This is a genomic window from Bradyrhizobium sp. Ken51 (genome assembly GCF_055807435.1).
In genome coordinates this window covers 1-57,009 of sequence record NZ_JBVVPB010000031.1, presented here as the reverse complement: position 1 = coordinate 57,009, position 57,009 = coordinate 1, and the positions used below count along the sequence as shown (strand labels likewise).

The following is a 57,009-nucleotide window of genomic DNA, read 5'->3' as shown; positions in this document are numbered from 1 at the left end:
CGATGACGCCGGTGATGCTGGCCGAATACGTGCCGGCCGATTTCGACGAACAGCAGCGCCAGACCTCGGAAGAAGCCCTCGCCATCGTCGCACGCGAATCCGGCATCGAGCCTTCCCGCATCTCCAGCGTGGTGCGCCAGGGCGGCATCTACCACGAGATCCTGGAGGAAGCCGTGCACATGAAGGCCGAGTTGATCGTGATGACCTCGCACCGGCCGGCGATGCGGACCTATTTCCTCGGCTCAAATGCCGGGCATGTCGTGCGCTACGCAAAATGCTCGGTGCTGGTGGTCAGGCACTGAGCTCGGAGCACCTGTTTAGCCCGGATGGAGCGAAGCGTAATCCGGGGCCAGTGCCTCCAGGGAGGGAATCCCGGATTGCGCTGCGCTCCATCCGGGCTACGAAATCTTGCGTTGCCTGGCGGGCAAAACACCCAAACTGCAGGTCAACTCCCGATCGCGAATATATTCCGCTTTACCGAAATTCGGAAACGGCGTATGTGTCGCCGCAACCCGGCCCAAGGAAGAGGGGCGTATCGCGATCGTCACGAACGCGGGCCGGACGGCGGCGGACGCTGGGCCACATCGGCGCGAATGGCTTCGCAGGGCGGGCAACCGTGAGCGTAGGCGTCGCGCACACGACCGGTGTGGCTCGCGTACGGCAAAACCGTGTCGTCCTGACGCCCGGGGTCTGTGCGTCAAGTCTTGTGGTGATGTCGCTGCCCGACCGGGCACGCAGCATCAGCCATCCGCAAGGCGACGGGGGCAATAGTGCATCGCTCCCCGGGGAGAGCTCGGCATAAGCCGTCAAACCGCTGCGCAGGGAAGGCCGGACGTTTTGGCTTCACCTGTATGCCGCTGTGCAGATTTTCTTACTGCAACTTTCGCACAGTGGACCGCGGGTGCCAGCCGGCGCCCGGTCTTCCCTGCGCCCTCTTTCTCAAGGGGGCAAGGCGATGAAGCAAAGCTCGGGCGAACCAAGCCGCGAGAGGGCGAAGGTGTGTCTACGATGAAAGCACGAGCTAAGGAGCGACAGTGCTACCCACAAATGCCGTCATTGCGAGCGCAGCGAAGCAATCCAGAGTCTTTCCGCGGTGTGATTCTGGATTGGCTTCGCTGCGCTCGCATGACGATGTTGAAGCAGGTGTGCCTGAAAACTCAGTCTCATGCCCCGGACACAGCGCGTCCGGGACAAGAGCGAAGCGCTTACAGATAGCGCGTCAGTTCTGCTTTGGCCTGACCGTAGACCGCATCCTCGATCTGGCTGCGCGTGATCCCGATGTCGCGCAAGGCGCGGTCATCGAGGTCGTTCAACGTCTTGACGGCGGAGCGGCGCTCCAGGCTGTCGAACAACGCATAGGCGCCGTTGGCCAGCTTGCGGAAAAATCCGTCCGACGAGGATGAGCGTAAACTCCGCCCGGCGGTCTGCGAGATCGTGGTCATTGTCCTTCTCCGGCCTGTTGTCCACGCGGCGAAGCGGATGCCGTTGGCGCAAACGCCCGAGCGCCTGCACCTCATTTGCCATCGGATTGCTCTCGCTCTCCTCGGCTCAATCGTGAAGCTTGATGGAACTTAAATGCTCCAGTACACTACTCGGAGCAAGTGAAACATTGCTCTCGGTGCAATAATGTCCAAGTTCGAATACGTGAAGCTTGCCGATGCCATTGCTCTCGATATCTCTAACGGCACGTTAAGGCCGGGCGACCGGCTGCCGCCGCAGCGTAATTTTGCCTATGACCGTGGCATCGCGGTCTCGACCGCGAGCCGGGTTTATACGGAGTTGCTCCGCCGCGGCCTCGTCGTCGGCGAGGTCGGCCGAGGCACCTTCATCTCCGGCGCCATCAGGCGGGAGGTCGAGGCGCTGAGCGAGCCGCGCGACGCGCGGATTGATTTCGAGGTCAATTACCCGCTGCTGCCGCAGCAATGGGCGATGATCGCCAAGAGCCTTGCCGGTCTCGAACGCGTCGACGCGCTCGAATCCGCGCTGCGCGTCTCCACCAGCACCGGCACCAAGAGCGCGCGCAATGCAGCCGCCGCCTATCTCGCGCGCAAGGATTTCGCGCCGCAGGCCGAGCGGATCGTCTTCACCGCGAACGGCAAGCAGTCGCTCGCGGCCGCCCTCGCAGCCCTCGTTCCCACCGGCGGCCGCTGTGGCGTCGAGGCGCTGACCTATCCGTACGTCAAGAGCATCGCCGCGCGGCTCGGCGTGACGCTGGTGCCGATTCCGATGGACGAATTCGGCGCGCGCCCCGACGCCATCCAGAAGGCGCATCGCGAGGCACACCTGTCGGCGCTGTATCTCCAGCCCATCATCCAGAACCCGCTCGGCGTCACCATGAACGCGACGCGGCGCGCCGACATCATGCGCGTTGCCGAGAAGCTCGATCTCACCATCATCGAGGATGCCGTCTACGGCTTCTTGGCCGACGACACCCCGCTGGCCGCGCTCGGCCCCGACCGCTGCATCGTGATCGACAGCCTGTCCAAGAAGGTCGCGCCGGGCCTCGCGCTCGGCATCCTCGTCGCGCCGCCGCGATTGCGTGAGAGCGTGATGAGCGCGGTCCGCACCGGCGGCTGGATTGCGTCAGGCCATGCGCTCGCATCCGGGCAGCGGCTGATGGCAGACGGCACCGTCGCCGAGCTGACGCGGCTGAAACGCATCGACGCCGCGCGCCGCCAGCAGACCGCAGCAAGGCTGCTCGCCGGCTACCAGCTCTCCGCCGATCCACGCTCCTATCACCTCTGGCTCACGCTGCCGGCACACTGGCGCTCGCAGACATTCGTCGCCGCGGCAGCCCGGCGTGGCATCGCGCTGACACCGTCCTCGACCTTCGCGATCGCCCATGGCCACGCACCGAACGCAGTGCGGCTCGCGCTCGCCCCGCCCACGTTCGAGCAGCTCGATTCCGGCCTGCGCACGATCGCGTCGCTGCTCGGCACCAAGGAAGAGGATTTCGACTCGACGGAGTAACGCGCCGTCCAGGGCAACACGGCCATTTAAGGCAGCAAGGCCCTCGGCACGCGATCGAAACTGTAGCTCCGCGGCTGGTTGCGCCGGACGAAGCCGCCGACCTGCCAGGCGAACAGCGCGGCAAAGCCGATGATGAACAGCGCGCCGGCAAATTCGCCGATCGCGAGCGCGCGGATCAGGAGCCCAGTCATCGCCACTGCAAGCACCGCAAGAAAAGCCAGCATCGCCAAATAGGTCCTGCGGCCAAGGCCCGCGGTCAACTCGGCGCGGCTGCCGGCCTGCGCCATGCGCGCGTGCAGCGCCACGATGAAATCGCGAAAACCATTGTCCTGCGGTGCCATCAGCGCCGCGCTCTGCCAGCTCGTCGACAGAATCCTGATGCGGCCGCCATTGGAGTGGCTGACATCGGCGCGAAAGCGGTGCTGCTGCATCGACACCGGGCGGAACGACAGCCGGATTGCACTGATCTCGTCATAACGCCACAGCGAGCTGCGGCCGCCGATATGCCAGGACAGCCCCTCCTCCGTCAGCTCGAAGCGATGCGCCGAGCCGATCAACGACGCCTTGTAAGCATAGCTCGCTCCCGAAGCCGCCTCAGCTCCCGAATCCTGCATCTTCACAATCAATCCAATCCGGGCGATCCAGTCTGCGATCCGCTTGCGTGAGCGCCCTGCCCCATCCTACAAGCGAGACATGGCTGAGACGATTTTTTTTCCGCGCCGCCTGATTCTCGGCGCAGCCGTGATCTCCGGCGTGCTGCTCGCGCTCGCCGTGCACATGCTGGGCGCCCGCTACGGGCTCGACCTCGGCGGCCTCTGGCACTCGGACACCCACGTGTTCATACCGGCGGGCGCGGCGATCGCCTGGTGGTTGATCGCCTCCGTCGGCTTCTCCGGCGGATATTTCACGGCGACCCTGATGCAGAGCGCCGTCTCGGGCCAGATTCCGCGACGGATGCGGCAGTTCCTGATCGCGGTCGGCGTGCTGCTGCTTGCGGGCGCGGGCCAGGTGGCCTCGGCGCCGAGCCCGGTGCCGACGGTCTCGGGCGTGCTGGCCGGAATTGCCGCGCTGGGCCTCGGTGCCGTGATGGCGTTCTGCGGCGCGCATTTCGCACTGCGCCGCGGCTAACCTCAGGCGGTCGCGCGCAACGGCGGTCGGTCCAGCATGATCGCGACATCGGCAGCGGGCCGCGGCTTGCTGAACAGATAGCCCTGCGCCTGGGTGCAGCCTTCGCGCCGGAGCAGCTCGAGCTGCGCATCGTTCTCGACCCCCTCTGCCGTGGTGACGATGCCGAGGCTCCGGCCCAGCCCGGTCACGGCGCGGATGATCGCCATGGAATCCTCGCGCGTCGCGAGTTCCGACACGAACGAGCGGTCGATCTTGATCTTGTCGAAGGGGAAGCTGCGCAGATAACTCAGCGATGAATAGCCGGTGCCGAAATCGTCGAGCGAGATGCGTACGCCCATGGCGCGGAGGTCGTGCAGCGTGGCCAGCGTCGCCTCGCTGTTCTGGAGCAGCACGGATTCGGTGATCTCGAGCTCGAGGCGGCGAGCGTCGAGTCCGGAAGCGACCAGCGCCTCAGTCACGGATGCGATCAGGTTCGGATTCTTGAACTGCACCGGCGACAGGTTGACCGCAACGTCGACATCGTCGGGCCAGGTGGCCGCGTCGGTGCAGGCGGAGCGCAGCACGAACTCGCCGAGCTGGATGATCAGTCCGGTCTCCTCGGCCAGCGGAATGAAGTTCATCGGCGCGATCAGGCCGCGCTGCGGATGGTTCCAGCGCAGCAGCGCCTCGAACGCGACGACACGACCGCTGACGACGTCGCGGATCGGCTGATAGTACGCCTCGAACTCGTCGCGCTGCAGGGCGGCGCGCAGGTCCATCTCCAGCAGGCGCCGCGCCTGCGCGCGCGCATCCATGCCGGTCTCGAAGAACCGATAGGTGCCGCGGCCGTCCGCCTTGGCGCGATACAGTGCGAGGTCGGCATTCTTCAACAGCTCGTCCGGATTGCTGCCGTCCTGCGGCGACAGCGAGATGCCGATCGAGACGCCGATGATGATCTGATGGTCGTCGATCTCGTAAGGCGCCGAGATCACCTCGACAAGGCGGCCGGCAAGGGATCGTGCCGCGGTTTCCTCGGAACGTCCGATCTGGACCACGGCGAACTCGTCGCCACCGAGCCGCGCCACGGTGTCGCTCTCGCCGACGGTGGCCTTCAGCCTGCGCCCGACCTCCTTGAGCAGCGCATCGCCGATGGGATGGCCGAGCGAGTCGTTGATGTCCTTGAAGTGGTCGAGATCGAGACAAAGCACCGCGAGCTGGTCGTCCGATCTGGTCCGGCGCAGTCCCTGCACGAGCTGCTCGTGGAACAGCACGCGGTTCGGCAGGCTGGTCAGCGCGTCATGGCGGGCCATGTGCGAGATCTTGGCCTGGGCCTCCAGCCATTCGGTGATGTCCTCGAAGGTCGCGACCCAGCCGCCGCCCTGCATCGGCTGGTTGACGACCCGGATGGAGCGGCCGAACCTGGTCACGACGTCGGTCGTGGTCCGGCTCTCGCGCGCGTCGGCGACGAGGCGGGCAAAGAATTCGCCGGCATCGCCCTGCCACTGACCCTTTGCCTGTTCCTCCCGCAGCACGTCGACCAGCAGCCGGCCGGTGAGCAGGGTGTCGGTGCGGCCGAGCATCGCGGCATACCGCTCGTTGAACAGGATGATCTTGCCCTCCGCGTCGAACATGCACAGTCCCTGCGACATGTTCTCGAGCGCCGTGTCCAGCACGATCTGCTGGCGGCCCAGTTCGCCCTTGGCGCGGCGGTCGAGTAGCGCGGCCACCAACGCAATCGCGATGATCGCGACCGCGGCGCTTGCGGTGAAGAAGGACAATGAGTCCGCCGGGATCGATAACCCGCTGATCGCGAGTGTCGGATCCGGCGTCAGCACGACCGCGCCCATCGCTGTGAAATGATGTACGACGATGGCGACCGTCAGCAGGGTGCTCGCGGTCAGCGCATGGAAGAGGTCGTCGCGCCGCGCAGCGACGAACAGCGCGAGCGCTGCAAAGACAATTCCGAACAGCACCGAGGCGGCAACCGTGCTCCCGATCCAATTGACGCGTGCCGGCATTTCCAGCGCCGCCATGCCGGTATAATGCATCGTCGCGACCGCGGTGCCGACGATGGCGCCGCCGAGCACGACCCACGGCGCGCGCACGGAAGATGCCGCGAGACTCAGCCCCACGAAGGTTAAGGAGATCGCGAAGATCAGCGAAAGGATCGTCACCGGGATGTTGTAGGCGCCGGCGCCGCCCGGCCCGTAGGCAAGCATCGCGATGAAATGCGTCGCCCAGATGCCGCAGCCGCTGACGGCGGCATCCAGGGCGATCCAGACCAGGCGCCCGGGGCCGTGCGTCGCGCGCGCCCGGTGAAACAGGCTGATCGCCGCCGCGCTTGCGAGCAGGCACACCGCGCCGCCAAGTGCGACGAGCCGCCAGTCGTGTTCCTCGGCGAGACAGTAGAGAACTTGATACATTGCGGGCCCCTATCGACCCGCACTTGAACCGACAGAAATGGACAGTCGGTAACCGGCTACGCGCCTGTTTCGGGGATGGTGAACGGAAGCTGTGTTCATTCGCTCGGATTGTTCATCCGCGCGCCGGCGCGCCGAGGCCGATCACGGCGGCGGCGAGCGTCAGCACGGCCGCGGACACGACCAGCGACAGGTGCAGGCCGGTCATGAACGCCCCCTCCGAGGCCACCAGCGACCCGAACAGCGCGACGCCAAGGACGCTGCCGGTTTGCCGCGTCGCGTTCAGGACGCCCGCCGCGATGCCAGAGCGCGCCTTCTCGACGCTGCCCAGTAAGGTCGAGGTCAGCGGTGGCACCAGCAGCCCAAGTCCGCCGCTGATCGCGATCATCTGAGCAAAGATCGCCCAATAGCTCGTGCCGGCTTCGATCCAGAGCAGGCCGACGCAACCGAGCGCCGAGACGCAGGCGCCGACGACGATGGTCGGGCACGCCCCGATACGCTCGGCGAGGCGCGGCGCCAGCAGATTGACCGGCAGCACCACTCCCATCATCGGCACGAAGGCGAGACCGGTCCACCACGCCGACAGCCCGTTGATCCTCTGGAAATACAGGCTGAGCACGAAGATCAGGCCGTAGATCGCGATGTTGACGAGCAGGCCGACGAGCGAGGTCAGCGCGAACAGCCGCTGGCCGAACAGCGACAGCGGCAACATCGGCTGCGCCGTGCGGCTCTCGCGCCAGACGAAGAGCACGGCGAGAATTGCGGCTGCGACGAAGGCCGCGATCACGGCTGGATGTTCCCAGCCAAGCGCGCCGCCTTCGATGATCGCTCCGGCGAGCGCTCCCAGCGCGCCGATCGCGGCAAGCTGGCCGGGCAGATCGATCTCACGCGAACGCGCCCGCGTGGTTTCGCTGGCGTAACGCCAGCTCAGCCAGAGGCCAACGAGCCCGACCGGCAGATTGACCAGGAAGATCGCGCGCCAGCCGACCAGCGTGATCAGCGCGCCGCCGACGAACGGGCCGGCAGTGAGCGCGAGGCTCGCACCGGCGGCCCAGATCGCAACAGCGCGGCCGCGCTCGCGGTCGTCCGGATAGGCATGATTGAGCAGCGCAAGAGAATTCGGCACCAGGATCGCCGCCGCTAGCCCCTGGACCAGCCGCGCTGCGATCAGGACGGTCGCATTGGGCGACAATGCGCAGGCGAGCGAGGCCGCAGTGAAGATGGCGAACCCTGCCATGAAGACGCGCTTGGCGCCGATCCGATCCCCGAGCGCGCCGGCCGTCAGGATGAACGCGGCAAACGCAATGGTGTAGGCGCTGACCACCCATTGCAGCTCGGCGACGCCGCCTCCGAGCGTCCTGCCCATCGCGTCGAGCGCGGTGTTGACGATGGTGACATCAAGCTGCACCACGCCATAACCAAGGCTCATAGCGGCAAGGGTGAGGGATGTCGCAAGGCGGGAGCCGGCATGCGGCGCGCCGGCTCCGAAGGCTTCATATTTGACGGTGCTTACTCGCATGCTGCCATCTCGATTGCAGCCCCATGCGAACGATACGCTTCCCGCGCCCCATCATGTACGATAACGACCGAATGATGGATGCGTAATGCGCAAGCGTCGCGCGGATGACCGCGCGACGCTCTATCCCGATCCTGGCGACGCCCGGCCCTAGCTGGCCGCGCGCAGGTTCACCTTGCTCTCGGCGAGCGTGGTCAGCTTCTTGTCGGTCGCCTTCTCTTCTTCCAACGTCTTGGCGAGCACGCTGGCGCAGTCGTTGCGGCCGAGCTGCTTGGCCCAGGCGATCAGGCTGCCGTAGCGGACGATCTCGTAGTGCTCCGCCGCCTGTGCCGCGTTGATCAGCGCGGCGTCGAGCACCGCCTTGTCGGCGACTTCGCCGGCGGTCTCGTCGGCTTCCTCGATGATGCCGTCGATCGCGGGGCAATCGACCGCCTTCACCTGCGCACCGTGCATCTTGAACACTTCCTCGAGGCGCTTGACGTGCTCTCTGGTTTCTTCGAGGTGCGTCAAAAAGCCCTGCTTCAGCTGCGGATCGGTCGCCTTATCCGCCATTTTCGGCAGAGCCTTGGTGAGCTGCTGCTCGGCGTAATAGATGTCCTGGAGCTGATGCACGAACAGGTCGTTCATGGTTTTGATGTCTTTTGTGAACAATCCCATCGGTCCGATCCTCTCGGTTGTGGGAACACGGAGGCACCGGCTTGCTGGAGAAGCCGGTTATTCCGCCATGTTCGATTGCTGATGGGGGACTAACCAGCGCACGGCATCGTCGTTCCAAAAAAGCCCGCATCCCTTGCGCTGGAACAATGCCGGCCGTGCAGGATCTGAAATCATGTCACGGACGGACGCGACCGGTCCCACGACTCATATGCTTAACGCGCGTCCGATGTGAACCGCGTATGACAAAGTGGCTGGTCCAAGCTGGTCCAAAGCAGAACCTATCCTTGTCAAGGGCTGCACAAGTCAGTGTTTTTGCCTTAAATGAGCTACATCATGCCTAGCGATCAAAGCCCACATCGGGCACTGATCGCATCCGACCGGCCAATGTCTGGCTTGGTCGGTCTTGCCCCCCGCCGGGAGGATGAATGCACGGACTGCTGACCGCGCTGAAGCGCGGCTTCAAGAGATGGATCGGCTGGCGGCGACTCGGCGTTGCGGCGAGCGTCTTCATTATCGCGTTCGCGATCACCACGCTGGTACGGACGCTCAAGGGCATCGACACCGGGGTCATCCTGACGGCGTTGACCGAGATCCCCCGCGCCAATATCGGGCTGGCGGCGATCTGCGTATGCTTCGCGTTCTGTACGCTGACCTTCTACGACTTTTTTGCACTGCGAACGATCGGCAAGAAGCACGTGCCCTATCGCATCGCAGCGCTCTCCAGCTTCACGTCCTATTCGATCGGCCACAATATCGGCGCCACCGTCTTCACCGGCGGCGCGATCCGCTTCCGGATCTATTCGGATTACGGGCTGAATGCCATCGACGTCGCAAAAATCTGCTTCCTGTCGGGCCTGACCTTCTGGCTCGGTAACATCTTCGTGCTCTCGATCGGCATGGCCATCCATCCGGATGCCGCCTCCTACATGGATCAGCTGCCGTCGTCGATCAACCGGCTGATTGCGCTCGGCGGCCTCGCCTCGATCGGCGCCTATCTGGTCTGGCTGTGCATGGGCGAGAAGCGCCGCGAACTAGGCCAGAAGGGCTGGAAAGTGGTGCTGCCGTCAGCGCCTCTGACGCTGGTGCAGATCCTGATCGGCGTCGTCGATCTCGGATTCTGCGCGCTGGCGATGTACCTTCTGGTGCCGGCCACTCCGCAGATCGATTTCCTGTCGCTCTCCGTGGTGTTCATTTTGGCGACATTGCTCGGCTTCGCCAGCCACGCCCCGGGCTCGCTCGGCGTGTTCGACGCCGCCATGCTGGTGGCGCTGCCCGAATTCGGCCGCGAGCAGCTTCTGGCCACGCTCCTCGTCTTCCGCATCCTCTATTTCGTGATCCCGTTCGGTCTTGCCATCTCCATCATGGGCGCACGCGAGCTCTGGATGAATGTGGTGGAGCCCTGGCAGGAGCGCCGAAGGCTGGCGGAGGCCTGCGCGCAGGCCAACCTGCCCAAGCAGGTGGCCGCGATGGAGCGCGAGCGGTCGCTGCGGCAGGCCAGCAAACGCTGAGCGTGCTCCGGAAAAGCGCGAAGCGGTTTTCCGGGAAGATCATGCTCCAACGATAGTCCGCTAGACGACGGCCGGCAAAACCGTCAGGCCAATGTTGCAGGCGGAGGGCAGCTCTCTTATTTCCGCCTCAACTTTGCCGTTGAAGACGCGGGCCATGATCCCTGTATTCCTTCGCCGTTTCCTCGCCGGTGCCCTGCTGCTCGCCGGCCTCCTCACCGCCTTGCCGCCGGAGCGGGCGGCCGCGCAGGACGCGGGCGCCATGCAGATTAGCTGGGAGGTCCGCAACCGCTTCCGGCTGTTCCGCGAGGAGCGCGACTTCCTGCTCCATGTCGAGAACGCGCGTAACCGCAGCATCCTCGCCGCCGAGCAATCGCTGGAGCTCCAGAGCGAGGGCCGCGGCTGGGCCCGCAACATGGTCAACCGGCTCTGCATCGACCTCCAGGGCCGGGTCAACCAGCCCTGCACCCGCGACAACACGAAGGAAAACTACCTCACCCCCCTCGACCATCCCGTCACCGTGCGCCTCGCCGGCGCGGTGCCGGTCGGCGCCACCTGCGCCTGGTCGTTCGACGACGGCGACGGGCCGCAACAATCCACCTTCGACTGCGCCGAGCCGGTCAATCTGCGGGTCCGCTACGGCAAGCAGACGGTCGCCAGCGTCGACGTCTCCTCCGGTTCCGATCCCACCCAGCGCGTCCAGACCGAGATCCAGGTCCGCGACATCTTCGTCGCTGGTCTCGGAGACAGCATCGCCTCGGGCGAAGGCAATCCGGACCGGCCGCTGGCGCTGTCCGACGAAGGATTTTGCTTCCGCTCCTATCTCGGCACCGCCGGCGCGCAGTATTACCGGCCGAGCCGCGCCGGCTTCAAGGGCGGCCGTGCCTGCGAAGCGCCGGATACGCTTGCGAACTGGCAGCGCTACAGCGCGCTCTGGTTCAACTCGCCCTGCCACCGATCGCTCTACAGCTACCAGGCGCGCACCGCGCTGGCGCTCGCGGTACGCTACACCCACGTCGCGGTGACCTTTCTGCCGCTCGCCTGCACCGGCGCCAGCATCAGCGACGGGCTGCTCGGCTCGCAGCGCGCCCGCGAATGCCCGCCTGGCAAGACCGGCGTCTGCAACATCAGCGTGAACGCGCAGGTCGCCGAGCTGCGCGAGGCGCTGACCGCCGCCAGGAAACGCCAGCCCGAGCGCACGCTCGACCTCGTGCTGCTCTCGGTCGGCGCCAACGACGTCTATTTCTCCGGCCTTGTCGCCGACGTGATCGTCGAGACCGCAACCGAGCGCGCGATCTTCCGGCGCTCCGGCGTGATGGCGAGCGTCGATGATTCCCGCGATGCGCTGGCGCGCGAACTGCCGCAGAATTTCGTCAAGCTGCGCGAGGCGCTGAAGCCGCTGGTCGGCGGCGACCTCTCGCATGTAGTCTACGTCTCCTACGCCAACCCCGCGCTCGCCGACGGCGGCGTGCCCTGCCGCGGCGGCCGCGCCGGCTTCGACATTCATCCGTCCTTCAACGCCGATCCGCAGCGCCTCGCCCGCGTCTCGAGCTTCGTCGACACCGAATTCCTGCCGCAACTGAAGGGGCTCGCCACCTGCACCCGCGGCGCCCTGTGCCGCGATCCCGAGGCCGACCGCATGACCTTCGTGGATTCACATCAGGCGGCGTTCGCCGATCACGGCTTCTGCGCGCATTCGGGCAACGATCCCGAATTCGACCGCACCTGCTTTGCCGAGAACGGCCAGAGCTTCAATCCTGACATCGTGAGCGCGGCGAGCCAGCCGATGCTGTGCGGCCGCGGCGCCTCCGAATTCCGCGCCTATTTGCCGCGCGCGCGCTGGATCCGCGACGCCAATGACAGCTATTTCGCTGCGATGACCTATCCGCAAGGCCTGCCGGCAGCAAGCCAGCCGACCGACATCCACGACGCGACCTGGGGCGTGCTCTCCGCCGTCTATGGCGGCGCCGTGCATCCCAGCGCCGAAGGCCACGCCGCGATGGCGGACGCGGCACTGCCGGCCGCAAGCGCCGTGCTGGGGCTCGATGCGGCGCCCCCGGGCGTGACACGCGGGTTGCTCGCGCCACTGCTGCCGGGCGCGCAGCAGTAGAGCTACAACGAGCTCTCACCCACACCGTCATTGCGAGCGCAGCGAAGCATCCAGAGTCCTTCCGCAGTGGGATTCTGGATTGCTTCGCTGCGCTCGCAATGACGGCGTTGGGGCTCACGTCTCGGCACTCTCTCTCACAATCGTTTCCCCACCTGCCGTTCCATCAATCCAAAAGCGGCATCGATCGATACTGCCTTGAACTTGGACACTTTGCCGCGCGCACCTCTAGGAGTCGCAGGGGGAAACGTTTCGAGTTCTAAGGAGGCGCGGAATGAGCGCAGTGATGTCCGCAGCGGACGCGAGAAGGTCTCGCGTCAGGCTGTTCATCGTGACCATGTTGTTCCTGGTCACGACCGTCAATTATGCTGACCGCGCCACGCTGTCGATCGCGGGCCCCGCGCTCTCCAAGGAGCTGCATCTCGATCCCGTCGCGATGGGCTACATCTTCTCGGCGTTCGGATGGTCCTATGTGATCGCGCAGGTGCCGGGCGGCTGGCTGCTCGACCGCTACGGCTCCCGCCTCGTCTATGCCTTCAGCATCATCGTCTGGTCGCTGTTCACGACGATGCAGGGTTGGGTCGGATTCTTCAGCGCCGGGACCGCGATCACCGTGCTGTTCGGCCTGCGCTTCCTGGTCGGCATCGCCGAAGCGCCGTCTTTCCCCGCCAACGCCCGCATCGTCGCGGCCTGGTTTCCGAGCAATGAGCGCGGCACCGCGTCCGCGTTCTTCAATTCCGGGCAGTATTTCGCCACCGTGATCTTCGCGCCGCTGATGGGCTGGATCGCGCACGACTACGGCTGGCGCTACGTGTTCTTCGTGATGGGAGCACTCGGCATCATCATGGGCCTGGTCTGGATCAAGACGATCTATGGCCCGAAGGAGCATCCCGGCATCAACGAGGCCGAATTCGACTACATCAAGGACGGCGGCGCGCTGGTCGATGTCGACGCGCCCAAAGACGATCTGAAGCAAGAGCGCGCGCCCGAGGCCGGCTCCGGGTGGGACCATATCCGCCAGCTGCTTTCCAACCGCATGATGCTCGGCGTCTATCTCGGCCAGTACTGCATCAACACGCTGACCTATTTCTTCCTGACCTGGTTCCCGGTCTACCTCGTCAAGGAGCGCGGGCTGTCGATCCTGCAAGCCGGCTTCGTCGCGACACTGCCGGCGCTGTGCGGCTTCATCGGCGGCGTGCTCGGCGGCGTCATCTCCGACGCGATCCTGCGCAAGACCGGCTCGCTGACCATGGCGCGCAAGATTCCGATCGTCGGCGGCATGCTGCTGTCGATGTCGATCATCGCCTGCAACTACGTCGACGGTCAGGCGCTGGTGGTCGGCTTCATGGCGCTCGCCTTCTTCGGCAAGGGCATCGGCGCGCTCGGCTGGGCTGTCGTCTCAGACACCTCGCCGAAGGAAGCCGGCGGCGTCTCGGGCGGCCTGTTCAACACCTTCGGCAATCTCTCCTCGATCAGCACCCCGATCGTGATCGGCTACATCCTGGCCGCGACCGGCTCGTTCAACGGGGCGCTGATATTCGTCGGCGCTAATGCGCTGGTGGCCGCATTCGCCTATCTCGTGGTCGTCGGCAAGATCGAGCGCGTGGTGCTCAAACGTTCCTCCTGAGGGCTCCCGTGGAGCTTGACCAGGCAACTTAACGGCGGCTTCACGGCCGCCGTCTTTGTTTTGGGAGTAATCGATGCTAGAAGCGCCGGGGAAACGCCTTATCCATCTAAGGCATGTATCGATGTTCGACCTCAATCAGCTCCGCTGTTTCGTCACGGTGGCGGAGGAATTGCATTTCGGCCGCGCCGCCGCGCGGCTGAACATGACCCAGCCGCCGCTGTCCCGGCAGATCCAGGTGCTCGAGCACATCATCGATGCGCCGCTGCTGGAGCGTACCAGCCGCTCGGTGCGCCTGACGCCGGCCGGGCGCAGCTTCCTGCCGGAAGCGCGGCGCATCCTGAAGCTTGCGGAAAGCGCCTCGCAGGTTGCCCGCCGCATCGCGCTCGGCAAGTCCGGCTCGCTGAAGATCGGCTTCACCGCGGCCGCCGCCTACGGCTTTCTCCCCGAGCTCGTCGCCGCCTGCCGCGCCAAGCTGCCCGAGGTGGACTTCTCGCTGAAGGAGATGGTGTCGGGCGACCAGTTCGAGGCGCTGACCTCGGGCCAGATCGATGCCGGCCTGCTCAGGCCGCCGATCGCGCGCCCCGAAATCGCCAGCCGCCGTGTCGTCGCCGAGCCCCTGCTCGCCGCGATCCCGAAAAAGCATCCGCTGGCGAATGCCGAGAGCGTCACGATCAAGGATTTCGACAACCAGCCCTTCGTGATGTATTCGCCCTATGAGAGCCGCTACTTTCACGACGTGCTGGTGGCGCTGTTCACCCGCGCCGACATCCTGCCGCGCTATGTCCAGCACCTGAGCCAGATCCACTCGATCCTCGCCATGGTGCGCGCCGGCCTCGGCCTTGCCATCGTGCCGGCAGCGGCGGCGAGCCTGAAGATCGCGGACGTCCGCCTGCGGCCGCTGAAGCTGCGAACCCGTGTCCCGGTCGAGCTGTTCATGGTCTGGCGCCGCGACGACGAGAACCCGCTGCTGTCGGCGCTCGTCAAAATCGCGAGCGAATTGTCCTCGGCGGAGGCGATGGAAGATTGATGCTGAATTCGCATCGGTCGATATAGGCTTTGGCTTGGACCCGCATCGAACGGTCTCCTAAACCACGGCGCATGGACGCGTAGGCTTGCGTCCTCCACAACGCGAGACCAGGGAGCAGCGCCCATGAGCAAGATGACCCCGCAGGAAATGGCCCAGAAGATCGGATCCGGCCTCCTGTCCTTCCCCGTCACGCCGTTCAAGGCGGATTACTCCTTCGACGAGACGACCTACCGGGCCAACATGGACTGGCTGTGCGGCTATGACGTCGCAGGCCTGTTCGCCGCCGGCGGCACCGGCGAGTTCTTCTCGCTGACGGCGGCCGAGGTTCCGCAGGTGGTCAAGATCGCCGTTGACGAGACCAAGGGCCGCGTGCCCGTGCTCGCCGGCACCGGCTACGGCACCGCCACCGCGCGCGAGATCGCGATCGGCGCAGAGAAGGCCGGCGCCGACGGCTTGTTGCTGCTGCCGCCCTATCTCACCCATGCCGAGCAGGACGGCCTCGCTGCCCACGTGGAAGCGATCTGCGCCTCCGTGAAGATCGGCGTCATCGTTTACAACCGCGATAACGCCATCCTCCAGCCCGATACGCTCGCCCGCCTCGCCGAACGCTGCCCGAACCTCGTCGGCTACAAGGACGGCATCGGCGACATCGAGCTGATGACCCGCGTCTACACCAAGCTCGGCGACCGCCTGACCTATATCGGCGGCTTGCCTACCGCAGAGACCTTCGCGCTGCCCTATCTCGACATGGGCGTGACCACCTACTCCTCGGCGGTGTTCAACTTCGTTCCGGAATTCGCCACCAACTTCTACGCCGCCGTGCGCAAGCGCGACCACGCGACGATCCATGCCGGCCTGAAGGACTTCATCCTGCCGCTGATCGCGATCCGCAACCGCAAGAAGGGCTATGCGGTCTCGATCATCAAGGCCGGCATGAAGGTGATCGGCCGCGATTCCGGCCCGGTCCGTCCGCCGCTGACCGACCTCACCGAGCAGGAGATCGCGGAAGTCACGGCGATGGTGAAAAATCTGCCCGCCATCCGATCGTCACAAGAGGCTGCAGAATAACAATCGACACAGGGAGGAGCCTGCGATGGCCAAGACCGAGATCACTGGCGCACCGGTCGTCACCGCGATGCAAGTGATCCCGGTCGCAGGTCGTGACAGCATGCTCCTCAATCTGAGCGGCGCGCATGCGCCGTTCTTCACCCGCAACATCGTCATTCTCACCGACAATGCCGGTCACACCGGCGTCGGCGAGGTGCCGGGCGGGCAGAAGATCTGGCAGACGCTGCAGGACGCCCGTGATCTCGTGATCGGCAAGACCGTCGGCGCGATGAACAACATCCTCGCCGATATCAGGACCGCCTTCGCCGATCGCGACGCCGGCGGCCGCGGCAAGCAGACGTTCGATCTCCGCGTCATGATCCATGCCGTCACGGCCGTGGAGTCGGCCCTGCTCGATCTGCTCGGCCAGCATCTCAACCTGCCGGTCGCAGCCCTGCTCGGCGAAGGCCAGCAGCGCAACAGCGTCGAGACGCTGGGCTATCTCTTCTTCGTCGGCGACCGGCGCAAAAGCAAGCTCGACTACGTCACCGGCGAGACCGGCAAGCCCGAATGGTTCAACCTCCGCCATCAGCAGGCGATGACGCCGGAAACCGTGGTGCGGCTCGCGGAAGCCACCCATGACCATTACGGCTTCGCCGATTTCAAGCTCAAGGGCGGCGTGCTGCGCGGCGAGCAGGAGATCGAGGCCGTCACCGCGATCGCCAAGCGCTTTCCGAATGCGCGGGTGACCCTGGATCCGAACGGCGCTTGGTCGCTCGACGAGGCTGTCAGCCTCTGCAAGGACATGCACGGGATCCTCGCCTATGCCGAGGACCCCTGCGGTGCCGAAGGCGGCTTCTCCGGCCGTGAGATCATGGCCGAGTTCCGCCGTGCAACGGGCCTGCCGACCGCGACCAACATGATCGCGACCGATTGGCGGCAATTGTCCCATGCGCTGCGCCTCGGCGCGGTGGACATTCCGCTGGCCGATCCCCATTTCTGGACCATGCAAGGTTCGGTGCGCGTGGCTCAGACCTGCCGCGACAACGGCCTGACCTGGGGTTCGCACTCCAACAACCATTTCGACATCTCGCTCGCCATGTTCACCCATGTCGGCGCCGCCGCCCCCGGCAAGGTCACCGCGATCGACACGCACTGGATCTGGCAGGACGGCCAGGCGCTGACCAAGGAGCCGCTCCAGATCATGGGCGGCAAGATCGCCGTGCCTGATAGGCCGGGCCTGGGTATCGAAATCGACAGGGCCGCCATCGACGCCGCGCATGACCTCTACAAGCAGCATGGACTCGGCGCCCGCGATGACGCTATTGCCATGCAGGACCTGATCCCCGGCTGGACCTTCGACGACAAGCGTCCCTGCCTGGTTCGTTAAAAACTCTGGAGGAAGCTATGACTGTGATCCTGAAGAACTTCATCGGCGGCGAATGGGTCGATGGCTCCGGCGTCACCAAGAACATCAACCCCTCCAACACCAATGATCTGGTCGGCGAATACGCCAAGGCCGACAAGGCCCAGACCGAGAAGGCGATCGCCGCCGCGAAGGCCGCCTTCCCCGCCTGGGCGCAGTCGACGCCGCAGGCGCGCTACGACGCGCTGAACAAGATTTCGCTCGAGATCATCGCCCGCAAGGAAGAGCTCGGCCGCCTGCTCGCTCGCGAAGAAGGCAAGACCCTCCCCGAGGGCATCGGCGAGGTCGCCCGCGCCGGCCAGATTTTTGCGTTCTTCGCCGGCGAGGCGCTGCGCATGATCGGCGAAAAGGGTGCCTCGGTGCGTCCCGGCATCGACGTCGAGCTCACCCGTGAGCCGATGGGCGTCGTCGGCATGATCACGCCCTGGAATTTCCCGATCGCGATCCCCGCCTGGAAGATCGCCCCGGCGCTCTGCTACGGCAACACCGTGGTGTTCAAGCCTGCCGAGCTGGTGCCGGGCTCGGCGCATGCGCTGTCCGAGATCATCACCCGTTCCGGCATCCCGGCCGGCGTGTTCAACCTCGTTGTCGGCTCGGGCTCCGTGGTCGGCCAGACCCTGATCGAGCATCCCGACGTCGCCGCGATCACCTTCACCGGCTCGGTGCAGACCGGCCGCAAGATCGCGCAGGCCTGCGTGACCTCGAGCAACATGAAGAAATTCCAGCTCGAGATGGGCGGCAAGAACCCGCTGGTCGTGCTCGACGACGCCGATCTCAAGACCGCCGTCGAAGTCGCCGTCAACGGCGCCTATTTCTCCACCGGCCAGCGCTGCACCGCCTCGTCCCGCCTGATCGTCACCGAAGGTATTCACGACCGTTTCGTTGCGGCGGTGACCGAGCGCCTGAAAGGCCTGACGGTGGACGACGCGCTCAAGGCCGGCGTGCATATCGGCCCGGTGGTCGACCAGAGCCAGCTCGACCAGGACCTGCGCTACATCAAGATCGGCCAGGACGAGGGTGCCAAGCTCGCCTGGGGCGGCGAGTTGCTCAAGCGCGAAACGCCCGGCCACTACCTCCAGCCGGCGCTGTTCACCGAGGCCAACAACAACATGCGCATTTCGCGCGAGGAGGTCTTCGGCCCGGTTGCCGCCGTCATTCGCGCCAAGAACTACGAGGAGGCGCTCGCGATCTCCAACGACACCGAGTTCGGCCTTGCCTCCGGCATCTGCACCAGCAGCCTGAAATACGCCTCGCACTACAAGCGCAACAGCGAGTCCGGCATGGTGATGGTCAATCTGCCGACCGCCGGCGTCGACTATCACGTGCCGTTCGGCGGCCGGAAGGGTTCGAGCTACGGTGCCCGCGAGCAGGGCTCCTACGCCCGCGAGTTCTACACGACGGTGAAGACCGCCTATACCTATCCCGGTTGATGGATCGTAGGTGTCGTAGGGTGGGTTAGCGCAGCGTAACCCACCTCTTGTGGTTCGACGGATGCAGACGGTGGTGGGTTACGCTGCCCACCCTACACTTCGGAGTCCTTCCATGGACCAGTCAGTCGCAGCGAAAGAGCAGCCTCGCTACATCAAGCTCAACGAGCGCGACAACGTCGCCATCGTGGTCAATGATTTCGGGCTACCCGCCGGCTCCCGCTTCGCCAGCGGCCTGACGCTGCGCGCCTTCGTGCCGCAAGGCCACAAGACGGCGCTGGTCGACATCCCGCAGGACGCCCCGATCATCCGCTATGGCGAGGTGATCGGTCATGCGCTCGCGCCGATCCTGGCCGGCGAATGGGTAGACGAAGCGCGCATCCGCATGCCGGAGGCCCCTGCCCTCGACAAGCTGGAAATCTCGACCGCCGTTCCCGCGCCGCTGCCGCCGCTCGAAGGTTTCACGTTCGAAGGCTTTCGCAATTCCGACGGCTCTGTCGGCACCAAGAACATCCTCGGCATCTCCTCCTCCGTGCAATGCGTCAAGGGCACGATGGAATATGCGGTGAAGCGCATCCGCGCCGAGCTGCTGCCGAAATATCCGAATGTCGATGACGTCGTGCCGCTGACGCATGCCTATGGCTGTGGCGTCGCCATCAACGCGCCAGACGCCGTGATTCCGATCCGCACGCTGCAAAACATCGCGCAGAACCCGAATTTCGGCGGCGAGATCCTGGTCATCAGCTTGGGATGCGAAAAGCTCGCGCCCGAGCGGCTGGTGCCGGAAGGCGTCAGCAATGCCGTCGTGCGCATGCAGGACGAAGCCTTCGACGGTTTTGGCGCCATCGTCGACGCGATCATGACCCAGGCCGAAGCCCGTCTGAAGATCCTCAACAAGCGCACCCGCGAGACCTGCCCGGCCGCCGATCTCGTCATCGGCCTGCAATGCGGTGGCAGCGACGCCTTTTCCGGCGTCACCGCGAATCCCGCGGTCGGTTTCGCCGCGGACCTGCTGGTGCGCGCCGGCGCCACCGTGATGTTCTCGGAAGTCACCGAAGTGCGCGACGCGATCCAGCTCCTCACGCGACGCGCCATCAACGAGGACGTCGGCCGCGCGCTGGTCCGCGAGATGGCCTGGTACGATTCCTATCTGGCCCGCGGCGGCGCTGACCGCAGCGCCAATACCACGCCGGGCAACAAGAAGGGCGGGCTTGCCAACATCGTCGAGAAGTCGCTCGGCTCGATCGTCAAGTCCGGATCAAGCGCCATCACCGGCGTGCTCTCGCCCGGCGAGAAGGCGACGCAGAAGGGCATGCTGTTCGCGGCAACGCCGGCGTCCGACTTCATCTGCGGCACGCTCCAGCTCGCCTCCGGCATGACGCTGCAGGTGTTCACCACCGGCCGCGGCACGCCCTATGGCCTTGCGGCTGCGCCCGTGATCAAGGTCGCGACCCGCAGCGAGCTCGCGCGACGCTGGAAGGACCTGATCGATTTCGATGCGGGAGGCATCGCGACCGGCGAGAAGACCATTGAGGAGACCGGCTGGGACCTGTTCCGCCTGATCCTCGATGTCGCCAGCGGCCGCACCAAGCCGTGGTCGGATCGCTGGGGCATCCACAACGATCTGACGCTGTTCAATCCGGCGCCGGTGACCTGAGCGCCGCGCGCGGGCGCTGCCTCGCCGCGTGGATGCATTGGTGCGAGTCCCGTTTCGACGCTACGTTTCGCCCGGGATGACGCTTCAGTCTATGTCATGCTGCCCGGCATGAAGCAGCGCACGCGCGGATGGCCGTCGATATAGTGCTTCCACACCATGGTGCGGCCGATCTTGTTCGGCTCGGTGATGACGGCGCCATCGGGCACGACCACCCACTCGCCGTCGAGATGCACGCGGTAACGGCCCTTGTCGGATTCCCAGTCGACATCGGCAACCACATAGCCATCGGCATCCGAGCAGCATTGGCCGTATTCGCTGTGCAGGCTCTCGAACCAGGGCTTTAATGGCGAGTTGGCGTAGCGCCCGTCGTCGCGCGCCATCATCGGGGCCGTCAGCAGCACCGTCAGGACCAGCAGCATAGCGGCACGCGGTATTGCACGTCTCATGTCGTCTCCGCGGGATCGAGGTCATCGCCGCGGGGCGATAGTTGCCGTCCGCCTTCCGCGACTCGGCGAAGGGCGTCAAGGACGGCGACTCATTCCCCCAACAGCTTTGCGGATAGCTATGCAAATCCGGCGCCACCGCGCATTCCGGGGAACTACTGGCGCGCGTCCGGCACGCATTGGTCTTTCGACGGGTATGACTGCTGCTCGCGCGCCAAGTTCTCCGCTGTCGCAGCCGGCCGCATGCGCGATTGCGCACGGGGGCGACGGACACCGCGCAAGAACGCGGAGAGGCTGCGGCGTACTGGAGTCCCCGCTTGGCGGGCAATGACGGCCTGTGTGGAGCTACGGAAGTTCGGGCGCCACAGCGCGCGACCTAGACCCTACTGCTTCGGCGCCGGCGCCATCATCGCGCCGCCCTTCTTCGCCGCGGGCACGGGCTTGGTCGCAGCGGTTGCTTGCGCCGGGAGATATTTCGCGACGATGGCGGGATCGACCTGCGCGATGTTGGCGTCGGGAAGACGCGTCCAGGTCTCATCCTTGCCGAACAGGGAAATGCCGAGGAAGCCGCGCATCGTCAGGGTCTGCCCATCCGGACTGACCGTCATCTTGGCCTTCCAGATGTTGCCGTCGCGCGGGTTGACCACGTTGCCGCCGTCATACTTCAAGCCATCGCGCTTCATGTCGCGGATGAAGGAGAGGCCGAGCACCGGTGCGTTCTTGCGATCGTCCGTGCATTTCGCGCAGATCTCGTTCGGGTCGTCGCCGGGCCGCGGAAATGTTTTTGCGATGACGCCTTCGAAGATGCCGTTGTGGTCGACGAAGAGGAACCATCCCACCGTCTTGCCGTCTTCGACCTTCTGCCAGAGGCCCGCGGCGGTCGGCTGCTGCACTTGCGCCGCAGCCGGGCTCACCGCGCCGAGCGACATCGCGAGCGCGAGGAGCGAGAACAACCGAAAGCCGGAAAAGAGAGTCCGCATTATCATCACCTTGCTGAGCCAATCGCCTTGCTAAGCCGCCTACTGCAATGGCCGCAGACTACGGCGATTTCGCGAACTGTTCCAGCACCAGAAACATGGGGCATCGCCCGCCGCCGTCAGTTGACGCCGAGCTTCTTTTGCAGGCTGGAGGACGATGTCGTGTACTGGAACACGAGCCGCTTCTCCGGATACACGTAGCGATGGGCTTTTTGCGACATCAGCGCGCCCTCGTGGAAGCCGCACAGGATCAGCTTGATCTTGCCGGGATAGGTGTTGATGTCGCCGATCGCGAAGATGCCCGGCACGTTGGTCTCGAACGCGGATGTCTCGACCGGCACCAGATTGTTCTCCAGCGCGATGCCCCAGTTCGCGACCGGACCGAGCTTCATGGTCAGCCCGAAGAACGGCAGCATGGTGTCGCAGGCAATTTCGATTAGGCTGTTGTCGTTGCCCTTGACGGTGGCGCCGCTCAGCTTGCCCTCGTTGCCCGACAACGCGGTGACCTGGCCGAGCCGCAGATCCATCTTGCCGGCAGAGACCAGCGCGCGCATCTGCTCGACGCTGTGGGGGGCGGCGCGAAAATCGTCGCGACGGTGCAACAGCGTGATGCGCTTGGCGATCGGATGCAGATTGAGCGTCCAGTCGAGCGCGGAATCGCCGCCCCCCACGATCAGCACGTTCTTGTCGCGGAACGTTTCCATCTTGCGCACGGCGTAGTGCACCGAGCTTCCTTCATAGGCTTCGATCCCCGGCACCGGTGGACGCTTGGGCTGGAACGAGCCGCCGCCGGCAGCGATCACCAGCACCTTGCATTCGAACACCTTGCCGGCATCCGTGGTGCAGCGGAACAGGGGATCGCCGATCTTCTCCACCGTCTCGATCATTTCGCCGAGATGGAAGGTCGGATGGAACGGCTTGATCTGCTCCATCAGGGCTTCGGTGAGGCCCTGCCCCGAAACCTGCGGAATGCCGGGAATGTCGTAGATCGGCTTTTCCGGATAGAGCTCTGCGCACTGGCCGCCGACCTTGTCGAGGATGTCGACGAAATGCGTCTTCATGTCGAGAAGGCCCAGCTCGAAAGCGGCGAACAGACCGCAGGGGCCGGCGCCAATAATCAGCACATCCGTTTTGATCGCGTCGCTCATGTCGTCTCTTTATCGTCGTTCGGTGGGACGGCGCCCTTTGGGCCGAGGTGACCCTGCCTGTCTAGCCAACGGGGATGGATCAGGGAAGGCATAAAAGCGGGAGCGCCCCGCAGCCGCACCCACTTGCCGGGTCAGGATAACTGGGCTGTAACCAGCAACGCTATGACGGAGATCAATCGGTGAACGCACCAAGCCGCCTCGATACGACGCCGCGCCTGGAGGACTATCCTTTTCGCCTCAGCGACAATGTCCGCTTCGGCGATCTCGACCCCAACCAGCACGTCAACAACGCGGTCTACGCTACCTATTTCGAGACCGGCCGTGTCACGCTGATGAAGCTCCCGGAATACGGCCTGACGCCGCCGGGACTTGCCTGGATCATGGTGCGGCTCGACATCCATTTTCGCGCCGAGTTGCACTGGCCGAACACAATCGAACTCGGCCTCGGCGTCGCGAAGCTGGGACGAACGTCGGTGACGTTCGAGCAGGTGGTATTTTCGGAAGGGAAGTGCATTGCATCGGCGACGTCGGTCGCCGTGATGATCGACGAAGCGTCGCGCCGGCCAACGCCACTCACCGCGGAAGTGCTCGAGAAGCTCAGCCCCTGGCACAAGCGCGGCATCGAGATCGCGCCGCCGAGCACATGATAGCTAAGAGAGTTAGGCCTGCCGCTCCGGCGTCGCCACGACGAGGCCGTCGAGATCGTCGGAGACCTTGATCTGGCAGGACAGGCGCGAGTTCGGCCGTACGTCGAAGCCGAAGTCGAGCATGTCCTCTTCCATCGGCGTCGGGCTGCCGACCTTCTCGCGCCACGCTTCGTCGACATAGACATGGCAGGTGGCGCAGGCGCAGGCGCCGCCGCATTCGGCCTCGATGCCGGGAATGCTGTTGCGGATGGCGGCTTCCATCACAGTCGCGCCGTTCTCGACGTCCACCGTACGGGTTTCGCCCTTGTGATCGACAAAGTGAATTTTGGCCATGTGTGCTCGTGCTGCCGCGATCTAGGGAATGAAGGAGGGTCCGGGCTGTCCTATAACGGGTCGATCAGCCCGGCGCCATAGCGTTTTGATAAGTCGTGAATACCGCTTCGCGGGAAGAAAACCCGTCAAAACAAAACACTAGAGCACGGCTCTGGCCCTGTCGGCCTAAGGGTTCAGGATCGCCTCGATGGCGGCGCGAGCTTCGGTCACCGCCTCTTTCAGCGCGGCGAAGGCGTGAGGCCGGCCCTGGCCGGTCTGGATTGCGGTCTCCAGGCTTGCGGCGGCATCCGCCACCGCAAAGGCGCCGATCCCGCGCGCCGAGCCCTTGAGCTTGTGGGCGAGTACACCGGCCTCGGCCGGCAGCGCTGCCATTGCCGCGATCAGGCGCACCGCCTGCTCGGCAAACATCGCCAGCACTTCCTGTTCCAGCTCGGAATCGCCGAGCGTCATGCGGGAGAGATGATCGAGGTCGAGCGGGCTGTCGATGAGTGCAAGCGGGGGCGAAGGCATCCAGTCCATCCGTTGCAGTTCAGGCGTCATGGCGCAGGCCCCGGCATCGCGCGCTGTCCGCCGGTCCGGCGGTCAAGTTCCCTCCACCCAAGCACGGAAATGGTTAACGAAATGTTCCGGCCGTTTTACGCAAATCTGCCTGTTTATTGACGAAAAGTTGCCGCAATCCGGCGAGTTCCGTGGAGAATTCCATTTATTGCTAAGGCCTTACGGCACGATCCTGTTAACGATGATTAAGAATGTCTTAATCGCGGGCATTTCATTCGCGACGCTCTGCCAATAGGATGTTGGAGAAATTGGCGGACAAGCCGTCCGGGTGGGGATAGCTCGGAGATCCGCGCAAGCGGCATGATCCGGACTGTGGGCTTGCGTAGCGCGCAGAGCTCGCGGGGGGACGCGTACAAGTAACGAGGGCTCGGACTGAACATGGCAAACACTCCGAAAAAGGTCAAAGACCCCACAGAAGATGCGCTTTCTGCAATCCAGGAAGCCCTGAACATCAGCGACACGGCTGCGGACACCAGCCGCAATGCCTCGATGCGCAGCGAGACGCCGCCCCCGGTCGCGCCACCGGCTCCCCCGATCTTCGACGAACCGAGCTTCGACCCGCGTCCTGCCGCGAACGAACGCGCGATGTTCGACCAGGTCGAGGAGCCGCGCTCCTCGCGCCGCGCCGCCAATGACGACCGTGCGACCATCGGCCAGCTCTTGCAGACGCTGCAAACGGGACGCCCGACCCGCAACATCTATACCGGCGCGACAATCTTCACCGTCATCTGGCTGGCGGCCTGCGCCGCGCTGACGGTCGGCTTCCTGCCTTCGATCCAGGCGGCGATGGGCCAGAGCGGCGGCGTGTTGGCCATTGCCGGCCTCGTCACGATGTTCTTCGCGCCGATCATGCTGTTCTTCTTCCTGGCGAGCCTCGTCTGGCGCGGCCAGCAAATGAGCTCGGTCGCGCAAGCAATGGCCCAGGTTGCGATCCGCTTCTCCGAGCCGGAAGGCTCGGCTTCGGATTCCATGGTGACCGTCGGCCAGGCCATCCGCCGCGAGGTTGCGGCGATGGGCGACGGCATCGAGCGCGCCATCGCGCGCGCCGGCGAACTCGAGACGCTGGTCGCCAACGAGGTCGCGGCGCTCGAACGCGCCTATTCCGACAACGAAGTGCGCATCCGCGCCCTGCTCCAGGACATCGCGCATCAGCGCGACAATCTGGTCGGCCAGGCCGAGCAGGTCCGCAGCGCCATATCCGGCGTGCAGATCGATTTGCGCCACGACATCGCGCTGATCTCGGACGCGATAGCCTCGCGCGTCGACGAGGTGGCCAAGTCCATCACCGGCGCGCTCGAAGAGCGCGGCGCCCACATCACCGGTGCGCTCAGCAACGCCGGCGACAACATGATCCTCGCGCTCGGCGAGCGCGGCGGCGACCTGCTCGACCGCCTCGAGGAGGCCAGCAACGAGACCACGCGCGCCGTGCTCGACGCCAGCGAGCGGCTGACCACCAGCCTCAATTTCAAGACCGGCCACGTTCACGACGAGTTCGTCGACCTCGCCGACCGCGTCCACGAAATGCTGAACGAGCGCATCGACCGCATCACCGGCGAGTTCGAGCAGCGCTCCGCCGCGATCGTCGACGGCATCTCCGAGCGCACCGAGCAGGTGCACGACAGCCTGAAGAATTCGTCGGACTCGCTGCTGCTCGAGCTCGAGCTGCGCTCCAACGACCTCTCCGCCAAGATCGACGACGCCGGCAACCGCCTCGCCGGCCACATCATGACCTCCGGCGACAAGGCGAGCGAAGCGCTCGACGCCACCGTCAACACGCTGGTCGCCAAGGTCGTCAGCCAGACCGAGACCGCGCACGACTCGCTGTCGCTGCAGATGAGCGCCTTCGACGAGCTGGTGAAGAACCAGGGCACCGAGCTGGTCGAGAAATTCGCCCGCGACTCCGGCACACTGGGCGCGCTGATCACCCGCCACATCTCCGAGTTCGACCGCACCGTGAAGACCTTCGGCGGCGAGATCGTCGATCGGATGGGCCAGCGTACGCAGGACATCCATGAGTCGCTGAAGACCTATGTCGACAATTTCGACACCCGCTTCACCTCCAACGGCGGCGCGATCACGGCTGTGCTCGACCAGCGCCTGGTGCAGTTCGAGACCACGGTCGGCGAGCGCGTCAGCAACCTCGACACCTCGCTGAACGGCAAAATCTCCAGCCTCGACTCGACGATCGATGGTCACATCAAGACCTTCGACGAGCAGCTCGTCGGCCGCGTCGCCGCGCTCGAACAGTCGTTCGATACCCGTGCGAAGTCGGTCACCGAGACCATCGACGGACGGCTCAACACGCTCGCCTCGTCGCTGACCGACGGTGCCGCGCAGGCGATCCAGTCGATCGACAACCGCCTCACCCATCTCACGACGTCGCTAACCGATGGCGCATCGCAGGCGATCGAGACGATCGACAACCGCCTCAACCACCTCACGACCTCGCTGACGGATGGCGCATCGCAGACCATCCAGACGATCGACACGCGCCTCACGCATCTGACGACCACGCTCACCGGCGGCGCGTCGCAGGCGCTCGAATCCATCGACACGCGCCTCACCTATCTGACCACCGCGGTGACGAACGGCGCCTCGCAGGCGGTGCAGTCGATCGACACCCGCCTCACCCTCCTGACCTCGACGCTCACGGACGGCACCGCGCAGGCGATCGAGGCGGTCGACCGCCGCATCACCGGCGTCACCGAGATCATCGACGGCCGCAGCATGCACCTGACCGACACGGTCACGGCGCGGTTCCAGGACATCCAGCAGGCCATCGAGACCAAGGTCGGCTCGGTCGCCAGCGACATCGACGTGCGCGTGGCGCAGTTCGAGGACCTGCTCGGCTCGCGCGTCGAGGCCGTCGCCGGCCGCATCGAGAGCAGCGGACGCCAGGCCAGCGAGGACATGATGTCCCGCGCCGAGATGATCTCGACCGCGATCCGCTCGCATGTCGAGGACGCCGAGCGCTCGCTCACCAACCTCGTCGTCAACACCAGCGAGACCATCCAGACCGGTGCGCGCACCGCGCAGCAGTCGCTGATGACGGTCTCCTCCGACGTCAACGCCCAGCTCAAGATGACCTCCGCCGAGGTCGAGCGCGCGCTGACCGCTGTCGGCACCGGTGCCGCGAACTCCATCCTGACCAGCGCCCGCGAAGCGCAGTCGACGCTTGTCGCCGCGTCGGGCGATGCGTCCAACCAGATCAAGGGGCTCGCGGCCGACGTCGAACGCACGCTGTCGTCGGCAGGCTCGGCGACCGCCGCCTCGATCCTGGCCGGTGCCCGCGAGGTGCAGACCACGCTCGTCACGGCGTCCTCGGACGCGGCCAACCACGTCAAGACCCTCACCGCCGACGTGCAGCGCTCGCTGTCGATGGCCGGCTCCGCCACGGCGGAATCGATCACCGCCGGCGCACGCGATGCGCAGAGCGCGCTGGTCGCGGCTTCGAGCGAGACCGCCAACCAGATCAAGGCGCTGTCCTCGGACGTGCAGCGCTCGCTCTCGATGGCCGGCACCGCGACGGCAGAGACCATCATGACCGGCGCGCGCGAAGCCCAGAGCACGCTCGTCAACGCGTCCTCGGATGCGGCGAGCCAGGTCAAGTCGCTCGCCGCCGAAGTGCATCGGTCGCTCTCGCAGGTCGGCCAGTCGACCGCCGAGACGATCACGACCAGCGCCCGCGATGCCCAGAGCACCCTGCTGGCGGTCTCCGCCGAACAGACCGGCCAGGTTCGTTCGCTGGCGGCCGAGATGCAGCGCGCGCTGGCGACCGCCGGCGGCGCCACCATCGAGGCGCTCACCAGCGGCGTACGCGAAGCCCAGGGCACGCTGATCTCCGCTTCGACGGACGCTGCGAGCCAGATCAAGTCGCTGACCACGGACATCGAGCGCACGCTGACCTCGGTCGGCGCCGACACCGCCTCGACCATCCTCAACAGCGCGCGTGAGGCGCAGACCTCGCTGACCTCGACTTCGGCGGATGCCGCAAGCCAGATCCGCACGATCTCGAGCGAGATCGAGCGTACGCTGAGCACGGCCACCGCGAACGCGACCAACGACATCCAGACCAGCGCGCTCAACGCCCAGAACGCGCTGATCAACGCCTCCAACGAGGCAAGCTCGCGGGTCAAGTCGAGCTCGGCGGACGTCGAGCGTTCGGTGCTCGCCGCCAGCAGCAGCTTCGGCCAGGCCATGACCGGCAAGACCGACGAGATTGTCACCTACGTGCAGCAGCAGTCGGACCGTCTCGCCAACATGATCGACGCCAAGCGCGGCTCGCTCGTGGACGCGATCGGTTCCAAGACCAGCCAGCTCACGCTCGACATCGACCGCGTCACGTCCGACGCGCTGAAGTCGATCGAGACCCGCGGCCACGCGTTCTCGCAGACCATGATGGGCAACGGCTCCGAAGTCGCGCGAACCATCAACTCGGCGAGCGAGATGGCGACGGGTGCCGTCAACAAGTCGCTCAAGGACCTCGAACAGGCCTCCCGCGCGGCGATCGACCAGTCGCGCCAGGTCTCGATCGCGGCCGTCACCGAGATGCAGGAGACCAGCAAGATCCTGCGCACCGACACGGTCGCCCTGTTCGAGCGCCTGCGCGAAGGCAACATCCTGCTCCAGGAGGTGCTGACCGGTGCGCACGACAACCTCAACTCGCTCGAGCGGGCGCTGGTGACGCGCGTCGCCGACTTCGTCTCGGCGATGAACGACGTCACCTCGCGCAACGGCGCTGCGACGCAGAACCTGGAAGACCAGCTCAACGTCTTCAACAGCAAGACCACGCGGGCGCTCCAGGATCTCGGCGAGCTGTCGACCCAGTTCGACGCGCACGGCAAGGCACTGGTCGAGGCCGCCCAGGTCGTCGAGCAGAGCAACAAGAACACCACCGCCTCGCTCGCCGAACGCAAGCAGGCGCTGGAATCGCTCGTCACCACGATCGACCTGCGCACGGCCGATCTCGACCAGCGCCTGTCGCGCTTCACCGGCCTGCTCGATGAATCGCTCGCGGCCGCCGAGGAGCGGGCTCGCGACATCGCCCGCGTCGTCGCGGAGACCGCCGGCGCCGGTTCCGCCGCGATCACCCGCCAGTTCGAGGCGGTGCGGTCGGCCTCCGAAGAGGAGCACCGGCAGACCGTCGAGGCCATGCACGACATCTACCGCCAGACCACCGACGAGGCGGATGCGATGTTCAAGCAGTCGACGGAGAAGTTCACCAACCTCGTCTCCAGCATGAAGCAGATGGCGTTCGAGATGCACAACGAGCTCGAAGCCACCCGCAACGAGCTGCGCCGCGGCGTGCTCGAGATGCCCCAGGAGGCCGCCGAGAGCACTGCGCAGATGCGCAAGGTGATCGTCGACCAGATCGAGGCCCTCGCCGAGCTCAACCGCATCGTGGCCCAGCACGGCCGTGGCCTCGACGTCTCCACGACGGGCCGCGCCAGCGTGCAGCGTCAGGAAGAGCCGATGCTGGCGGCCGTCGGCGCGCGCAGCACCGACACGCGCATGCGCGAGAGCGCCAGCGCCTCGACGCTGCCGCCGCCGGACCTCGGCATGCCGGCCTCCTCGCGCCGCACCGAAGCGCCGCCGGTCGCGCCGGCCGGAAACGACCAGGGCCGCGACGGCTGGCTGTCCGACCTGCTGAGCCGCACGGACGCCAACCAGGGTGCACCCACCGGACGTGAGGCCCCGCGCGGCCGCCAGGCTGCACCGGCTCCGCAGCCGCAGGCTCCGCAAGGTGGCGGCAATCCGCTGGAATCGTTGTCGCTAGACATCGGCCGGCTGATGGACCGCAACCTCGCGTCCGAGATGTGGGACCGCTACCAGCGCGGCGAGAACAAGGCCTTCACCAAGCGCCTCTACACGCCCGCGGGCCAGAAGGCCTTTGACGAGGTCGCCCGCAAGTATCGCTCCGACCGCAACTTCAAGGGCACGGTCGACCGCTATGTCGCCGAGTTCGAACGTCTGCTCGACGAAGTCGCCCGCGACGGCCGCGGCCCGCAGGAGCTGCGCAACCACCTGACCTCGGAGACGGGCCTGGTGTACACACTGCTCGCGCACGCAGCGGGCCGGCTGGGGTGAGCGGTTCGCAGCGATAGCGAATGAAAAACGGAGCCCTCGCGGGCTCCGTTTTGTTTTGGGGCACATCGCTGCGCCTCCACAAACTCGTCATTGCGAGGAGCTCTTGCGACGAAGCAATTCAGACTGCTTCTGCGGAGGCAGTCTGGATTGCTTCGCTTCGCTCGCAATGACGAGGTGAGAGACGAGTGCAACGCGGCTACTGCCGCCTGCGCTCCGGCACGGCCGGCTTCGGCGGCTCGGGCGTCGGCGGCGGCGCGGCCGGCGGTGCGCTGTTGCTGGCGCCGAACAGGACGCGGGTCGGGTTGCGGTCGAAATTGTTGACGGCGCGACTGATGTCGCCGAGCGTGCGGCGGCCGTCGGTCATCAATGCGCCGGAGCGCTTGTCAAAATCGTCAGCCAGTTCGCGGATCGACTTCACCGCCTGGAACAGCTCGCCGCCATCCTTGCCGCCGGCGAGCGTGTTGAGGCCAAGCATGAGGCTATCGGCCTTGAGCATGACGCCGTCGACCTTGGCCATCACGCCGTCGATCTTCTCGGAGTTGCGGGCGAGCGAGTTGGTGAAGGTCTCGAGATTCTTCAGCGAGTTCTTCACCGACTCCTGATTGTCGGCGACGATTTTGTTGATGTTCTGGAGCGTGCCGCGGATCGCCTCGGTGACGTCCTGGAGCTTGTTGGGATCGGCCGTCAGCGTGGGGATGCCGTCCTCGTCGAGCGGCGGCGACGGCGCGGCCTCCTCGCCGCCCTTGAGCGAGATCGCGGCAACGCCGGTCAGGCCCTGAAATTCGAGGCCGACCAGGGTGTCCTTGCGGATCGGGGCGTTGTTCTCGACCATGGCGAGTGCGACAACCCGCCGCGGGTTGTCGAGCTTCACCGAGACCACCTCGCCCACCCGGATACCGTTGAAATTGACGCTGCCGCCGTTGCGCAGGCCCGCGGCCGGGCCCTCGAACACGACGCGCAGCGGGCTGCGCTGCTTGGTGGTGTGCAACGACTGAAACCACAGCACGAAGCCGATCGCGGCGGCGATCACCGCCAGCGTGAACGACCCGATCAGCACGTAATTTGCGCGCGTTTCCATCAGCTACTCCGGCACCTCAGCCCATCACCGCGCGAGCGCGCTTGCCATGGAAATATTGCCTCAGCCAGGGATGCTGCGAGGCCTGCATGTCGGCGATCGACCCTGCCGCAATGATCTTACCGTTCCCTAAAACGGCGATGCGGTCACATGCTGTGTAAAGGCTATCGAGGTCGTGGGTTACCATGAAAACGGTCAGTCCCAAAGTACGCTGCAGCGTCCTGACCAGCTCGTCGAAATCGCCGGCGCCGATCGGGTCGAGGCCCGAGGTCGGTTCGTCCAGGAAGACGAGATCCGGGTCGAGCGACAGCGCGCGCGCCAGCGCCACGCGCTTGATCATGCCACCCGACAGTTCCGACGGAAAGCGATCGGCGACTTCGGGCTTGAGACCCACCATGGTGAGCTTGGCGATGGTGATCTCGTCCATCAGCCGCTGCGACACCCGCAGATATTCGCGCATCGGAAACTGGATGTTCTGCCGCACCGTGAGCGAGGAGAACAGCGCGCCCTGCTGAAACAGCACGCCCCAGCGCCGCTCCACGTTGCGACGCTGCGACGTATTGGAGGCATCCAGATCGACGCCGAACACCTCGATGCTGCCTGCGACCTTCGGCACGAGGCCGATGATGGTGCGTGTCAGCACGGACTTGCCCGCGCCGGAAGGACCAACGAAGCCAAGAATCTCGCCGCGCTTGACGTCGAGGTCGAGCCCGTCGAGCACGCGCGTCGCGCCGAACTGCACGGTGATGTCGCGGACGCGAATGATGGGGTTCTGAATTTCGGGAGCCATCGTCACATCCCGATCGCGGCGAAGAAGATGGCGAACACGCCGTCCATGACGATGACGAAAAAAATGCCTTTCACGACAGACGACGTCGTATGCTGCCCGAGCGATTCGGCGCTGCCTTGCACCGCGAGCCCCTCGACGCAGGCGACGATGCCGATCACCGCGGCCATGACAGGTGCCTTGACGATGCCGACGATGAAATGGTCGATCGAGATGGCATCGCGCAGCCGCAGCAGGAAAGCCTCCGGCTGCACGCCCCCATAGAGCCAGGCGACGAGGCCGCCGCCATATAGCGCGGCCATCGCGCCGAGGAAGGCCAGGATCGGCAGCGCGAGAACGAGCGCGAGCATGCGCGGCAGCACCAGGACCTCGATCGGGTCGAAACCCATGGTGCGCAGCGCGTCGATCTCCTCGCGCATCTTCATCGAGCCGAGTTCGGCGGTGTAGGCGCTGCCGGAGCGGCCCGCGACCATGATCGCGACCAGCAGCACGCCGATCTCGCGCAGCACCAGCACACCGAGCATGTCGACGACGAACAGGTCGGCGCCGAACCTGCGGAAGTGGAAGATGCCCTGCTGGGCGATGATGCAGCCGATCAGGAACGTGATCAGCACGACGATCGGCACCGCGCGCCAGCAGACCTGCTCGAGATGATGCACGGTCGAGGTCAGGCGGAACGAGCGCGGATGAATCAGGGTGCGCGCGACCGCCGCGAGCACCGCGCCGAGCATGTCGATCAGGCCTGCCACGGTGCCGGCAACGCCGGCCACGGCCCGGCCGATCTGCTCCAGCATGCCGGTGATGGTGATCGTGCTGCTGTCGATGACGGGCGTTGCCCTGACCCGCCGCACCTCGTCCACGAGGCTCGAATAATTGGCGGAGAGGCCGGCGATCTGCGCCTCGACGGCGCCCTGCGTCAGGCTGCGGCGTAGCCGCTCGATCAGCCAGGCGCCGAAAGTGTCGAGCTTGGAGACCTCGGAAACGTCGATGAAGATGCTTTGGGAGCCGCCGGCGAGCTTCTCGGCGTCAGCCACCATCCGCTCCAGGACCGGCGCGAAGCTCGCGGTCCAGGTTCCGGTGGCGCAGAGTGCCAGCGCATTGCCTTTTGCAATCCGTTCCAGCTTCGGATCGCCGTTCAAGATGTCCGCTCCCGTGCCGAGGCGCGAGAAACGGATGAAATCAGATGGTTGCGCACGCGCCCTTACCCAGAGAAGGTATCCCCAACTGGTTAACCTTAGTTGCCACAGGTAACCAGCAGGTTCAGATTTCGCCAGAGTTCAAAATGACTTCCAGCAAAGTTCCTGTTCTCTCTGCGCGAATCGAGCGCTTTCCCATCGCGGGCAGTTTCACTATCAGCCGGGGCGCCAAGACCGAGGCTGTGACCGTCCTGGCCGAGGTCAGCCGGGACGGCCTGACCGGCCGCGGCGAATGCGTGCCCTATCCCCGCTATGGCGAGACGCCCGAGGCGACCCTTGCCGCCATCCAGGCCATGCAGGAGGCCGTGGCCGGCGGCCTCACCAGCCAGGCCCTGCAAGCCGCCATGCCACCCGGAGCGGCCCGCAACGCGCTGGATTGCGCCCTGATCGATCTGGAAGCCAGGGCCGCCGGCCTGCGGGCCTGGAGCCTGCTCGACCGCCCCGCGCCGGGCGAGCGCACCACGGCCTACACGATCTCGCTGGGCACGCCCGAGGCCATGGCGGCGGCGACCGCCAAAGCGGCGCACCGGCCGCTGCTCAAGATCAAGCTGGGCGGCGACGGCGACGGGGAGCGGATCGCCGCGGTGCGCGAGGCCGCTCCTGAATCCGAACTGATCGTGGATGCCAACGAGGCCTGGACCGAGGCCAATCTGGAGCACAATCTTGCGGCCTGCGAGGCCGTCGGCGTCACCCTGGTCGAGCAACCGCTGCCCGCGGGCAAAGACGACGCGCTGGCGCGGATCAAGCGGCCGCTCGTGGTCTGCGCCGACGAGAGCGTGCACGACCGCTCTTCGCTCGCATCCTTGCGTGAACGCTACGACGCCGTGAACATCAAGCTCGACAAGACCGGCGGCCTCACCGAGGCGCTGGCGATGGCCGATGCCGCTCAGGCGCTCGGCTTCGAGATCATGATCGGCTGCATGGTCGCGACCTCGCTGTCGATGGCGCCTGCAATGCTGGTGACGCCGCAGGCGCGCTTCGTCGATCTCGACGGCCCGCTGCTGCTGGCGCGCGACCGCGATCATGGGCTGCGTTACGACGACAGCCTGGTCTATCCGCCGGACTCGTCGCTGTGGGGATGAGCTTTCAGCCGGTGCCGCGCCGACCAGATCAGAAGCGCGCCGGCAGCGGCCATCGCCGCCATGACGTAATATAAGCCGTCGCCGATGCGGGCGTAGATCGCGCCTGACGCGATCGAGGTGGTCGCACCCAACAGCCCGGTGCATGCGGCGTAATAGCCCTGCCCCCGCGCGATCTGATGCGACGGTACGCGCTGCACCAGAAGACTCATCGTGCCGAGAATGGTCATTCCGAAGGTCAGGCCGTGGCCAAGCTGCACGACCGCGAGCAGCGCGAGTGGCGGATCGTATGCGGTGACGACCCAGCGCACGACCGCGCTTGCGCCCCCGATGGCCATGAGCGAGGACGGATGCAGCGAGAAGCGCGGCGACAGCGCGAAGACGATGATCTCGGCGATCACCCCTAACGTCCAGAGGCCCGCGATCGTCAGCCCGCCGAGGCCGTGGGCCTGCCAGTTGATGGCCGAGAACGTATAATACGCGACGTGACTGCCCTGGATCAGCGCGGCAGAGACGATGATGGCCCAGAAGCCGGCATCGCGCAGCAGCGCCTTGCTGTCGTGCACCGCCGTCGTCCTTCGCCTGACATCGTCGAGCGGCTGCAGCAGCATGCCGGCGGAGACCGCAATCACGGCCCAGGCGACGATGACCCAGATCAGATCGCGCGGCGCGATGTGGTCTACGAGATAGCCGCAGGCGAGCGAGCCGGCCGCGAAGGCTGCCGAGCCCCACAGCCGCACCGGCCCGTAGTCGAGCCCGTAGCGGGCGACGCCACGCAGCGCATAGGCGTCGGTCAGCGGCATGGTCGGCGTCCACATCACGCAGGTCAGCGCATAGATCAGGAACAGCGCCAACGGCTGCTGCTGCAAGCCGACCGCCGTGAACCCGATCGCCGTCGCCAGCACGGACACCATCACGCCGGCGCGAATGGCATGTCGCTTTTCGGCAAAGGCGGTGATCTGCGGCAGCGTGGTGAAGCGCGTGATCGCCGGCAGCGCGTTGATGAGGCCGATCCAGGCCGCGTCGATGCCGATCGCCTTCAGCCAGACCGGAAAGAACGGCAGATGCGTTCCCGATACCGCGAACACGGCCGAGTAGAACAGCGCGAGGCTCACGGCGAATCGCCGCTTCTGAGATGCTGCGATGGGGATTTGTGATTCGGGTGCCATCAAACCAATTGCGATTCGGTCGATATCGTGGTGATCGTTACTGTAACGCGCGGTGATTTGCGCGACGAGATTGACATGGCCAACGAAGCATTCGCCCTCTCGCCTATGTCTGCCCGCGCGGCCGAGCCGAACGAGCAGGATTACGACGCGATCCGCGAAGCCTTCATGGAGACCGCGCGCGGCCGCTGGTTCCTCGGCGAATACGCCAAGCGCAACCGCAATGCCGACACCCGCATGGTGCTCGACGCGGTCGCGAAAATCGAAGAAACCCTTGCGGCACAGCGCCAACCCGTGGTCGAGGACCGCCTGCCCGAGGCGCTGGTCGCGATCCGGCACGCGATCCGCGAGGCCGAGACGATCGCGATCGCGGCGTTCGATCCCGGGGCGATCGAGGTGAGCCTCGCGCCGATCCCTCGCGGCCTGCGCATCATCAAGGAGATCTCCTGGCGCTGGCGCGAGATCGGCGCCGACGGGCGAATCTGCGATCTGATTGATTCGCAGCTCGCCTCCATCGAGGCAGCCTGCGCGCAGGTTTCGACCATCGACCCCCGCGCAGACCTCAAGGCCGCATTCGATCTGCTCAAGGACCGGATCGACCAGACCGACGCTGACGCAACGCCGCAGGCCGCGCGCCCCTCGCCGGCTCCGGTGCAGGACGCACCGTCGCCCGTTGCGGAAGCTCCGCTTGCGGAGGCCGCACCTGCGGCAATGGCCGGCGAAGCAGCCGTGGCTTTTACGGAAGCGCCGCAGGACATTGCAGAGCCGATCGAGCCCGAAGCCGCCGTGGAGACGGCCGGCGTCGCTGAGACGTTCTCCGTTGCGGAGCAGGCGATGGACGCCGCCTTGGAGCCGGAGACCGTCGCCGAGAGCCGGATCGCGCCTGAAGCCGCCGCTTTTGAAGAGCCCGCCGCCTTCGCCGAGGTGACGGACGAATTTTCGCTCGATGCCGCCGCCGAAGCCGAGGACGAAGCCATCCTCGACGCAATCGCGCTGGAGATGGCCGCGCCCGACCCGGAATTCGACGAGATCATCGAGCCGGTCGAGATGGAAGCATCGATTCCCGAGCCGGTGGTTGCGGAGGCCGCAGCGCCCATCGCAGCCGAGATAGCGGAGCCGATCGCACCAGAGCCGCTCGCACCCGAGCCAGTCGCCGCCGCAGCGGTCGTGGAGGAGCCCGTAGAGGAAGCGCCGATCGCGATGGAATCGCTTGCGCGCCTCACCAACGCCATTGCGGAAGCCGCCGCTGAAGTGATGGAGCAGCCGGCGCCGGTCATGGCAGCCACCGCGACATTCGGCGCGGCGCAGGCCACGACGCTGCCGATGCCCTCGCCGGTCCCGGAAGCCTCACTCGGCGCCACCATCCTCGCCGGCGGCATCCTGCAAAAGCCGCGCGCCGCCGCAAACGATCCCATGGCGCCAATCCGCCGCATGACCCAAGCCGAGAAGATCGCGTTCTTCTCGTAAGGGGGACGCCTACTCGGACTCGTGTCCCAGACAAGCGAAGCGCAGATCCGGGACCCAGGAGCTACAGCTTCCGTCGCAACATGGGCCCCGGCTCTGCAGCGCATCGTCGAAGAGACGCTGCGCTGCGTCCGGGCCACGAGAGCGGCGTGGGAAAGCACCCTCTCCTCAACGTCATTGCGAGCGTAGCGAAGCAATCCAGGGTCTTTCCGCATCGGCAGTCTGGATTGCTTCGCTGCGCTCGCAATGACGGATAGGCCGCCGCGCGCTCAGACGATCACCCGCAATTCCACACCGCGCCGATCGGCGTCCGCGTCCAGCACGGCCCGAAACTGCCGCCATTGTAGCGGCCGCCTCCGAAGCCGGGCCGGCCGAAATAGCGCCACTCACCATCCCAGCCGTAATATTGCGGGACTGGATCGATGTACCAATGGCGCCGGTCGCTAGGCGACATCCGCCGCATCGCTTCCTTCTGCTTGTAAAGCGGAATGCTGTTGCTGAGCGGCTGGCGATAGCCCGGCAGGAAGCCGTAGCCATGCCAGGCTTGCTTGGGACGTTTTTGGATTGAAGCAGCCGGCGCGACAGCCGGCAGCAGCGATAGGACGATAGCGACAGATAGACACATAAGGCGCGACATGGACCGACCATAAACAGTCGGATGCCGGCAGGCCATTCAAATTCGGGTGGGCGATGTAACAAAGCCATCGCGAAACCGAAGATATCGGGAACGGAAATCCATCACCGAGGGGCAAGGAAAAAATGATTGGCGAAGTGATTGTCATTGGCGATCTGCAATTGCGTGACGGCGCCTCTGTCGACGAACACGACCGACTCGGCGAGCGCATGTACGACATCGTCAGCCGTCTTCCCGGCTTTGTGTCGGTCAAGTCGTTCAAGGCCGACGACGGCGAGGAGCTCACCGTGTTCCGTTTTGCCTCGGAGGAAGCGCTCGAAGCCTGGCGGACTCACCCCGAACACGTCGAGACGATGAAGCGAGGACATGCCGAGTTCTACGCCAGCGGCTTCCTGCAGATCTGCAAGGTGATCCGTGAGGTCGGACCGTTCTAGCACGCGTGACGCATTCCCGCATCGTTCGATCGTGCGCTTCTAGTTGATCACACCCTTCCTGATCAGGAAGCATCCGTAACTGCTGCTGTCGCCGACCTGCACGACGCCAAAGCTCGCCGCCGCCGCGCGATAAAAATCAGGCCGGGAGAGTTTTCCGGGCGCGACGGGCCGGCCGGCAGCGCGTTCGATCTCGGCGAGCACCGCGCGCTGCACGTCGGGGACGCGGTCGGGATCGTCGACCGGCATCATCACGCGCACCGGATCGGGATCGAAATCGTCGAGCGGATAGACCGACATGATGGCGCGGATTGCGGTCTCCATGCTCATGCCCGGCAACTGGATCAGGCGCCGCGAATTCGTGCTCTGCGCGATACGTGCCGCGGGGTGATTGGCATCGACGAAAACGAGGTCGTCGCCATGCCCCATGGAAGCCAGCAGCCAGAGCAGGTCGGGCGTGAGGATCGGATCGATCGATTTCAGCATGTGACGGACTGTCCTCCCATCGTGCACCCACCTTGGCAGGTTCCAAGCGTGATTCAGATCACGCACCCTACCATGGTGATGGCGATCACGGACCTCAAGCTCGAACGCGGCCAAGCTTCCCGGCAACCAATCTCGTATCGAGATCAGTGCCAAAGGAGCACGCCATGTTCCGCCTAAAACCTTTCCTGATGACCGCCAGCCTGCTGGGAAGCCTGTTCGGCTTTGCCTGCGGCCCTGTTTCCGCGCAAGTCGCCCCGGTCGAGCCGGCCCCCACCGCGCTGCAAGGTCCGGAACAGCGGGTGGCGCTGGTGATCGGCAATTCGAACTATCAGAACGCGCCGCAGCTCGCCAATCCCGACAATGACGCGGAGTCCATGGCGAAGTTCCTGAACTCCGCCGGCTTCGAAGTGGTCGCCGCGACCGACCTGACCCAGAACGACATGCTTCGCGTGGTGCAGGACTTCTCCGCCAAAGTGTCAGCGCGCGGTCCGAACACGGTGGCCATGGTCTACTACGCCGGTCACGGCGTGCAGCTCGCCGGCGAGAACTATCTCGTTCCCGTCGACGCCAAGGTCTCGAGCCAGACCGAGCTCGTCAGCAATTCCGTCCGCTTGGTCGACGTGATGTCGACGCTGGAGACGATCCCGAGCCGCATGCGCATCGTCATCCTCGACGCCTGCCGCAACAACCCGTTCCCGAACGTGAATGATGCCGGCCGCGGCTTGGCCATCGTCGATGCGCCGAACGGTTCGATCGTCGGCTATTCCACCGCCCCGGGCGCGGAAGCGCAGGACGGCACCGGCGGTCACAGCCCCTACACGCAGGCCTTCCTGAACGTCGCGCGCGAGCCCAACGTGCCGATCGAGCAGCTGTTCAAGCGCGTGCGCCTCGAAGTCAACCAGACCACCAGCGGCGCGCAGATCCCGTGGGAGAGCTCGTCGCTGACATCCGACTTCACCTTCTTCGGCGACACCGCCGTTGCCGCCAACCGCGCGCCGGTGAATGCGCCCGTCGTGCAGATGGCCTCCAACCTGCCGAGCCGCTCGACCCGCCAGGCCTATGACTACGTCGTGTCCGAAGCCCGGCCGGAGTACTATCAGGAGTTCATCACGATGTATCCGCACGACCCGCTGTGCGATCACGTCCGCTGGCTGCTCAACAACCTGCTGCTCACGCAGGCCTGGCACAAGACGGTGCTCGCGAACTCGCCGGTCGCCTACAAGAACTTCTACGACAGCTACGGCAACACGCCCTATGCGCAGGTCGCGCTGAAGCTCCAGATGCAGCCTAAGCAGATCCCCTTGATGCAGGCGACCAAGTTCCTGGCGCCGCAGAATATCGCCCCGACCTTCAAGATCGGCAATCTCGGCCAGCCCAAATACATGCCGCTGCAGCAGGGTAACGGGGGCGCGCAAGTGAACGGCAATTTGCCGATCGTGCAGAAGTTGGGCGACAACAACGGCATCGGCAAGCTCGGCAACGGCGGCCAGATCATCAACCTGCCCGCGGGCAACAACCAGCAGAACGGCACGCCGTCACAGACCCCGGGCAAGATCGTGACCTTGCCCGCGCCGACCAACACCACGACCACCAAGGGCGGCATCGGCAAGATCGTGACGCTGCCTGCGACCAATAAGACGCCGAATGGCGGCAGCAATGCCGGCACTGTCAATGGCCGTCCTGGCAAGATCGTGAGCATGCCGGTGAATGTCGGCAAGGGCGGCACGACCATCGATGCAAAGCCCGTCAACGTTCAGACGCAGAACAACCCGATCCGCATCAACAACGGCGCGAAGATCAACAACAACCCGGTGAACAAGGTGCAGGTGCAGAACAACAACCGCCCGCAGTTCAACACGACCAACCGCATCGTCAACAACGGCAGCAACAACTTCCGCCAGTCGATGAACCAGAGCCAAGGCGGTAACGGCGGCAACAACCACCGCGGCTTCATGCACTGATTGCGGTCGGCCACACACAACAAAGGGCAGAGCGGTGACGCTCTGCCCCTCTTCACGTCAGAAGATTAGAATATCAGGCCACCAGCTCCGCAAACAAATCGGCATCGACATTGCCGCCGGAGAGCACGATGACGACGTTCTTGCCGGCAACATCAAGTCGCCCCGCAAGCAGCGCGGCAAGACCCACGGCGCCACCCGGCTCCACCACGAGCTTCAGCTCGCGATAGGCAAAGGCGACGGCAGCGCCGACTTCCTTGTCTGAGGCGGTCACGCCGCGCGCGAGCAGCTTGCTGTTGATCGCGAACGTCATCTCGCCGGGGATCAAGGCCATCAGCGCATCGCAGATGGTGCGGCCTGCTGGCCCGTGCGGTTCGCGATGACCTGCGGTCAGCGAAAGGCCGTGATCGTCGAACGACTCGGGTTCGGCCACGACGATTTGAGCCAGCGGGTACCGTGCTTTCACGGCCGTCGCGACGCCTGCGATCAGGCCGCCGCCGGAGGCCGGGGCCACCACGATGTCTGGGGCGATACCAAGCGCCGCCATGTCCTCGGCGATCTCGCGACCGGCGGTGCCTTGGCCGGCGATCACGAAGGGATCGTCATAGGGCCTGACCAGCGTCGCGCCGCGCTTCTCGGCGATGCCGCGCGAGATCGCCTCTCGGTCATCGCGGTCGCGGTCGTACAGCACGACCTCGGCACCGTAGGATTTGGTACGCTCGCGCTTCGACAACGGCGCATCCGCCGGCATCACGATGGTCGCCTGCATGTCGAGGATCTTTGCCGCCGCCGCCACGCCCTGGGCGTGGTTGCCGGAGGAGAACGCGACCACGCCGCCGGCGCGCTTGTCCTGCGGGATCGAGGCGACCTTGTTGAAGGCACCGCGGAACTTGAACGAGCCGGTGCGCTGGAGCATCTCCGGCTTGAGATAGACCTTTGCGCCGACACGCTCGTTGAGCACGGGAAAGGACAACAGCGGGGTGCGGACGGCGAACGGCGCGATCACGCGTGCTGCGGCATCGATATCGGCAGGGCCGATCGGGAGGAGCTGTTCTGTCATGCCCGATGTTATCGCGGCGGATGAGGCGCGGGCAAGGCATCTCCGCGCGAGGATTTTGGGCTCTCAGGCGACGAATCGCGCCGGCTCCGCCCCGTTCTGGCCGGGCAGCACCGCACCGACCGCCAAAATGCTGTCGATAAAAGCCCGCGCCGAGGCCTCCCAGGTGTAGTTGGCGGCGAATTCGACACAGTCCTGCCGGGAGATGTCCAGCGCGGCGAAGCAGGCGCTGCGCAGATCGTGATCGAGTGCGCCGACCGGCGCATCGCCGATCACGTCGCGGGGGCCCTTCACTGGAAACGCCGCGACCGGGAGGCCGCTCGCCAGCGCTTCGAGCAGAACCAAGCCGAACGTATCGGTCTTGCTCGGAAACACGAAGACGTCGGCGGCCGCGTAAATGTCCGCCAGTTCCTCGCCGTGCTTTTCGCCAAGGAAGATCGCGTCCGGATAGGCCTCCTCGAGCGCGACACGCGCCGGACCGTCGCCGACGATCACCTTGGTGCCGGGCAGGTCGAGGTCGAGGAACGCCTCGAGATTCTTCTCCACCGCGACCCGGCCGACCGAGAGGAACACCGGCGCGGGCAGGCAGAGATCAATCGCGCGGGGATGGAACAAATCGGTGTCGACGCCGCGCGGCCACAGCACGACATTGTCGAAGCCGCGCTCGGTCAGCTCGCTGGCGAGCGCCGGCGTTGCCGCCATCACGGCGCGGCTGGGGCTGTGGAATCGGCGCAGCGCCCGCCAGATCAGCGAGCCCGGCACCGGCACGCGGGCACGGACATATTCGGGAAAGCGGGTGTGGAAGCTGGTCGTGAAGGGCAGCTTGCGCTGGCGGCAATAGCGGCGGACCATCAAGCCGATCGGACCCTCCGTCGCGATGTGGATGCTGTCCGGGCGCGCCTCTTCGATCAGCTTCGCGATTCTACCCGGCCGCGGCATGGCCAGCCGCACGTCACGATAGCTCGGCATCGCAAAGGTGCGGAACGATTGCGGCGTCAGGAACGAGAATTCGACGCTGAGGCTTTTGGCGGCGTCAGCAAGCTTGGTCAGCGTCCGAACCACACCGTTGACTTGCGGGTGCCAGGCGTCGGTCGCGACCAGGATGCGCATCAGGCTGCCTTTGTCATGCAGCTCTGGCTGCAACCTGCGGGACCTGTGCCGGCTTCTCGGCCTGGTCCGCCCAGGTGATGATCTCGAAACGGCCGTCATCGTGCTCGACCAGCGCCGTGCAGCTCTCGACCCAGTCGCCGCAATTCATGTAGCGGATGCCGCCCTCGTCGCGGATCACCGCGTAATGGATGTGGCCGCAGATCACGCCGTCGGCGTCGTGGCGCCGCGCTTCGGCGGCGAGCGCCTGCTCGAACGCGCCGATATAGTTGACCGCGTTCTTGACCTTCTGCTTGGCCCATTGCGACAGCGACCAATAGGGCACCTTGAACATGCGCCGGAAGAAGTTAACGAAGCGATTGAGCTGGATCGCGAAGTCGTAGGCCTTGTCGCCGAGATGGGCGAGCCAGCGTGCGTTCTGCACCACGAGGTCGAAGATGTCGCCGTGGATGACGAGATAGCGCTTGCCGTCCGCGCCGGTGTGAACGGTGTTCTCGACCACGTCGATGCCGCCGAAATGCGTGCCGTAATAGTTGCGCAGGAACTCGTCGTGATTGCCGGGAATGTAGATGACCTTGGCGCCCTTGCGCGCCTTGCGCAGAAGCTTCTGGACGAGGTCGTTATGCGATTGCGGCCAATGCCAGCTCGATTTCAGCGCCCAGCCGTCGACGATGTCGCCGACGAGATAGATCGTGTCGGCATCATGGAAACGCAGGAAATCGAGCAGAAGGTCGGCTTGAGAACCGCGGGCTCCGAGATGAACGTCGGAGATGAACAACGTGCGAAAGCGCCGCTCCGGGCTCTCGTCACTCACATCGTAACTTCCCATGCGCCAGCCTGTAACAATGTCCCGTGACAGGGGGATGACTAATTGAAACTTTGAGGCACCTTCGGATACGAATCGCGCTTGCCTCACTCACCCCGCGAATATCAGTCGCATGCGACAATCAGGCGACATGGCGTCGCAGCAGCCTCCGCAAGAACCCGGAACTGCATCGCGGGATGGGGTTGACTGCGACGCGCTCGCGAGCGGCGTTCAGTAAAATTTGTGGAAATGATGGATCGGGCCGTGGCCGTGGCCCACGCTGAAGCGGTCGGCGGCCCCGATCGCCGCGCTGATCCAGGCCTTGGCGTTGCGCACGGCGCGCTTGAGATCCTCGCCTCTGGCGAGCCCCGCGGCGACCGCCGAGGACAGCGAGCAGCCGGTGCCATGGGTGTTGCGAGTGGCAACGCGCGGCGCGGCGAGCGCGATCGTGTTGCTGGCATCGACGAGATAGTCGATGCTCTCGGCGCCCTCGCCGTGCCCGCCCTTGATCAGGACCGCACGGCAGCCGAGCGCCAGCAGCCGGCGCCCCTGGCTCTCGATCTCGGCCTCGCTGGCCGCGACCGGCTCGCCGAGCAGAGCCGCGGCCTCGGGCAGATTGGGTGTGATCACCGAGGCCAGCGGCAACAGTTTGATGCGCAGGGCGTCGACGGCTTCGGACGCGAGCAGGCGATCGCCCGATGTCGCCACCATCACGGGATCGAGCACGATATGCCGGGGCGCCCAGCGCGACAGCGCGGCCGCGATCGCATCGATGCTGGCGGCTTGCGCCACCATCCCGATCTTGACCGCGCCGACCTCGAGATCGGAAAACACCGCGTCGATCTGCGCGGTGACGAATTCGGCGGGCACCGCGTGAATGCCGGTGACGCCGCGCGTGTTCTGCGCCGTCAGCGCCGTGATGGCGGAAGCGCCAAAAACGCCGAGAGCGGCAAAGGTCTTCAGGTCGGCCTGGATGCCGGCGCCGCCGCTCGAATCGGAGCCGGCAATGGTCAGCGCGACAGGCGTCGTCATGGGGCGACTTTCAGCGTTTTCGAAGCCATGGCCCGTCCTAGCGCGCCTCCGCCAGCCCAGCAAGTTCGCTTGCTAAATCCGACCGGGTTTGGCCTATTAGCCGCCAGATATGCTTTCGGAGTGACCGCGATGGTTCCCTTTTTCGTCCAGATCAAATGCAAGCTCGGCCAATCCTATGTGGTCGCCAATGCGCTTGCCGAAGCCGAGATCGCCTCCGAGATCTATTCCACGGCCGGTCAATACGACCTGCTTGTGAAGTTCTACGTCGACAACGACACCGATATCGGCCACTTCGTCAACGAGAAGGTGCAGGTGCTGCCCGGGATCCAGGACACCCTCACCATCATCACCTTCAAGGCGTTTGGCGCGAGTTGACCGTCCGGAAAGGGCGGCCCTGATCAGGCGCCGCCCTCCTTGCGCTTGGGGCGCGGCGGACCGGCCACCGGCGGCAGCGATTTGAGATAGTCCGCCATCGCCGTGAGATCGTCGTCCGGCAATTGCGAGGTGTTCTTGATCACCCGCGTCATCGCGCCGCCGACGCTGTCGCCGTCGGGCAATTCGCCGGTCTTCAGGAAATAGGCAATATCCTTCGCGCTCCACTCGCCAAGGCCCTTCTGGGTGATGTTGGGGACCCATCCCTCGCCTTCCGGATTGGGGCCACCGGCGAAGCGTTGTCCGGCGATGATGCCGCCAAGCGCATTGCGCGGGCTGTGGCATTCCGCGCAATGGCCAAAACTGTTGACGAGATAGGCGCCGCGATTCCACTGCGGCGACTTCGCGCTGTCGGTCACGAAGGGCTTGCCGTCCAGAAATAAGAATTTCCAGATGCCGACGTTGCGGCGGATGTTGAACGGAAAGCGCACGTCGTGGTCGCGCACCTTGCCTGCAACGGCCGGCAGCGTTTTCAGGTACGCAAAGAGATCGAGCACGTCCTCGCGCCTGGCGTGCTGATAGGACGTGTAGGGAAAGGCCGGAAAGTAATGCCGTTCGTCCGGCGAGACCCCGTGCATCACCGCGTTGACGAATTCGGCCTCGCTCCATTTGCCGATGCCGTCGGTCGGATCGGAGGAGATGTTCGGCGCGTAGAACGTTCCGAACGGCGACTTGATCGCAACGCCGCCGCCGAGCCTGAGACGATCGGGCTGGTCGGGAACGGCATGGCATGAGGCGCAGCCGCCGGCGTTGAACATCACCTGGCCATTGGCAGGGTCAGGGGCGCGGGCCGGCGCGGTGCCGGCGGCCGCCACCACCGGCGCGCTGAGCCACCAATAGACGCCGGCTGCGGCGAGTGCGGCGAGCAGCGCCACGGAGATTGTTCGTCGCAACATGCGGTCCTTTCGTCGTCGCAGCGAAGCTTATGATCGATGTCCTCGCGGCTCCAGCCACGAAGAATTTAGCCCAAGGCGGTCTGAAACGGGAATAAACTGAAATGCCGGCTGTTGGAAGTTTGGCAGCCCAAACGGGTTCAGCAGGGAGAAAAATCATGAACAAGATCGTCATCGCCATGTCAGTGCTTGGCGCTGTTGCTTTTGCGGGTTCGGCCAGCGCGGAAAAGCTGAAAGCAACGCTCGACGCCAAGTCGGAAGTCCCGGCAACGACCAGCAGCGGCACCGGAACGGCCGATCTGGACTACGACGCCGCCAGCAAGAAGCTGTCCTGGAAGGTCACCTATTCCGGCCTGTCCGGCCCTGCCACCGCCGCGCATTTCCACGGACCCGCCGAGCCCGGCAAGAACGCCGGCGTTGCGATCCCGATCCCCGGCGCTGCCACCAGCCCGGCCGAGGGCTCGGCGACACTGACCGACGCGCAGGCGGCCGATCTGCTCGGCGGCAAACTCTACGTCAACATCCACACGGCGGCCAATCCGGGCGGCGAGATCCGCGGCCAGGTGATGAAGTAACCTTCGCACAGACCAGCAAAAAGGGCGGCTGCCATCGCAAGCCGCCCTTTTCGATTCCGCGTACGCTGGCGCAGGCGTCACACCTCAGGTTCGGCTGCGTTCAGCGCCTGCGCGAGGTCGGCGATCAAATCCGACGGGTGTTCGATGCCGATTGACAGCCGGATCGTGGAATCGAGCACGCCGATCTTCCGGCGGATGTCGGCGGGTACGCCGGAGTGGGTCATAGTGGCAGGCAGGCTCGCAAGCGACTCCGTTCCACCGAGGCTCACCGCCAGCTTGAGGATCTGCAGCGCGTTGAGGAATTTCATGGCCGCGGCCTTGCCGCCGACGATGTCAAACGAGAACGTGGATCCCGCCCCCGAGCATTGCCGCGCGAACACACGTCCGTCCGGTGACGCCGCCTCGTGATGACCCAGATAGTGCACCTTGGCCACTTTGGGATGATCACGCAGATAGTCCGCCACGAGGCGCGCATTCGCATCCGCCTTTTCCATGCGCAGGCTCAGCGTCTCGAGCGACCGGTTGATCATCCAGCAGGAATGCGGATCGAGCTGGGTGCCGATGGCGCCCCGCAGCGCCTTGATGCCTTTCATGACCGCCTTCGCGCCGAGCGCGGCGCCCGCGATCAGATCGGAATGACCGCCGACATATTTCGTGAGCGAGTACAGGGAAATATCGGCGCCGTGCTCGATCGGCCGCTGAAACACCGGCCCGAGCAGCGTATTGTCGCAGGCGATGATCGGAACGTGGCCTTGGGTCTTTCCGATGGTCTCGGCGACGCGCCGCATCATCGCGATGTCGACCAGCCCGTTGGTCGGGTTGGCCGGAGTTTCGATCAGGATCATCGAAACCCTTCCCTTGCGCATGGCCTCCTCCGCCGCCTGACCGACCACGGCTTCGTCGACGCCATCGGCGAAGCCGACGGCGCCGATCGACAGACGCGCAAGCGTATTCGTCAGCAGGGTTTCCGTGCCGCCATAGAGCGGCTGCGAGTGCAGAATGACATCGCCGGGGCGGACGAACGCCAGGATCGTGGTTGCGATGGCCGCCATGCCCGATGAGAACAGCGCGCAGCTCTCGGTGCGCTCGCAGATCGCGAGCCTGTCCTCGACGATTTCGCTGTTGGGGTGATTGAAGCGCGAATAGACCAGGCCGGCGCCCATCCCTTCCGGCGGCTCGCGCCGGCCAGAGACGAAATCAAAGAAGTCCTGCCCGTCCTCGGCCGTCTTGAACACGAAGGTCGAGGTCAGGAACACCGGTGGCTTGACCGCGCCTTCCGACAATTGCGGATCATAGCCATAGGTCAGCATCAGCGTTTCGGGATGCAGCATATGGTTGCCGATGTGCGTCTTCGACGGGAACGGTTTTACCATGGCTTGTCTCGCTGTTGCTGATTGAGGTGCTCGCCGCAGGTTGGAACTCCTGATGTCGTGACGTAGTCAGAAGCGAGATGCGTCAGCGTCAAAAGCTCACGCCAATGCCGCGGCGGCTGGAGCAAAGATAGCTGCTCCGGCAGCGATCCGTCAGGCCTTGCGAACAGAATTTCCAGCGGTGACACGCGACGCAATAAAAGGGCGGCTGCTTTCGCAGGCCGCCCTTCTTGATTCCAGTAGCCCGGATGGAGCGAAGCGCAATCCGGGCTACGATTTTTGCCTCAACCGTTCTTCACGCGAAACGTTTCGTGGCAGCCGCCGCATTCCTTGCCGACCGCGGGGAAATTCGCCTTGAGCGAGTCGAGATCCTTGATCTTGCCCTTCGCCTCACCAACGACCTTGGCGAAGCTCGCGACCTTGGCATCGAACCCGGCCTTGTCCTCCCACACTTTCGGCGAGGCGCTGTAGTCGCCCTCGGGCTTCATGCCCTTGGCGCTCGCCGGAAACAGGTTCGGCAGCTTCTTGGCGGTGTCTTCGAACTGCGCCAGTGCGCTGTCCACCGTGGCCTGATCGTAGGGCTTCTCGCCCTTGACGATCGCCGCCACCGCGCCGGCGTTCTTGCCGTTGCCCTTCATCAGCATCTGGACCTCCTTGACGGAGTCCTGTTGTGCCCAAACCGCGCCCATACCGAGCAGGAGCGCGCCCCCAACCACCAACACTCGCTTCATTCGCAGAATCCTTTTCCTTAATGCAGGATCGTGCTGACCCCTCAATGGGGCCAACACCGCTTGGCAGATTTCATTCCCTGAAAAATTGTCACAGGCTGTGACGGCGATGGTGCTCGTTGACGGCAATCCACACCCGCTCCGGGGTCGCCGGCATGTCGATGTGGTCGATCTTGTATTCGCGCCAGAGGCCGTCGACGATGGCATTGACGACGGCCGGGCAGGACCCGATCGCACCAGCTTCCCCCGCGCCCTTCACCCCCAGCGGATTGGTCTTGCAGGGAACGTTGGCCGTCTCGAACACGAAGTCCGGCCCGTCCGCTGCGCGCGGCAGCGCATAATCCATGAAGGTCGCGGTGACGAGCTGGCCGTCGCCCGCGCCATAGACCGCCTGCTCCATCAACGCCTGCCCGATGCCCTGCATGGCACCGCCATGGACCTGGCCGGCCAGCAGCAGCGGATTGAGCGTCATGCCGAAATCGTCGACGATCACGTAGTTGACGATTTTGATCATGCCGGTGGCCGGATCGATCTCGACCTCCGCGACATGGGTGCCGTTCGGATAAGTGCCGTCGGCGCTGGCGAAGGTCGCGCTCGCATTGAGCTTCGACGGATCGACGCCGGGACGCTTGGCCAGATCGGCGAACGAGATCGAACGGTCGGTGCCGGCGATGCGCACCAGGCCATCGGTAATCTCGAGGTCGCCGGCGCTGGCTTCCAGCGCCTGCGCCGCGATCTCCTTGAGCCGCGCGCCAAGTTCGCGGGTCGCACGCTCGACGCTGACACCGCCTGACGGGATCGAAGCCGAACCGCCGGTGCCGAGACCGGAGGCGATCATGTCGGTGTCGCCCTGGTGGACGTGCACGCGCTCGGGTGCCACGCCGAATTGCTCGGCAACGATCTGCGCATAGGCGGTCTGATGGCCCTGCCCGCTCGACTGGGTGCCGATCAGGACAGTAATATCGCCATTGGGGTCCATCCGCACATTGGCGGTCTCCTCGCCCATGGTGCCGCAGACCTCGACATAGCTCGCAAGTCCGATGCCGCGGATCAGACCGTTCTTCTTGGCCGCCTTGGCGCGCTTGCCAAACTCCTTCCACTCGGCGATCTCCATCGCGCGCTTCAGATGCGCGGCGAAGTCGCCGGAATCGTAGACCTTGCCGGTCGCGGTCTTGTAGGGCAGCGCCTTCGGCTGAATGAAATTCTTGCGGCGGATGGCATCCGGCGTCATGTCGAGTTTTCGCGCGCAGGCGTCCACCAGACGCTCGATGACGTAAGCAGCCTCGGGCCGCCCCGCGCCGCGATAGGCATCGACCGGCACGCTGTTGGTGAAGATGGTACGCACCCGGCAGTGGAACGCCTGGATGTCGTAGAGGCCCGGCAGCATGCCGGCGCCGCCATGCGGGATATAGGGCCCGAAGGTCGACAGATACGCGCCCATGTCACCCATCAGGTCGCAATCCATCGCGAGGAACTTGCCGTCCTCGGCCAGCGCCATCTTCGCGGTGGTGACGTTGTCGCGGCCCTGCGCGTCACCCATGAAATGCTCGGTGCGGTCGGCCGCCCATTTCACCGCCTTCTTCAGCTTTCGCGCGGCGACGGCCAGGAGGGCATATTCCCGATAGGGAAACAGCTTGGTGCCGAAGCCGCCGCCGACGTCAGGGCAGATCACCCGCATCTTGTCGGTCGGGATGTTGAGCACGTTCTGGCAGAGGATATCGCGCAGCCGATGGCTGCCCTGGCTGCCGACCGTCAGCGTCAGATGGTCGCGCTTGGCGTCATATTCGCACACCGCCGCGCGCGTTTCCATGAAGTTCGCGACGACGCGCGGATTGACGATCGAGATCTCGGCCACCGCATGCGCCTTGGCAAAAGCCGCTTCGGTCGCTTTCTTGTCGCCGATCGAGACATCGAACAGCACGTTGCCGGGCTTGTCCGGCCAGACCAAGGCTGCGCCCTTCTTCACGGCGTTGACGACGCCGGTCACGGCCGGCAACGGGCTCCATTTGACGTCGATCGCCTCGATCGCGTCGCGGGCCTGGTCGATGGTCTCAGCCACGACGAAGGCGATGGAATCGCCGACATGGCGCACCTCGTCCTTGGCGAGGATCGGATAAGGCGGCCCGGTGAAGGGATCGGTCTCGAGATTGAACAGGCAGGGCAGATTGCCGAGATCCCCAACGTTATCGGCGGTCAGGATCAGCGCGACGCCGGGAAGGGTTCGGGCGCGGCTCGCATCGATGGTGTATTTGGCATGCGCATGCGGCGAGCGCAGCATCAGGCAGCGCAAAGCGGCCTGCGGCGCATAATCGTCGGTATAGCGGCCCTTGCCGCGGATGAGCGCGTCATCCTCCTTGCGCAACACGCTTTGGCCAACGCCGAACTTGATGGGAGCCGCCATTTTCTCGTCCCGTTTCTCATGGTTGTTTTGCCGGCATATTGCCGTGGAAAAACTGGCAAGGCAAACGGGTTTAGCCATGAGAAAACCGTCCACCGCCCTCACATGTCGGAGCAGGATGGAACGGAAGAGCCGCAACTCGGTCATTTCGCTGTGAAGATCGGTCCGCTTGATGGCATGATAGTTGCCGAACCTACCCCGCAGTGCACGCCTGAGAACAAGCAGCCGTGCTGACGGTTGCTTGTTCACAAAGCGCATGTCTGCTTTGGATGACTAATCATTTACATCGCCCCGCGGCTCCATAGATCCGCGGCGCGATCCCTCAACCTATCGATAGTTCGTTCAGGCGAGATGTAGTCGACCTCGCCACGGGTCAAGCCTGTCCATCAGCTCCCTGTCACTCAGGTCCTGCAAGGCGATTTGTGGGCGCTGCCGCCAGCGCCACTCCTGAAGCGCACGCCAGTATTGCGCGAGCAAACCTGGGACGCTCCACGCTGATGCGAGCTCGAGGGGAAGCCCCTCGGCCTCGGATGTGATGTTCGTCTGTTGGGGTGGCATCGGACGCTCCTGCTGTTGTGCCGGCAGGGAAGCGTGGCCAAACAAAAGGCCCCGTCCGATGCCGGCGGGGCCTGGTGAAAAGATGTCGTCGTCGAATTCTAGCGCGCGACTCCTTCCACAGCCCAGCCGAAGCGGGTCATGTGGTTGCGGTTGAGTTTGCGCGACGATTTGATCATGAGACGCCAATACCACAGCCACTGCGCGATATCAAGGGATGTATGGTCGTCCGTCACATCCTGGGGGCGAGCACCTTACTCTGGCGCTTTCTTCCCCCTTAAACGGTCTTCACGACTTCTTCTGCTTCGCTTCCACGTATCGTGCGAAGTTGTCGAGGATTGCCTGCCAACCGCCTTGCTGCTGCTCGACCGAATGCGTCGATTCGCCATCGAAGACCACGCGGACGAGAATGCCCTTCGGGCCGGGCACAAACTCGACTTCGGCTTTTCGCTCGCCGAACGCGTATTCGATCCGCTTGTGCTCGATGATTTTCGTGTAGGTACCGGCGAAGTCAAAGCCCATGCTGCCGTCCTTGGCCTCCATGCGCGATGAGAAGACACCGCCTTCTCGCAGGTCGACGGTCGCCTTGGTCGTATGCCAATCGTCGGACGCGGCGTTCCACTTCATGATGTCGGCCGGCGTCGTATATGCGCGCCAGACCTGATCGATGGGGGCTGCTACGTTGGTTTCGACGGTGATCCTCATAAACAGTGCTCCTGGTTCGATTTTTGCCGGCTCGAGATGACGGCATCACGTCAATTGTGCGGGGTCCATCCGCCGCACTTCCGAGATGTGTCCATCCAAGGACGATCGAGACTGGCCCGTGCCGACAAGGTCGAGCCGTCAATGCGTTGAAAATATGAAAAAGCTAACCCCGCACCAGCGAGACCAGCCAGCGGCGGCCGAACAGCGCAAGGATGGCGAGCCCATAGACAATCGTGCCCCCGACGGCCAGCAGAAGCAGCGTCAATTCGTCCCGGAAGTGCATCGAGCCCAACGAAGGACCGCCGAAGCGCGCGATGAGCCAGAAGGCGGCGGCCAGGATGATCCCGGTCAGCAGGAATTTGGCGAGCGACAACAACCAGGCGCGGTCCGGCACGAGAAAGCCTCGCCGCACCGCGAAGAACAGCACCATCAGCAGGTTGGTCCAGACGCCGACGGCAGTGGCGAGCGCTAGGCCGATCTGGGCGAGCGATCCCATCAAGGCGACCTTGAGGGCAACGTTGACCGCGATGCCGGTCAGCGACGCCCGCACCGGCGTCGCCGTGTCCTTGCGCGCATAGAAGGTTGCAACCGCGCTACGGATCAGCACGAAAGGAATGAGGCCGATGGCATAGGCCGCGAGCGTTGCGCCTGCGGCGGCGGCATCGGCTTTCGAGAACGCACCGCGGGCGAACAGCGCGCGCATGATCGCGTCGGGCACGGTGAGGAAGGCGGCGACAAACGGCACCGAGAACAGCAGCGTGAAATCGAACGCACGGCGCTGCGCCTTCATCGCACCGTCATGGTCGTTGGCCGTGATCCGCCGCGACATCTCCGGCAGCAGCACCGTGCCGATGGCAATGCCGATCACGCCGATCGGGAGCTGGTTGAGACGGTCGGCATAATACAGCGCCGACAGCGCGCCCGCCGGCAGGAAAGTCGCGATGATGGTGTCGGCAAACAGCGCGAGCTGCGTGCCCATAGAGCCCAGCGTCGCCGGCCCGAGTGCCCTAAAGAATGCGCGGACGTCTTCGTCAAGCTTGAGCGGCGCAAAGCGCGGCAGGCCGCCATGGCGGGCGAGATCGCCGGCGAGCAGGACATATTGCAGGAAGCCCGAGATCAGGACGCCCCAGGCGGCGGCGTGGCCCGCGCTGGGAAACCAGGCGGCGAGCGCCAGCGTCATCATCATCGAGATGTTGAGGAAGATCGACGCGGCTGCGGCGCTGGCGAAGCGCTGCATCACGTTGAGCATGCCGCCATAGAGCGTCACCAGCGTGATCAGCAGCAGATAGGGAAAAGTAATCCGGGTCAGCTCGATCGCGAGCTTGCGCTGCTCGGCGTCCTCGCTAAAGCCGGGGGCCAAAATGCTCATGGCCTGCGGCATGAACAGCCAGGCGACGATCAGCAGCACCACCTGCGAGGCCAGCAGCAGCGTGAAGATGCGGTCGGCGAACAATCTTGCCGCCCCCTCCCCGCGCTCGCCATGGACATGCGCATAGGCCGGCACCCAGGCGGCGTTGAACGCCCCCTCGGCAAAGATCGCACGGAAATGGTTGGGCAGCCGCAGCGCCACGAAAAAGGCGTCGGCCACGGGGCCGGCACCGAGAATCGCCGCGAGCATGATGTCGCGGGCAAACCCCGTCAGCCGCGAGAGCAGCGTGTAGCCACCAACCGTGAAGATACGTCCGAGCATGCGTCTGTTTTAGAGGCTTATCGAACAGAGGTCGATTGCATCTTGCGAATGCGCATTGCTGTGCCCTCTCCCCTTGTGGGAGAGGGCAGCGCCGCAAGTAGACGCAAACTCATTGGGGTGAGGGGTCTCTCCCCGCGCATTCCGGGCGGAGAGAGACCCCTCACCCGTCTCGCCGCTTTGCGGCGAGCCACCCTCTCCCACAAGGGGAGAGGGCAAGAACAGCGAAATCAGGCTGAAAGCGCACCGCGCACGGCCGCGATGATTCGCTCCTGATCGGCTTCGGTCAGATAGGCATGCATCGGCAGGCTGATGACGTCCTGCGACAGGCTCTCGCAGCCTGGCAGGCCGCCCTCGGCGACCGGGTACTGCTTGTAGGCGGTCTGCTGATGCATCGACTTGCCGTAATAGATCGCCGTCGGCACGCCCTGAGCCTTCAGCGCGGCGGCAAAGCCGTCGCGGTCGGTGCCCTCAGGGAGGCGGATCGTGTACTGCGCCCAGACCGACGTATTGCCGGGAGCCACGCGCGGCACGGTAACCACATTGCTGAGACCGCGCGCGTAGCGCTCGGCGACCTTGTTGCGGGCAACGATCTCGTCGTCGAAGATCTTCAGCTTCTCGAGCAGGATCGCGGCCTGCATGGTGTCGAGCCGGCCGGTCAGGCCGAGGCGGACGTTGTCGTATTTATCGACGCCCTGCCCGTGCACGCGGATGCTGCGCAGCGTCGCCGCGAGCTCATCGTCGTCGGTGAAGATCGCACCGCCGTCACCGAAGCAGCCGAGCGGCTTTGCGGGAAAGAAGCTGGTCGCGGTGGCGAGTGCCAAGGTGCCGAGCTTGCGGCCCTTGTAGCTCGCGCCAAAACCCTGCGCGGCGTCGTCGAGCACGAACAGGCCTTCGGCCTTGGCGATCTCGGCGATGGCGTCGTGATCGGCCGGCTGGCCGAACAAATCGACCGGAATGATCGCGACCGGCTTGAGGCCGGCCTTGCGGGCTGTCGCGATGCCGCGCTTGAGCGATTCCGGGCTCATGTTGAAGGTGGCTTCGTCGACGTCGACATAAACCGGCGTCGCGCCGGTCCGCGCCACCGGCGACGCGGTCGCGATGAAGGTGAAGGACGGGCACAGCACGGCGTCGCCCGGCCCGACATTCTTCGCCATCATCACCATCAGGATCGCATCGGTGCCGCTGGCGCAGCCGATGACGTGCTTGGCGCCGCAATAAGCCGCAAGCTGCTCCTCGAGCTCGGCGACTTCAGGGCCGTTGACGAACTGGCAATGATCGAGAACCCGCTTCACGGCGGCATCGAGCGAGTCGCCGAGCCGGCGGCGCTGCGAGGCGACGTCGATGAAGGGAATGGGTTCGGAACGCAGATGCTGGTTCATGGCCTGGTTCTTGGCGCCTTCTTGGCTGGTCGGCATGGATGAGGAATCAGCCGGCGACGCGGCGCGGACCCTTGCGGGCAGACGACGATGCTGCGGGGCGGGACGGCGTTTCCAGGCACTGCGTCGCGATCTCGAGGCTGGCGACGCCTTCATCGCCCGTAACGGCCGGCGTCTCGCCATGACGCACGGCCTTGAGGAACGCGATCAGCTCGGCGCGGAGCGGCTCGTCATGGCCGACCGGCAGATGCCGCATCGAATAGCTGCCGTCAGGCTTGAAGCCAAAACATTCGGTGACCTGGCGCGTCAAGAGATCGCCCATCACGTATTTGCCGCGGGTCGCGACCGTGACGCTGCGTGCCTTGAACGGCGTCAGCCAGTTGGTGTTGATGTGCGCGAGCACGCCATTGGCGGTGCGGAACTGCAAGAGCGCGATGTCCTCGCGCTCGGCGACCGCACTCGACAATTGCGGCTGCACCTCGACGATGTCGGACTCGGTGAACCAGCGGATCAGATCGATGTCGTGCACGGCAAGATCGATGACGACGCCGACATTGGACATGCGCGGCGGGAACGGGCCGACGCGCGTGATCGCGATCGACAGAATATCCTCGCCCGCGATCGCCTGCTTGACGGCGGCGACCGCCGGATTGAAGCGCTCGACATGGCCGACCATCAGCGTCACGCCGGCCTTTTGCGCAGCCGTGACGATCTCGCGGCCTTCGGCGACCGTGGACGCAATCGGCTTCTCGACCAGCACGTGGATGTTCTTGGCGATGCAGGCGAGCGAGACCTCGTGATGCAGATGAGTCGGCGCCGCGATGGTGACCGCATCGACGCCTTCGGCCAGCAGTTGGTCGAGCGTCTCGAAGCTCGCGCAATTGGCAAGCTCCATCGCCCGCGTGCGATGTGCCGGCGAAGGATCGACGACGCCGACGAGGCTGACGCCGGGAAGACCCGCGAGCACGCGCGCGTGGTTGCTGCCCATCACACCGGCGCCAATGACGCCGACGCGCAAGCCGGCCTTTGCCGGTGCAGATCCTGTGGAACTCATTTGAGCAAACCCCGATTCAACGCAAATCCCCGAGGCGCTTCTAGCACGGCCGCCACATTTGTGGCGAATGCGGAGCTAGCGGTCCGGACACGATTTGATTCAAACAGTTACACGTTCCCCGGGCTTAAGCCTCTGAAAGAGACCACTCTTTTGGCCCGGGTCGCGTGATTCGGAGTGTGCTGGTTACGACCTTTGATAGTCGTCTTCAATCCGGATGATGTCGTCTTCCCCGAGATAACTTCCAGTCTGGACCTCGATCAGCTCCAGCAT

General features: G+C 65.1%; 48 protein-coding genes (1 of these 48 only partly in view). 19 read left to right on the top strand and 29 right to left on the bottom strand.

The window, feature by feature from the left end; translation table 11 throughout:
- Positions 1 to 302: the 3' portion of a universal stress protein gene (locus AC0L27_RS33895; RefSeq protein WP_007602088.1), read on the top strand. It extends 124 nt beyond the left edge of the window; 302 of the gene's 426 nt are visible here — the last part of the coding sequence; the start codon falls outside the window, past its left edge; its stop codon occupies positions 300 to 302.
- A 903-nt stretch (positions 303 to 1,205) separates the two neighbouring features.
- On the opposite strand, the gene AC0L27_RS33890 is transcribed toward AC0L27_RS33895, so the two are convergent.
- On the bottom strand, positions 1,206 to 1,442 hold the full coding sequence (locus AC0L27_RS33890) for a DUF1127 domain-containing protein (RefSeq protein ID WP_007612358.1): 237 nt from the start codon (positions 1,440 to 1,442) through the stop codon (positions 1,206 to 1,208).
- A gap of 184 nt (positions 1,443 to 1,626) precedes the next feature.
- Between AC0L27_RS33890 and AC0L27_RS33885 the strand changes: the two genes are divergently transcribed.
- A complete protein-coding gene (locus AC0L27_RS33885) occupies positions 1,627 to 2,970 on the top strand; it encodes an aminotransferase-like domain-containing protein (RefSeq protein WP_473322063.1) in 1,344 nt (447 codons plus the stop codon).
- Between the two features lie 26 nt (positions 2,971 to 2,996).
- Here AC0L27_RS33885 and AC0L27_RS33880 read toward each other — a convergent pair whose 3' ends face one another.
- Positions 2,997 to 3,584: a hypothetical protein gene (locus AC0L27_RS33880; protein WP_473322081.1), complete on the bottom strand. Its 588-nt coding sequence runs from the start codon at positions 3,582 to 3,584 to the stop codon at positions 2,997 to 2,999.
- Between the two features lie 79 nt (positions 3,585 to 3,663).
- On the opposite strand from AC0L27_RS33880, the gene AC0L27_RS33875 reads away from it, so the two are divergent.
- On the top strand, positions 3,664 to 4,098 hold the full coding sequence (locus AC0L27_RS33875; RefSeq protein WP_275169975.1) for a hypothetical protein: 435 nt from the start codon (positions 3,664 to 3,666) through the stop codon (positions 4,096 to 4,098).
- A 2-nt stretch (positions 4,099 to 4,100) separates the two neighbouring features.
- On the opposite strand, the gene AC0L27_RS33870 is transcribed toward AC0L27_RS33875, so the two are convergent.
- The 3 genes from AC0L27_RS33870 to AC0L27_RS33860 form a co-directional block, all read right to left on the bottom strand.
- Positions 4,101 to 6,500, bottom strand: a complete 2,400-nt coding sequence (locus AC0L27_RS33870; protein ID WP_473322061.1) for a bifunctional diguanylate cyclase/phosphodiesterase — start codon at positions 6,498 to 6,500, stop codon at positions 4,101 to 4,103.
- A 112-nt stretch (positions 6,501 to 6,612) separates the two neighbouring features.
- The gene (locus tag AC0L27_RS33865) at positions 6,613 to 8,016 is read right to left on the bottom strand and encodes an MFS transporter (protein ID WP_473322058.1); all 1,404 of its coding nucleotides are present in this window, start codon (positions 8,014 to 8,016) and stop codon (positions 6,613 to 6,615) included.
- A 147-nt stretch (positions 8,017 to 8,163) separates the two neighbouring features.
- Complete coding sequence (locus tag AC0L27_RS33860) at positions 8,164 to 8,670, bottom strand: YciE/YciF ferroxidase family protein (protein ID WP_027566868.1); 507 nt, start codon at positions 8,668 to 8,670, stop codon at positions 8,164 to 8,166.
- A 425-nt stretch (positions 8,671 to 9,095) separates the two neighbouring features.
- Between AC0L27_RS33860 and AC0L27_RS33855 the strand changes: the two genes are divergently transcribed.
- The 8 genes from AC0L27_RS33855 (at position 9,096) to garD (ending at position 20,493) form a co-directional block, all read left to right on the top strand.
- Positions 9,096 to 10,178 (top strand): lysylphosphatidylglycerol synthase transmembrane domain-containing protein, encoded by a 1,083-nt coding sequence (locus AC0L27_RS33855; RefSeq protein ID WP_275169972.1) that lies wholly within the window; start codon positions 9,096 to 9,098, stop codon positions 10,176 to 10,178.
- A 154-nt stretch (positions 10,179 to 10,332) separates the two neighbouring features.
- A complete protein-coding gene (locus tag AC0L27_RS33850; RefSeq protein WP_473322055.1) occupies positions 10,333 to 12,285 on the top strand; it encodes an SGNH/GDSL hydrolase family protein in 1,953 nt (650 codons plus the stop codon).
- A gap of 271 nt (positions 12,286 to 12,556) precedes the next feature.
- Complete coding sequence (locus AC0L27_RS33845; protein WP_473322053.1) at positions 12,557 to 13,909, top strand: MFS transporter; 1,353 nt, start codon at positions 12,557 to 12,559, stop codon at positions 13,907 to 13,909.
- A 121-nt stretch (positions 13,910 to 14,030) separates the two neighbouring features.
- Positions 14,031 to 14,936: a LysR family transcriptional regulator gene (locus tag AC0L27_RS33840; RefSeq protein WP_018457543.1), complete on the top strand. Its 906-nt coding sequence runs from the start codon at positions 14,031 to 14,033 to the stop codon at positions 14,934 to 14,936.
- Positions 14,937 to 15,059: 123 nt separating this feature from the next.
- A complete protein-coding gene (kdgD, locus tag AC0L27_RS33835) occupies positions 15,060 to 16,004 on the top strand; it encodes a 5-dehydro-4-deoxyglucarate dehydratase (RefSeq protein ID WP_473322052.1) in 945 nt (314 codons plus the stop codon).
- 25 nt (positions 16,005 to 16,029) lie between these two features.
- Positions 16,030 to 17,373, top strand: coding sequence for a glucarate dehydratase (gudD, locus tag AC0L27_RS33830; protein WP_473322051.1), 1,344 nt, complete (start codon positions 16,030 to 16,032; stop codon positions 17,371 to 17,373).
- A 17-nt stretch (positions 17,374 to 17,390) separates the two neighbouring features.
- Complete coding sequence (locus tag AC0L27_RS33825; protein WP_473322049.1) at positions 17,391 to 18,839, top strand: aldehyde dehydrogenase family protein; 1,449 nt, start codon at positions 17,391 to 17,393, stop codon at positions 18,837 to 18,839.
- Between the two features lie 112 nt (positions 18,840 to 18,951).
- On the top strand, positions 18,952 to 20,493 hold the full coding sequence (garD, locus tag AC0L27_RS33820) for a galactarate dehydratase (protein ID WP_473322047.1): 1,542 nt from the start codon (positions 18,952 to 18,954) through the stop codon (positions 20,491 to 20,493).
- An 89-nt stretch (positions 20,494 to 20,582) separates the two neighbouring features.
- Here the strand turns inward: garD and AC0L27_RS33815 are convergent, their stop codons facing one another.
- The 3 genes from AC0L27_RS33815 to AC0L27_RS33805 all read right to left on the bottom strand — a co-directional run bounded on the left by AC0L27_RS33815 (position 20,583) and on the right by AC0L27_RS33805 (position 23,061).
- Positions 20,583 to 20,939 carry a hypothetical protein gene (locus tag AC0L27_RS33815; RefSeq protein WP_473322046.1) on the bottom strand — a complete coding sequence of 119 codons (357 nt, stop codon included), beginning with the start codon at positions 20,937 to 20,939 and terminating at the stop codon, positions 20,583 to 20,585.
- Positions 20,940 to 21,319: 380 nt separating this feature from the next.
- Complete coding sequence (locus AC0L27_RS33810; RefSeq protein ID WP_473322044.1) at positions 21,320 to 21,916, bottom strand: DUF2147 domain-containing protein; 597 nt, start codon at positions 21,914 to 21,916, stop codon at positions 21,320 to 21,322.
- A gap of 116 nt (positions 21,917 to 22,032) precedes the next feature.
- On the bottom strand, positions 22,033 to 23,061 hold the full coding sequence (locus AC0L27_RS33805) for an NAD(P)/FAD-dependent oxidoreductase (RefSeq protein ID WP_473322043.1): 1,029 nt from the start codon (positions 23,059 to 23,061) through the stop codon (positions 22,033 to 22,035).
- A gap of 179 nt (positions 23,062 to 23,240) precedes the next feature.
- Between AC0L27_RS33805 and AC0L27_RS33800 the strand changes: the two genes are divergently transcribed.
- Positions 23,241 to 23,708: an acyl-CoA thioesterase gene (locus tag AC0L27_RS33800; protein ID WP_473322041.1), complete on the top strand. Its 468-nt coding sequence runs from the start codon at positions 23,241 to 23,243 to the stop codon at positions 23,706 to 23,708.
- A gap of 12 nt (positions 23,709 to 23,720) precedes the next feature.
- Here the strand turns inward: AC0L27_RS33800 and AC0L27_RS33795 are convergent, their stop codons facing one another.
- Positions 23,721 to 24,041 carry a 2Fe-2S iron-sulfur cluster-binding protein gene (locus AC0L27_RS33795; RefSeq protein WP_007602043.1) on the bottom strand — a complete coding sequence of 107 codons (321 nt, stop codon included), beginning with the start codon at positions 24,039 to 24,041 and terminating at the stop codon, positions 23,721 to 23,723.
- A 165-nt stretch (positions 24,042 to 24,206) separates the two neighbouring features.
- Positions 24,207 to 24,581 (bottom strand): Hpt domain-containing protein, encoded by a 375-nt coding sequence (locus AC0L27_RS33790; protein WP_473322039.1) that lies wholly within the window; start codon positions 24,579 to 24,581, stop codon positions 24,207 to 24,209.
- Between the two features lie 396 nt (positions 24,582 to 24,977).
- Here AC0L27_RS33790 and AC0L27_RS33785 point away from each other — a divergent pair, with 396 nt between their 5' ends.
- Entirely contained in the window at positions 24,978 to 30,686 is a 5,709-nt protein-coding gene (locus tag AC0L27_RS33785) for an apolipoprotein A-IV repeat region-like domain-containing protein (protein WP_473322037.1), read from the top strand.
- A gap of 196 nt (positions 30,687 to 30,882) precedes the next feature.
- Here the strand turns inward: AC0L27_RS33785 and AC0L27_RS33780 are convergent, their stop codons facing one another.
- Genes AC0L27_RS33780 through AC0L27_RS33770 form a run of 3 tightly spaced genes read right to left on the bottom strand, consistent with a single transcriptional unit; the run spans position 30,883 to position 33,687 of the window.
- Positions 30,883 to 31,764 carry an MlaD family protein gene (locus tag AC0L27_RS33780; RefSeq protein WP_473322036.1) on the bottom strand — a complete coding sequence of 294 codons (882 nt, stop codon included), beginning with the start codon at positions 31,762 to 31,764 and terminating at the stop codon, positions 30,883 to 30,885.
- Positions 31,765 to 31,780: 16 nt separating this feature from the next.
- Complete coding sequence (locus tag AC0L27_RS33775; protein WP_247400481.1) at positions 31,781 to 32,551, bottom strand: ABC transporter ATP-binding protein; 771 nt, start codon at positions 32,549 to 32,551, stop codon at positions 31,781 to 31,783.
- A gap of 2 nt (positions 32,552 to 32,553) precedes the next feature.
- Positions 32,554 to 33,687: an MlaE family ABC transporter permease gene (locus AC0L27_RS33770; protein WP_275169956.1), complete on the bottom strand. Its 1,134-nt coding sequence runs from the start codon at positions 33,685 to 33,687 to the stop codon at positions 32,554 to 32,556.
- Positions 33,688 to 33,830: 143 nt separating this feature from the next.
- Here AC0L27_RS33770 and dgcA point away from each other — a divergent pair, with 143 nt between their 5' ends.
- A complete protein-coding gene (gene dgcA / locus AC0L27_RS33765) occupies positions 33,831 to 34,826 on the top strand; it encodes an N-acetyl-D-Glu racemase DgcA (protein WP_473322078.1) in 996 nt (331 codons plus the stop codon).
- On the opposite strand, the gene AC0L27_RS33760 is transcribed toward dgcA, so the two are convergent.
- Positions 34,796 to 35,992 carry an MFS transporter gene (locus tag AC0L27_RS33760; RefSeq protein WP_473322034.1) on the bottom strand — a complete coding sequence of 399 codons (1,197 nt, stop codon included), beginning with the start codon at positions 35,990 to 35,992 and terminating at the stop codon, positions 34,796 to 34,798. The two genes, dgcA and AC0L27_RS33760, sit on opposite strands and share 31 nt — an antisense overlap.
- Positions 35,993 to 36,067: 75 nt before the next feature.
- Here AC0L27_RS33760 and AC0L27_RS33755 point away from each other — a divergent pair, with 75 nt between their 5' ends.
- The gene (locus AC0L27_RS33755; protein ID WP_473322030.1) at positions 36,068 to 37,456 is read left to right on the top strand and encodes a hypothetical protein; all 1,389 of its coding nucleotides are present in this window, start codon (positions 36,068 to 36,070) and stop codon (positions 37,454 to 37,456) included.
- A gap of 274 nt (positions 37,457 to 37,730) precedes the next feature.
- Here the strand turns inward: AC0L27_RS33755 and AC0L27_RS33750 are convergent, their stop codons facing one another.
- On the bottom strand, positions 37,731 to 38,090 hold the full coding sequence (locus AC0L27_RS33750) for a hypothetical protein (protein WP_007612410.1): 360 nt from the start codon (positions 38,088 to 38,090) through the stop codon (positions 37,731 to 37,733).
- A 122-nt stretch (positions 38,091 to 38,212) separates the two neighbouring features.
- On the opposite strand from AC0L27_RS33750, the gene AC0L27_RS33745 reads away from it, so the two are divergent.
- Positions 38,213 to 38,521 (top strand): antibiotic biosynthesis monooxygenase family protein, encoded by a 309-nt coding sequence (locus AC0L27_RS33745; protein ID WP_473322025.1) that lies wholly within the window; start codon positions 38,213 to 38,215, stop codon positions 38,519 to 38,521.
- Positions 38,522 to 38,560: 39 nt separating this feature from the next.
- Here AC0L27_RS33745 and AC0L27_RS33740 read toward each other — a convergent pair whose 3' ends face one another.
- Entirely contained in the window at positions 38,561 to 39,004 is a 444-nt protein-coding gene (locus tag AC0L27_RS33740) for an RbsD/FucU family protein (RefSeq protein ID WP_473322021.1), read from the bottom strand.
- A gap of 164 nt (positions 39,005 to 39,168) precedes the next feature.
- On the opposite strand from AC0L27_RS33740, the gene AC0L27_RS33735 reads away from it, so the two are divergent.
- Entirely contained in the window at positions 39,169 to 40,965 is a 1,797-nt protein-coding gene (locus AC0L27_RS33735) for a caspase family protein (protein ID WP_473322017.1), read from the top strand.
- 73 nt (positions 40,966 to 41,038) lie between these two features.
- On the opposite strand, the gene AC0L27_RS33730 is transcribed toward AC0L27_RS33735, so the two are convergent.
- From AC0L27_RS33730 to thiD, 4 genes are all read right to left on the bottom strand, one after another.
- On the bottom strand, positions 41,039 to 42,022 hold the full coding sequence (locus AC0L27_RS33730; RefSeq protein ID WP_473322015.1) for a threonine/serine dehydratase: 984 nt from the start codon (positions 42,020 to 42,022) through the stop codon (positions 41,039 to 41,041).
- Between the two features lie 63 nt (positions 42,023 to 42,085).
- Positions 42,086 to 43,129, bottom strand: a complete 1,044-nt coding sequence (locus AC0L27_RS33725) for a glycosyltransferase family 4 protein (protein ID WP_473322013.1) — start codon at positions 43,127 to 43,129, stop codon at positions 42,086 to 42,088.
- A 13-nt stretch (positions 43,130 to 43,142) separates the two neighbouring features.
- Positions 43,143 to 43,955, bottom strand: coding sequence for a UDP-2,3-diacylglucosamine diphosphatase (locus AC0L27_RS33720; protein WP_247287409.1), 813 nt, complete (start codon positions 43,953 to 43,955; stop codon positions 43,143 to 43,145).
- Positions 43,956 to 44,162: 207 nt separating this feature from the next.
- Positions 44,163 to 44,963, bottom strand: coding sequence for a bifunctional hydroxymethylpyrimidine kinase/phosphomethylpyrimidine kinase (thiD, locus tag AC0L27_RS33715; RefSeq protein ID WP_473322011.1), 801 nt, complete (start codon positions 44,961 to 44,963; stop codon positions 44,163 to 44,165).
- A 129-nt stretch (positions 44,964 to 45,092) separates the two neighbouring features.
- On the opposite strand from thiD, the gene AC0L27_RS33710 reads away from it, so the two are divergent.
- Positions 45,093 to 45,338, top strand: a complete 246-nt coding sequence (locus AC0L27_RS33710; protein WP_007602021.1) for an Lrp/AsnC ligand binding domain-containing protein — start codon at positions 45,093 to 45,095, stop codon at positions 45,336 to 45,338.
- A gap of 23 nt (positions 45,339 to 45,361) precedes the next feature.
- On the opposite strand, the gene AC0L27_RS33705 is transcribed toward AC0L27_RS33710, so the two are convergent.
- On the bottom strand, positions 45,362 to 46,291 hold the full coding sequence (locus tag AC0L27_RS33705; RefSeq protein ID WP_473322009.1) for a c-type cytochrome: 930 nt from the start codon (positions 46,289 to 46,291) through the stop codon (positions 45,362 to 45,364).
- Between the two features lie 155 nt (positions 46,292 to 46,446).
- Between AC0L27_RS33705 and AC0L27_RS33700 the strand changes: the two genes are divergently transcribed.
- Positions 46,447 to 46,863, top strand: coding sequence for a CHRD domain-containing protein (locus AC0L27_RS33700; protein WP_275169947.1), 417 nt, complete (start codon positions 46,447 to 46,449; stop codon positions 46,861 to 46,863).
- Between the two features lie 77 nt (positions 46,864 to 46,940).
- On the opposite strand, the gene AC0L27_RS33695 is transcribed toward AC0L27_RS33700, so the two are convergent.
- From AC0L27_RS33695 to AC0L27_RS33660, 8 genes are all read right to left on the bottom strand, one after another.
- Positions 46,941 to 48,236, bottom strand: coding sequence for a cystathionine gamma-synthase family protein (locus AC0L27_RS33695; RefSeq protein WP_473322006.1), 1,296 nt, complete (start codon positions 48,234 to 48,236; stop codon positions 46,941 to 46,943).
- 281 nt (positions 48,237 to 48,517) lie between these two features.
- On the bottom strand, positions 48,518 to 48,964 hold the full coding sequence (locus AC0L27_RS33690) for a c-type cytochrome (RefSeq protein ID WP_473322004.1): 447 nt from the start codon (positions 48,962 to 48,964) through the stop codon (positions 48,518 to 48,520).
- Positions 48,965 to 49,052: 88 nt separating this feature from the next.
- The gene (locus AC0L27_RS33685; RefSeq protein WP_473322002.1) at positions 49,053 to 51,362 is read right to left on the bottom strand and encodes a xanthine dehydrogenase family protein molybdopterin-binding subunit; all 2,310 of its coding nucleotides are present in this window, start codon (positions 51,360 to 51,362) and stop codon (positions 49,053 to 49,055) included.
- 840 nt (positions 51,363 to 52,202) lie between these two features.
- Positions 52,203 to 52,619, bottom strand: coding sequence for an SRPBCC family protein (locus AC0L27_RS33680; protein ID WP_354208378.1), 417 nt, complete (start codon positions 52,617 to 52,619; stop codon positions 52,203 to 52,205).
- A gap of 163 nt (positions 52,620 to 52,782) precedes the next feature.
- A complete protein-coding gene (gene murJ / locus AC0L27_RS33675) occupies positions 52,783 to 54,309 on the bottom strand; it encodes a murein biosynthesis integral membrane protein MurJ (RefSeq protein ID WP_473322000.1) in 1,527 nt (508 codons plus the stop codon).
- Between the two features lie 227 nt (positions 54,310 to 54,536).
- The gene (locus tag AC0L27_RS33670) at positions 54,537 to 55,724 is read right to left on the bottom strand and encodes a DegT/DnrJ/EryC1/StrS family aminotransferase (RefSeq protein WP_473321997.1); all 1,188 of its coding nucleotides are present in this window, start codon (positions 55,722 to 55,724) and stop codon (positions 54,537 to 54,539) included.
- Between the two features lie 10 nt (positions 55,725 to 55,734).
- Positions 55,735 to 56,739, bottom strand: coding sequence for a Gfo/Idh/MocA family protein (locus AC0L27_RS33665; RefSeq protein WP_275169940.1), 1,005 nt, complete (start codon positions 56,737 to 56,739; stop codon positions 55,735 to 55,737).
- 183 nt (positions 56,740 to 56,922) lie between these two features.
- The coding region (locus AC0L27_RS33660; protein WP_473256104.1) for a hypothetical protein at positions 56,923 to 57,009 on the bottom strand (87 nt) is incomplete at its 5' end.

What these genes read in the sequence shown, in the direction of transcription:
- AC0L27_RS33890 (WP_007612358.1), bottom strand. Translation starts at nt 1,442, where the DNA reads ATGACCACGATCTCGCAGACCGCCGGGCGGAGTTTACGCTCATCCTCG.
- AC0L27_RS33885 (WP_473322063.1), top strand. Translation starts at nt 1,627, where the DNA reads ATGTCCAAGTTCGAATACGTGAAGCTTGCCGATGCCATTGCTCTCGAT.
- AC0L27_RS33880 (WP_473322081.1), bottom strand. Translation starts at nt 3,584, where the DNA reads ATGCAGGATTCGGGAGCTGAGGCGGCTTCGGGAGCGAGCTATGCTTAC.
- AC0L27_RS33875 (WP_275169975.1), top strand. Translation starts at nt 3,664, where the DNA reads ATGGCTGAGACGATTTTTTTTCCGCGCCGCCTGATTCTCGGCGCAGCC.
- AC0L27_RS33870 (WP_473322061.1), bottom strand. Translation starts at nt 6,500, where the DNA reads ATGTATCAAGTTCTCTACTGTCTCGCCGAGGAACACGACTGGCGGCTC.
- AC0L27_RS33865 (WP_473322058.1), bottom strand. Translation starts at nt 8,016, where the DNA reads ATGCGAGTAAGCACCGTCAAATATGAAGCCTTCGGAGCCGGCGCGCCG.
- AC0L27_RS33860 (WP_027566868.1), bottom strand. Translation starts at nt 8,670, where the DNA reads ATGGGATTGTTCACAAAAGACATCAAAACCATGAACGACCTGTTCGTG.
- AC0L27_RS33855 (WP_275169972.1), top strand. Translation starts at nt 9,096, where the DNA reads ATGCACGGACTGCTGACCGCGCTGAAGCGCGGCTTCAAGAGATGGATC.
- AC0L27_RS33850 (WP_473322055.1), top strand. Translation starts at nt 10,333, where the DNA reads ATGATCCCTGTATTCCTTCGCCGTTTCCTCGCCGGTGCCCTGCTGCTC.
- AC0L27_RS33845 (WP_473322053.1), top strand. Translation starts at nt 12,557, where the DNA reads ATGAGCGCAGTGATGTCCGCAGCGGACGCGAGAAGGTCTCGCGTCAGG.
- AC0L27_RS33840 (WP_018457543.1), top strand. Translation starts at nt 14,031, where the DNA reads ATGTTCGACCTCAATCAGCTCCGCTGTTTCGTCACGGTGGCGGAGGAA.
- kdgD (WP_473322052.1), top strand. Translation starts at nt 15,060, where the DNA reads ATGAGCAAGATGACCCCGCAGGAAATGGCCCAGAAGATCGGATCCGGC.
- gudD (WP_473322051.1), top strand. Translation starts at nt 16,030, where the DNA reads ATGGCCAAGACCGAGATCACTGGCGCACCGGTCGTCACCGCGATGCAA.
- AC0L27_RS33825 (WP_473322049.1), top strand. Translation starts at nt 17,391, where the DNA reads ATGACTGTGATCCTGAAGAACTTCATCGGCGGCGAATGGGTCGATGGC.
- garD (WP_473322047.1), top strand. Translation starts at nt 18,952, where the DNA reads ATGGACCAGTCAGTCGCAGCGAAAGAGCAGCCTCGCTACATCAAGCTC.
- AC0L27_RS33815 (WP_473322046.1), bottom strand. Translation starts at nt 20,939, where the DNA reads ATGAGACGTGCAATACCGCGTGCCGCTATGCTGCTGGTCCTGACGGTG.
- AC0L27_RS33810 (WP_473322044.1), bottom strand. Translation starts at nt 21,916, where the DNA reads ATGCGGACTCTCTTTTCCGGCTTTCGGTTGTTCTCGCTCCTCGCGCTC.
- AC0L27_RS33805 (WP_473322043.1), bottom strand. Translation starts at nt 23,061, where the DNA reads ATGAGCGACGCGATCAAAACGGATGTGCTGATTATTGGCGCCGGCCCC.
- AC0L27_RS33795 (WP_007602043.1), bottom strand. Translation starts at nt 24,041, where the DNA reads ATGGCCAAAATTCACTTTGTCGATCACAAGGGCGAAACCCGTACGGTG.
- AC0L27_RS33790 (WP_473322039.1), bottom strand. Translation starts at nt 24,581, where the DNA reads ATGACGCCTGAACTGCAACGGATGGACTGGATGCCTTCGCCCCCGCTT.
- AC0L27_RS33785 (WP_473322037.1), top strand. Translation starts at nt 24,978, where the DNA reads ATGGCAAACACTCCGAAAAAGGTCAAAGACCCCACAGAAGATGCGCTT.
- AC0L27_RS33780 (WP_473322036.1), bottom strand. Translation starts at nt 31,764, where the DNA reads ATGGAAACGCGCGCAAATTACGTGCTGATCGGGTCGTTCACGCTGGCG.
- AC0L27_RS33775 (WP_247400481.1), bottom strand. Translation starts at nt 32,551, where the DNA reads ATGGCTCCCGAAATTCAGAACCCCATCATTCGCGTCCGCGACATCACC.
- dgcA (WP_473322078.1), top strand. Translation starts at nt 33,831, where the DNA reads ATGACTTCCAGCAAAGTTCCTGTTCTCTCTGCGCGAATCGAGCGCTTT.
- AC0L27_RS33760 (WP_473322034.1), bottom strand. Translation starts at nt 35,992, where the DNA reads ATGGCACCCGAATCACAAATCCCCATCGCAGCATCTCAGAAGCGGCGA.
- AC0L27_RS33755 (WP_473322030.1), top strand. Translation starts at nt 36,068, where the DNA reads ATGGCCAACGAAGCATTCGCCCTCTCGCCTATGTCTGCCCGCGCGGCC.
- AC0L27_RS33750 (WP_007612410.1), bottom strand. Translation starts at nt 38,090, where the DNA reads ATGTCGCGCCTTATGTGTCTATCTGTCGCTATCGTCCTATCGCTGCTG.
- AC0L27_RS33745 (WP_473322025.1), top strand. Translation starts at nt 38,213, where the DNA reads ATGATTGGCGAAGTGATTGTCATTGGCGATCTGCAATTGCGTGACGGC.
- AC0L27_RS33740 (WP_473322021.1), bottom strand. Translation starts at nt 39,004, where the DNA reads ATGCTGAAATCGATCGATCCGATCCTCACGCCCGACCTGCTCTGGCTG.
- AC0L27_RS33735 (WP_473322017.1), top strand. Translation starts at nt 39,169, where the DNA reads ATGTTCCGCCTAAAACCTTTCCTGATGACCGCCAGCCTGCTGGGAAGC.
- AC0L27_RS33730 (WP_473322015.1), bottom strand. Translation starts at nt 42,022, where the DNA reads ATGACAGAACAGCTCCTCCCGATCGGCCCTGCCGATATCGATGCCGCA.
- AC0L27_RS33725 (WP_473322013.1), bottom strand. Translation starts at nt 43,129, where the DNA reads ATGCGCATCCTGGTCGCGACCGACGCCTGGCACCCGCAAGTCAACGGT.
- AC0L27_RS33720 (WP_247287409.1), bottom strand. Translation starts at nt 43,955, where the DNA reads ATGGGAAGTTACGATGTGAGTGACGAGAGCCCGGAGCGGCGCTTTCGC.
- thiD (WP_473322011.1), bottom strand. Translation starts at nt 44,963, where the DNA reads ATGACGACGCCTGTCGCGCTGACCATTGCCGGCTCCGATTCGAGCGGC.
- AC0L27_RS33710 (WP_007602021.1), top strand. Translation starts at nt 45,093, where the DNA reads ATGGTTCCCTTTTTCGTCCAGATCAAATGCAAGCTCGGCCAATCCTAT.
- AC0L27_RS33705 (WP_473322009.1), bottom strand. Translation starts at nt 46,291, where the DNA reads ATGTTGCGACGAACAATCTCCGTGGCGCTGCTCGCCGCACTCGCCGCA.
- AC0L27_RS33700 (WP_275169947.1), top strand. Translation starts at nt 46,447, where the DNA reads ATGAACAAGATCGTCATCGCCATGTCAGTGCTTGGCGCTGTTGCTTTT.
- AC0L27_RS33695 (WP_473322006.1), bottom strand. Translation starts at nt 48,236, where the DNA reads ATGGTAAAACCGTTCCCGTCGAAGACGCACATCGGCAACCATATGCTG.
- AC0L27_RS33690 (WP_473322004.1), bottom strand. Translation starts at nt 48,964, where the DNA reads ATGAAGCGAGTGTTGGTGGTTGGGGGCGCGCTCCTGCTCGGTATGGGC.
- AC0L27_RS33685 (WP_473322002.1), bottom strand. Translation starts at nt 51,362, where the DNA reads ATGGCGGCTCCCATCAAGTTCGGCGTTGGCCAAAGCGTGTTGCGCAAG.
- AC0L27_RS33680 (WP_354208378.1), bottom strand. Translation starts at nt 52,619, where the DNA reads ATGAGGATCACCGTCGAAACCAACGTAGCAGCCCCCATCGATCAGGTC.
- murJ (WP_473322000.1), bottom strand. Translation starts at nt 54,309, where the DNA reads ATGCTCGGACGTATCTTCACGGTTGGTGGCTACACGCTGCTCTCGCGG.
- AC0L27_RS33670 (WP_473321997.1), bottom strand. Translation starts at nt 55,724, where the DNA reads ATGCCGACCAGCCAAGAAGGCGCCAAGAACCAGGCCATGAACCAGCAT.
- AC0L27_RS33665 (WP_275169940.1), bottom strand. Translation starts at nt 56,739, where the DNA reads ATGAGTTCCACAGGATCTGCACCGGCAAAGGCCGGCTTGCGCGTCGGC.